The following is a 56,086-nucleotide window of genomic DNA, read 5'->3' on the forward strand; positions in this document are numbered from 1 at the left end:
CAGGATGCCGAGACCGGGGCCGGGGTTCGCCTCGAGGAGGAACAGGATCGACTTGCCGGTCTGCTGCGCCTGCTCGATGCCGAGCGGGGTGAGCACGCCGTGGTTGATCGCGTTGTTGAGGAACAGCACCTTGCCCGGCTCGATCAGGATGCTCGCGAGCGGCAGCAGGTGCAGGGACACCAGCCAGTTCACCGCACCGCCGAGCACGCTGCTCAGCCATTCGACGATCGGTGCGATGCCGAAGAACGCACCGATCGACAACAGCATGCCGACGATGCCGGCCGAGAAGTTGTTCACCAGCATCTCGAAGCCGGCCTTGATCTTGCCGTCCCAGATGCGGTCCACCTGCTTGATCACATATGCACCGAGCGGGCCCATGATCATCGCGCCGATGAACATCGGGATGTTGCTGCCGACGATCACACCCATCGTGGCGATGGAGCCGACCACGCCGCCACGCACGCCGTAGACCATGCGGCCACCGGTGTTCGCGATCAGCAGGGGCAGCAGGTAGGTGATCATCGGGCCGACGAGGCCCACGTACTGGTTGAAGGTGTGACCACTCGGGTCCTGCGCCAGCACGGTGGCGGCGCCTTCCCAGCCGATCTTCGCCTGGTCGCCGAAACCGCCGAGGATGCCGCTGATCGCCCAGTTGGTGCTCTGCAGCCAGCCGGTCGCGATGAAGAGTGCCGTGATGAACCCCCAGGCGATGAACGCAGGGATGTTCGGCATGACCATGTTCGAGAGGAAGGTTCCGAAGCGCTGCACGTGAACGCGCGCGCCGTTCGGCTTCCGTGTCGTCGTCTCTGACGCCGTGGACATTGTGGTGCCTCGTTTCTTGTCGGGGTTACTGTGGGGGGCGCCCGGAGATGGCGGCGCGAACCGCATCCCGGGCCTCTGCCGCGCCATCGGCGGCCAGTGCGATCCCGGCCAGGTTCTTCGCCTGGTCGAGGGTGAAGCGCTTGATGGACATGCGCACGTCGGCGATCGCCGCCGGCGACATCGAGAGGGTCGTCGCGCCGAGGCCGACGAGCACGACGGCGAGCAGCGGGTCGGCCGCGGCCTCTCCGCAGATGCCGACCGGCTTGCCGAGGTCGCTTCCCGCCTTGCCGACCTCGCCGATCAGGCGGAGGACGGCCGGGTGCCACGGGTCCTGGAACCCGGCGACGGAGCCGAGCAGGCGGTCGGCGGCGAGCGTGTACTGGGTGAGGTCGTTGGTGCCGATGGAGGCGAACGCCGCCTCGCGCAGGATGCGGTCCGCTGTCAGCGCTGCCGACGGGATCTCCACCATCACGCCGACGGTCTTCAGCCCGAACTCGGACGCCAGCTGCACGAAGTAGCGGGTCTCCTCGACCGTCGCGACCATCGGCGCCATCACCCAGAGGTCGGCGTCCGTCGCGGCGTCGGCTTCGGCGAGGGCCGTCAGCTGCTCGCGCAGCAGGTCCTCGTTGGCGTGGAGCGCGCGCAGGCCGCGCAGGCCGAGCGCCGGGTTGTCCTCGTGCGCGTCGTTCAGGAACTCGAGCGGCTTGTCCGCGCCCGCGTCCAGCACGCGCGCGACCACCTTCTGGCCGGGGAACGCCGACAGCAGCCGGATGTACTCCGCCCGCTGCTGCTCGACGGTCGGGGCCATGCGCTGGTCGAGGAAGAGGAACTCGGTGCGGAACAGGCCGACGCCCTCGGCACCCGCATCCACTGCCTTCTGTGCGCCGTCTGCCGAACCGAGGTTGGCGAGCAGCGGGATGGCGGTGCCGTCGGCGAGCGTGCCCGGTTCGGTTCCCCCGCTGAGGGCGGCCTCGCGGTCGGCGATGCGGCGCTCTGCATCGGCGCGGCGTTCGGCGTCCGGTGCGACCGTGACGGTTCCGGATGCGGCGTCCACCACGATCTCGGTGCCGTCGGCGATGGCGTCCGCCCCTGCCACGCCGACGATGGCGACGATGGCCTTCTCGCGCGCCAGGATCGCGGTGTGCGACGTCGGTCCGCCCTCGCGGGTGACCAGGCCGAGCACCTTGGTCAGGTCGAGCAGGGCGGTGTCGGCCGGCGCGAGGTCGTGCGCGACCAGGATGTACGGGGTGTCGGACTGCGGCACGCCGGGCGCCGGGCGGCCGGACAGTGCGGAGATCACGCGCTGGGCGACATCGTCCAGGTCGGTCGCGCGCTCTCCCATGTATCCGCCGAGGCCGATGAGCATGTCGCGGAAGACGGCGAAACCCTCGAACACGGCGCGTTCCGCGGTCTTGCCGGAATCGATGCGGTCGGAGACGTCGGAGGCGAGGGTGGAGTCCTCCGCCATCATCGACTGGGCTTCGAGCACGTCGGCCGCGGTGCCATCCACCTTCGCGGCGCGGGCGCGCAGGTCGTCTGCGACGGCGGCGACCGCGGACGCGAAGCGTGCGCGCTCCTCGTCCGGGGTGCTGGTGCTCGGGGTGTCAGCGGGCTCGGGAAGCGGGTCGGACATCCGGAGCACGGGGCCGATGGCGATGCCCTGGCCGATGCCTGCCCCGGTGAGGATGTCGGTTGCGGTGGTGTCGGACATGATCAGGCGTCGTGATCCGTCGCGAGGATCTCGGCGAGGTCGTCGAGCACGGCCTCACCGCCCGGCGCGTCCGTGGTGAGAACGATCTTGTCCCCGTGGTCGATGCCCAGGGAGATGACGCCCAGGATGCTTCCCGCGTCGACGGTCTTGCCGCCCTCCTTGGTCAGCTTCACCTGCGCGCCGGATTTGCCGACGGCCTCGACGAACAGCTTCGCCGGGCGCGCGTGCAGCCCGTGGGTCGATCCGACGGTGATGATCCGCTCAGCCATGATTCTGTGCTCCTTCGGTGTCGCTCGGGAACGTTTCCCGGCTTCCCATATTCATAGTCTCGCTGCTCACAGGGCCGCAGCCTGTGCGTCGAGAGCCAGGTCGAGGGCCGCGGACCCGTCGATCGCAGCGGGGGAGACGGCGGGCAGCACGGCGACGGCGGCGCCGGACGATGCCGCCAGTTCCTGCAGGGCGGGGAGCTGCGGCGAGAGGTGCGCACCGACGAGGACGACGTCGACGCCCGCGTACGACTCGAGCTGGCTGGCGCTCCCTGCGACGACGTTCGCGTCGACACCACGAGCGGCTGCTGCTGTGCGCAGCTTCAGGGCGACGAACGTGCTCGACGCGCCGGCGCCACAGACGACCAGGATCTTCATTGACCTGCCTTGCCTTTCGAGATGGTGCGGATGGAGCCTCTTCGATGCTTGTCCGCATCCACCGGTCGTGCCAGCAGCGTTTCTTCCTCCTGTGCGGAAAGATCGTCGGGGAGCGGCCACCGTGCGGTCAGGAGGTGGTTGACTCGGGGAGAAAGGTGGTCGCGGTGGCCCTCTCGGCGAAGCAGACGAGAATGCTGGACATTCTCGCGCGCCGTGCTGCCTGGGTGACGGCCGCCGACCTCGCGAGCGAACTCGGTGTGACCACCCGCAGCATCCGCAGCTACACCGCCGCGCTCAAGGAGTTGGTCGAGTCCGGCGCAAGCGGCTATCGGCTCGACCGGGAGGCATACGACGCCTTCCTCGCCGACGCGGCAGCGGGAGCGGGCAGCGGCGAGACCGCGGACTCGCCGCAGGAGCGGCTCGTCTTCCTCGTGCGCCGCCTGCTCGACGAGCCGGACGGCATCGACGTGTTCGAGACGGCGGAGAGCCTGTTCGTCAGCGACTCCACCATCGAGTCCGACCTGACCAGGATGCGCGGCCTCCTCGCGGACACCGAGCTCACGCTCACGCGCAGGGGCCCCGTCGTGCAACTGGCCGGCCCGGAGATCGCCCGGCGCAAGCTGTTGAGCCGCCTGTTCCGTGACGAGATGCGCCAGGGGGTGGTCGACATCGCGCGCATCCAGGAGGCGTTCGCGTCCGAGGGGCTGGCGAGCTTCAAGTCCGACCTGGTCGAGATGCTGGATGCCCGGGGCTTCTTCGTCAACGAGTACGGCATCAACGACGTGCTGCTGCACATGGCGGTCGCGCTCGACCGCGTCGCCAAGAACCGGGTGCTCCCCGCCGCAGCCGATCCGGAGGTGAGCGAGACCATCCGCACCCTCGCCGACGACCTCGGCACGCTCGTCACCACGCACTTCGACGTGGTGCTCGACCCCACGGAGCTGCGGTACCTGGCGATCCTGCTGCGCACCAGGGTGATCGCGCCAGGGGCGGGATCCGACACGGTCGCCGAGTTCGTGAGCGACGACGATCTGGAGGTGGTGCGCGGGATCGTGGCACGCGCATCCACCGAGTACCTGGTGGACCTGCGGGACGAGAACTTCATCGTGCGCCTCACGCTGCACGTGCAGAACCTGGTGGCGCGCGCCCACGAGAAGACGTACTCGCGCAACCCGCTGACCCGCTCGATCAAGAGCTCGTACCCGATGATCTACGAGCTGGCCGTCTACATCGCGAGCCGGTTGCAGGCCGCGGAGGACATCGTGGTCAACGACGACGAGATCGCGTACATCGCGATGCACGTCGGCGCATACCTGGAGCAGCAGTCACGCCGGAGGGATGCGGTCACCTGCGCGGTCATCTGCCCCAACTATTACGACATGCACATCCTGCTCAGGGAGCGGCTGGAGAGCGCGCTCGGCGACGAACTCGACGTGACGAGCGTGATCACCTCGACGGAGGCCGACTGGGATGCGATCGACGCCGACCTCGTGCTGAGCACGATCGAGCCGCGCGGCCGCAGAGAGAACACGGTGATCGTGCAGCCGTTCCTGACCGAGGCGGACATCGAGCACACACGCCAGGCCATCGCGCGCATCCGTCGTCAGCGTCGCCGGGCGCGGATCAAGAACGACCTGCTGGAGTACTTCGACGAGCGGCTCTTCCTACGGAACTTCTACGCCCGCGACCCTGACTCGATGATCAGGGCGCTCGGCGACAGGATGATCGCGGCCGGCGCGATCGACCAGGACTACGTCGACCAGACCATCGAGCGCGAGCACATGTCGTCGACGGCGTTCACCGACTCGCTGGCGGTGCCGCACGCGATGACGATGAGCGCCAAGCGCACGGCCATCGCCATCGTGGTCAACGACACCGCGATGGACTGGGGGGATGCGCGGGTCAACGTCATCGCATACATCGCGTTCGACGCGGGCGGCCGGGCATCCTTCCAGACGGTCTTCGACCAGTTCGTCGAGGTCTTCTCCGACCGCGAGACGGTGCTCTCCCTCATCCGCCGCACGGCCACGTTCCCCACCTTCATCGACGAGCTCGTCCGCATCATCGACTCGTGAGCGCCACCCCGCCGCGCCCCTTCTTGTGAGCGGCTAACGGGATTCGTCTGACCGCGACGTGACGGTTTCTGGAGCCTTCCGCGGCTGAGGGCGACCACTCACGAGGATGGCGAGTTGCCTCCGCCGCTGAGGAACGGCGAGTGCCCAGACGAGCGTGGAGACGCCGAGGGCCGCGACGGCCATGAGGCCGTAATTCACGGCGAGTACCAGCACGTCTATGCCGGTGGGAATGAGGGGGTTTCGCTCCATTGCACGCTCCTAACGTGCCACGAGTATTTCGCGCTCCACTCAAATCTGTCAAGCAAAATTCCACATTTGGACTGGCTTCACTCCTGCTCGTCCGAGAACTGGCAATCGCTGGCCGTAAACGGTTCTGGCAGGGTCACCTCCGGCCGGTGGGGTTGGTAGCCCGCCCCGCAAAAGAAACGAGTCCGGACCTGTTCACGCGACGCGCCGAGCGCGCCCGTGAACAAGTCCGGACTCGATGGTGTCGCTAGTTGGCGGTGACCGCGTAGGTCACCGAGACGCCGGGGGTGCCGACGGCGACGGTGTACTTGTCGTTGGTGAAGACGGCCTTCGAGTCGGTTGCGCCCGACTGGACGGTGTATCCGGCCTTCTCGAGGGCGGACTTCGCGTCGGCGAAGCCTGACGTGTTCTTCGGCTGGACGGTGACCGACCAGCCGTTGGCCTCGTCGCCGCGGGCGACGAGCAGGATCCCGTCGACGAGCGGGACGTCCTTCTTCGGGAAGCTCGCGGGGAGCGTGGCCGAAGCTGCGGCGGTCTCGGAAGCCGAGGGGCTGGATGACGTGTCGTTCCCGCTGCCGCTGGCGCAGCCTGCGAGGGAACCGATGGTGAGGGCCGCCGCGATGACGGCCGGAACGAGCATTTTCTTACGTGACTGCATGTTTGTTTCCTAGTGCTGTATGTGTGTCCGGAATTGCAAACATTCAGCTTACTCGCGAGGGCTGACAGCTGGTCTGCCCACAGCAGAAGGAAACGGGGATCAGCCGAGCAGCAGCGCGCTCAGCTGGTCGCTCGAGTGCACGACCGCGATGGCGCCGGCGGCCTCGGCGGGGGAGCCGTATCCCCACTCCACCAGGATGGTCGGCAGTCCGTTCTCGCCTGCGCCCTCCACGTCGAACGACCGGTCGCCCACCATCACGGTGTGCGCCAGGTCCACGCCCTGCGCGGTCAGGCGGCGCAGCGCCTCGGCGACGACGTCGGCCTTCGCGCTCAGCGTCTCGTCCTCCGATGCGCCGGTGATCACGTCGAAGTACTGTGCGAGGTCGAAGTGCTCCAGGATGCGCTTGGCCTGCAGTTCGGGCTTGCTCGTCGCAACGGCCAGCGGGATGCCCGCGGCCTGCAGCCGGGTGAGCAGCCCCCGGATGCCCGGGAAGACTGCAGAGTCGAACGCGCCGTTCTCGTGGTAGTCGGCACGGTAGACCGTGAGGGCGTCACGCGCCTCCTGCTCGGTCATCCCGGCGAACTCCTGCAGGGATTCGAGGAGGGGAGGGCCGACGTACTCGACGAGCTTGGCGGGGGATGGCACGGGCAGGCCGAGGGTCTCGAAGGTGGTGACGAGCGAGGAGGTGATGCCGGGTGCGGAGTCTGTGAGGGTGCCGTCGAGGTCGAACAGGACGCAGGTCCAGGTGCGCGTGACGGTGGTGGGGGTCGGGTTGGTCATAGCTGTCCTATGGTATGTGAGGTGTTTCAGAAACGTCTCAGTGCTCGCTGAGAGCTGACTCGATGTGGGAGCGGGCGACGACCATCGTCTGCTCGGTGCCCGGGTTGAACTGCACGGCCACGAACTCGGCCGACCGGATGAAGCCCAGCGCCTCGGTCGCCGGCACGATCACGGCCTGCACCTGCGTGCCCGCGCCCTCCTCCGTGGCGCCCACCGCATCCCGCAGAGCTTTCATCGACGTGAACAGCGGCAGCACGGGCTCGCCGTTCGTGGACGTGAGCGTGCGCAGGCGGGTGTCCTGCGGGGTGGAGCCGGTGACGTCGACGACCAGGCCGCCCTTCACCGCGGCGGCGAGCAGCGCATCCAGGTTCTCGAGGGTCGGCTCCGCTGCGATGGCGGCCAGCGCCGTACGGACGGCGACGTTCTCGTAGCTCTGCGGAAAGCGGGGCTGCTTCATCAGAACAGCCTGCTGTCGCTGTCGTCGAGGCCGCGCATGGCGTCGTAGTCGAGCACCAGGCACCGGATGCCGCGGTCCTCCGCGAGGGTGCGCGCCTGCGGTTTGATCTCCTGCGCGGCGAACACGCCCTGCACGGGGGCGAGGTGCGGATCGCGGTTCATCAGTTCCAGGTAGCGGGTGAGCTGCTCGACGCCGTCGATGTCTCCCCGGCGTTTCAGCTCGACGGCGACGGAGCCGCCCGCCGCATCCCTGGCCAGGATGTCGACGGGGCCGATCGCCGTCATGTACTCGCGGCGCACGAGGGTGTGCCCGTCGCCGAGGAGGTGGATCTGCTCGGCCAGCAGCTTCTGCAGGTGGGCTTCGACGCCGTCCTTCTGCAGGCCGGGGTCGACGCCGAGGTCGTGCGCGGAGTCGTGCAGCACCTCGTGGATGGAGACGACGAGCATGTCCGCCGTCTTCGCCTGGGTGACCTTCCAGACCTCGGTGACACCGGCATCCCGTTGCGCGTCGTCCGGCTCGATGACGCTGAGGGTGCAGGGCGGGCTCATCCAGTTGAGCGGCTTGTACGAGCCGCCGTCGGAGTGGACGAGGAGGCTGCCGTCGGATTTGAGCATGAGGAGCCGGTTCGCGAGCGGCAGGTGAGCGCTCAAGCGACCGGCGTAATCGACGGAGCAATGGGCAATGACGAGACGCACCGGATCATCCTACGGCGCTGGCAGGATGGGCACATGACCCGCCAACTCCTCATCGGCACGTATACCGAAATCCTCCCGCACGTCTCCGGGAGCGCCCGTGGCATCCTGCAGGCGGACTTCGACGGGACCACGGTGCGGGATGCGCGGCTCGTCGGCGAGTGCACGAACCCGTCCTGGGTCACGGCGTCCACCGACGGCACGCGCGTGTACGCGGTGCGGGAGACGGAGCCGGATGGCGCGGTCGAGGCCTTCGCGCGCGGAGCGGACGGCGCGCTGACGCTGCTCTCGTCCGCGTCGTCGGGAGGTGCGACGCCCGCCCACCTCGCGCTGCACCCGTCCGGCCGTTACCTGGTGGCCGGGACGTACGGCGGCGGGTCGGTGTCGGTGTTCGCGCTCGCCGCCGACGGGTCGCTCGGCGCCCGCACCGCCTTCGTGCAGCACGAGGGCAACGGACCGAACGCCTCCCGCCAGGAGGGCCCGCACATGCACCAGCTGAGCTTCGACCCGGTGACCGGCGATCTCGTGGTGGTCGACCTCGGGCTGGGCGACGTGCGCTGGTACGCGTTCGGCGACGACGGCACGCTGACCCTCCGCGCGGACGCGACGATCGTTCTCGGCTCGTCCGGGCCGCGGCACCTGGCGTTCGCACCGGATGCGCGGCACGCGTTCGTGGTGAACGAGCTCGACAGCACCGTCGCCGTGCTGCGTCGCGCTGGCGACCGGTTCGAGGTGGCCTCGAGCGCATCCACTCGGGCGGACGGCGCGTCCGGTGCCAACAGCCCGGCAGCCGTGCGCGTGGCGGAGGACGGCCGCACGGTGTTCGTCAGCAACCGCGGAGACGACACGATCGCCGTGCTGGCCTTCGACGAGCAGACGGCAACCCTCGCCCTCGTGGATGTGGTCTCCACCGCAGGCCGCGCCCCGCGCGACCTCGTGGTCGCCCCCGGCGGGTCGCGCATCCTGGTCGCCAACCAGGACAGCAGCGACGTCTCCGTCTTCGCCTACGACCCCGACTCCCGGGCCCTCACGCACCTCGCGACCACGCCCGTCCCCACCCCCGTCTCCCTCTACGTCCTCCCCGCATAGTCGAGCGGGGCGGCGGAGAGGGTCAGGCGGCGGGGTCTGCGGCGGCGGGCGCCGCGGTCGTGGAGGGGCGCACGGCGCCCGCGGCGACGAACGCCGCCACGAGCAGCACCAGCACCAGGTAGAGCGCGTTGAGCAGGCCGAACTCCTTGCCGAGGAAGCCGATCACCGGCGGCCCGACCAGGAACGCGCAGTAGCCGATGATCGCCACGGCGGAGACGCGGGCGGCCGGGTTGGCCGCGCCGTCCGCCGCGGCGGACATCCCGAGCGGGAAGCCGAGCGAGACGCCGAAGCCCCACAGCACCGTGCCGATCACGACCAGCCAGAGCGGCCCGCCGAGGATGAAGATGAGCAGCCCCGCCGCACCGAGGCCCGCGGTGATGCGGATGGCGAGGACGCGGCCGATGCGGTCGACGATCGGTCCGCCGAGCACGCGGCCGAGCGTCATGGCCGCCACGAAGAACCCGAAGACGAGGGCGCCGGTCGAGTTGCTCTGGTCGTGTCCGTCGACCACGGCGAGCGAGATCCAGTCGTTGGCCGATCCTTCGCCGAAGGCCATGCCGAGCATCACCACGCCGATCAGGATGAGCCTCCAGTCGGCCCACACGGCGAGCCCGTCGCGCATCCGCTGACGGAACGGCACGGCGGGCTTCTCCGCCACCTCGTCGCCGAGGTCGGCCTCGCGCGGCACGTAGCGCACGGCGATCACGATGGACACGGCGACCACCACGGCGATGACGGCGAGGTGCCAGGACACGTCGATGCCGAGCGCGGCGGCCGCGGCTCCCACCCCGGCGCCGATGACCGTGCCGAGGCTGAAGCAGGCGTGCATCAGCGGCATCAGCGTCTTGCCGATCTCGCGCTCGACGGCTGTGCCTTCGACGTTCATCATCACGTCGACCATCCCGTTGCCGAAGCCGAGCAGGATCAGCCCGATGGCCACAACGGGCACCGAGTGGGCGACGGAAGCGCCGACGCCGACGAGCACGAGTCCCACCGAGACGATGAACAGGCCGGCCACCATGCCCTTGTGTGGGCCGAAGCGGATCAGGATGGGCGACGACGCGGCGAGGCCGACGATCGCGCCGATGGACATCCCGAGGATGAGCAGCCCGACCGCCGAGGGGTCCTTGCCGAGTTCGAGGCCGTCGCGCACTCCCGGGATGCGGGCGACCCAGCTGGCCAGCGACAGGCCGCTGAGGATGAAGATCACGAACACCGCATTGCGCCAGGCGAGCAGTTCGCGCCGGCTTCTGGTGCTGGTCGGGGTCGTCTGCGACATCGGCTTATCCTGCGGGTGAGAGGGGCGAAATGGTACTCGAATCGTTTCGATCGAAACGATTCGACTAAGCTACCACACGTGAACGACACGAGCACGACCCCCGAAGCAGGAGCGGCCGGCAGCGTCCGTCCGACGCTCGCCGCCGTCGCCAGGCTGGCCGGCGTCTCCAACTCGACGGCCTCCCTCGCCTTCAGCGGCACCGGCCCGGTCTCCGACGCCACCAGAGAGCGCGTCCTCTCCGCCGCCAAAGAGCTCAACTACGCGGGCCCCGACCCGCGCGCCCGCTCCCTGCGGCGGGGCCGCTCCGGCATCGTCGGCGTGGTGATGGAGGAGCGTGTCGGCGACGCCTTCCGCGACCCGATCAAGATCGCGCTCCTCGACGGCATCTCCGACGAGATCGCCGCCATCGACGCCGGACTCCTCATCCTCACCGACGCCGGCGAGGCCGCCCAGCGCATCGAGGACGCCCCGATGGATGCGGTGGTGCTCATCGGCTGCAGCCCCCGGCTCGACGAGTCGGTCGCGATGCTCCGCCAGCGCGGCATCCCGCTGGTCGCGATCGAGGGCGACCCGGCCGACGACGTCCTCACCATCGCCCAGGACAACCGGGAGGCCACCCGCGTGGCCGCACAGCACCTCGCCGACCTCGGCCACACCGACGTCTCCGTCGTCACCCTCTCGCTCACCCGCGACCGCGCCCGCGGCCCGCTCACCGACGAGCGTCTCGCCGCCGGAAGCTCGAACACCACCCTGGAGCGCCTGTCCGGCGTCCGCGACGTGTTCCCGGATGCGGGCGGCTACGTCACCCGCGGCTCCTTCGTGGAGGAGGGCCGCATCGCCGGGCACGCACTGCTCGACGATCCGGACGACCGTCCGACCGCGATCATCGCCCAGAGCGACCTGCTCGCCGCCGGGGTGATCCGCGCGGCGGAGGAGGTCGGGCTGGCCGTGCCCGCCGACCTCAGCGTGGTCGGCTTCGACGGCGTCCGCGTCGACGGGCTCTGGCCGTACGACCTGACCACCCTCGTCCAGCCGGCCATCGACAAGGGCAGGGCGGCGGGGGCGGCGATCGTGGAGATGCTGGAGGGCGGCGTCGCCCACCCCGCCACGTTCACGAGCGTCTTCCACCTGGGCAACACCACGGCGGCTCCGCGCGCGCACTGATGGGCGCGCATCCCGAACCGGGCGCACCCATCGCGCGTCGAACCTCCTGCGCACCCGCCCTCCCCGCCTAGGCTGAGCCTCATGGATCTCGAAGCCCTGTACCGCGACCTGCACAGCCACCCTGAGCTCTCCTTCGCCGAGCACCGCACCGCCGGTGTCGTCGCCGACGCGCTCACCGACCTGGGGGTCGAGGTCGTCACCGGCATCGGCGTCACCGGCGTGGCCGGGGTGTTCCGCAACGGCGACGGCCCCACCGTGCTGCTGCGCGCCGACATGGATGCGCTGCCCGTGCTGGAGGACACCGGCCTCGAGTGGGCGTCCACCCAGACCGGCGTCGACCACACCGGCGCGACCGTCCCCGTCATGCACGCGTGCGGCCACGACATCCACATCACCTGCCTCCTCGGAGCCGTCGAGCGCCTGGTCGCCGACCGCGCGGACTGGTCGGGAACGCTCGTCGCCGTCTTCCAGCCGGCCGAGGAGCACGGCGGCGGCGCGCAGGTGATGGTCGAGGACGGCCTCTACGACAAGGTCCCGACGCCCGACATCGTGCTCGGTCAGCACGTCACCCCTCTTCCCGCCGGGATGCTCGGAGCCCACTCCGGCCCGGCGATGGCTGCGGTCGACACCATGCAGGTCGTCCTGCACGGCCGCGGCGGCCACGGCTCGCGCCCGGAGACCACCATCGACCCGGTCGTCATGGCCGCGGCGACCGTGATGCGTTTGCAGACGGTGGTGTCGCGCGAGGTCGCCGCCCAGGACACCTCGGTGGTCACGGTCGGCTCGCTGCACGCCGGCACGGCGAACAACATCATCGCCGCCGAGGCCGCCCTCGGCATCAGCATCCGCAGCTTCAGCGAGGAGGTGCGCGGCCGCGTGCTCTCGTCGGTGGAGCGCATCATCAGGGCGGAGGCCACCGCATCCGGTGCCGACGTGCCGCCTGACATCGAGTACGGGGAGCGCTACCCGGTCACCGTGAACGACCCGGAGGCGACCGCGCGCACCAACGGCGCGTTCGCGGCGGAGTTCGGCGAGGACCGCATCTTCGACCCCGGTGCGATCTCCGGCAGCGAGGACGTCGGCAACCTCGCGACCGCGGTCGGCGTCCCGCTGGTGTACTGGATGCTCGGCGGCGGCGACCCCCAGAAGGTCGCGGCGGCGATGGCGGCGGGCACGGCGGAGACGGACATCCCGTCCAACCACTCCCCGCACTTCGCGCCGCTCGCCCAGCCGACCATCGACACCGGCGTGCGCGCCCTGGTCGTGGCCGCGCGGGAGTGGTTGGCGTAGCAGCGGACGGAGCGGCCTCCGCTACACCACTGCTCCGGCGCGCATCCATCGGGTGGTGCGCGCCCTGAGTCCGAGCGTCACGGCGCGCGCGCCGATGTACCCGAACGCGAACGCCGCCGTGAGCCACGCCAGCCCGGCGGCGTCGTGGCTTCCCCAGACGACCACCGCCACCGCGAGCGGCACGAACACCGCCACGTTCGCCAGCCCGGTGAGCGCCAGGTAGCGCGCGTCGCCTGCGCCGATCAGCACGCCGTCGAGCACGAACACGTAGCCGCCGAGCGGTGCGCCGATGCCCACGATGGCGAGCGCCGGCGGCAGCAGCGCGGCGACCGTGGCGTCCCCGGTGAACAGTCCCGCTGCGACCGGGCTGGTGAGCAGCACCACGGCGCCGAGCACCACGCCTGCCCCGATTCCCCACTGGATGCACCGCCGCAGCACCGCACGCACCCCGTCGAGGTCACCGGCGCCGAGTCCTTTGCCGACCAGGGCCTGCGCGGCGATGGCGAGCGCATCCAGGGCGAACGCCAGGGTCGCGAACACGGTCATCGCCACCTGGAACGCCGCGAGCTCGTCCGGCCCGAGCCTGGTGGCCGCGAACACCGCGAGCAGCATCGCCGCGCGCAGGCTGGCCGTGCGCAGCAGCAGCCAGCTGCCGGAGCGGGCGGTGCTCGTGAGTCCGGTGTGATGGGGGAGCAGCGGCGCCCCGACCCTCCGGGCGTTGACGGCGACGATCACCAGGTACACGGCCGCCATCGCCCACTGCGCCGCGACCGTGCCCACCGCGGACCCCGCGATGCCGAGCCCGGCCACGTAGATGAAGAGGTAGTTGAGCACGATGTTCACCGCGAACCCGGCCACCGCGACCACGAGCGGGGTCTTCGTGTCCTGCAGCCCGCGCAGCAGACCGGTCGCCGCGAACACCAGCAGCATCGCCGGCAGCCCGAGCATCGAGATCTCCAGGTAGCGGGTGGCCGCCTCCGACACCGCAGTGGATGCGCCGAACAGGCCGACCAGCGCCGGTGACGCGAACCAGCCGCCCACCGCGAGCACGATGCCGAGCCCGAGCGCCAGCCAGCATCCGTCGACCCCGGATGCGACGGCCCCGCGCAGGTCACCGGCCCCGAGCCGCCGGGCGACGGCGGGGGTGGTGCTGTACGCGAGGAACACCATCAGCCCGACGATCGTCTGCAGGATCGCGCTCGCGATCCCGAGCCCGGCGAGCGGCGCCACCCCGAGGTGACCCACCATCGCGGAGTCGGCCAGCAGGAAGACGGGCTCGGCGACGAGCGCGCCGAGCGCGGGCACGGCGAGGCGGAGGATGTCCCGGTCGACCGGGCGGAGGGAGGATGACGTCACGACGCCCCAACGCTACCGAACCGCACCGGCTGCCACCCCGCCACCGTTCCGTCTCCCGCTCAGAACCGGGCGGAGAACCCGCCGTCAGTGTGCAGGAGCTGCCCGGAGACCCACCGTCCTTCGTCGGAGACGAGGAAGGACACGACGGCGGCGATGTCGGCCGGTGCGCCCAGGCGGCCGAGTGGATGCGCGGGGGCGAGGGCCGCCCGGACCTCGTCGTTCATCCACCCTGTGTCGATCGGCCCCGGGTTGACGGCGTTGGCGGAGATGCCGAGCGGGCCGAGCTCGCGCGCCGCCGAGATGACGATGCGGTCGAGCGCCCCTTTGGATGCGCCGTACGGCAGGTTGCCCGTGGTGTGGTCGCTGGTCAGCGCGACGATGGCGCCGCCGCCCGGGCCGACCTGGCGCGCGAACGCCGCGATCAGCAGGAGGCTCGCCCTGGTGTTGATCGCCACGTGCCTGTCGAAGCTCTCGGCCGTGGTGTCGAGGATGCCGGACTCGACGTCGTGGGCGTGGCTCAGGATGAGCGCCCCGATCGGACCGCGCTCCGCCGTGACGGCGGCGATCAGTTCCCCCGGTCCCGTGGCGGTCGACAGGTCGCACGGGTAGTCGACGTCGGCGAGATCGCTGGTGACGACCTCCCAGCCGTCGCTGCGCAGCCGCGGCACGATCCCGGCAGCGATGCTGTCGGCCCGCGCCGCTCCTGTGATGAGAGCGAGGGGCACGCACCGACCATATGGCACAGGCGCCTCCCCGTAAAGATTCCGTTAGGAATATTCAGAAATTACTGAAACAAGCGTAAAGTCATCGCTCATGGACACAGTCATTGAGGCCGTCGGCCTCGAAAAGCGGTTCGGTCGGGTGCGCGCACTCGACGGTCTCGACCTCTCCGTCTCCGCGGGCGAGGTGCATGGTTTCCTCGGGCCGAACGGCGCGGGGAAGTCCACCACGATCCGCATCCTGCTCGGTCTGGCCAAGGCCAGCGGCGGTCGCGCCACCCTGTTCGGCCGGGAGCCGTGGAAGGACGCCGTCGACCTGCACCGGCGCATCGCATACGTCCCTGGCGACGTGAGCCTCTGGCCCAACCTGTCCGGAGGAGAGTCCATCGACCTGCTCGCCCGGCTGCGCGGAGGCACCGCGGACAAGGCCGTGTACGCCGAGCGTAAGAAGCGCCTGATCGACGTCTTCCAGCTCGACCCCACCAAGAAGGGCCGCGCGTACTCCAAGGGCAACCGGCAGAAGGTCGCGCTCGTCGCGGCGTTCGCCACCCCGGCAGACCTCTACATCCTGGACGAGCCGACCAGTGGCCTCGACCCGCTGATGGAGGCCACCTTCAACAGCGAGATCGCGCGGGTGGCCGGCGACGGCGCCACGGTGCTGCTGTCGAGCCACATCCTCTCCGAGGTGGAGCAGCTCTGCGACAGGGTCAGCATCATCCGGGCGGGCAGGACCGTGGAGTCCGGCACGCTCTCCGAACTGCGGCACCTGACCCGCACCGAGGTCTCCTTCGTGGCGGACGGGATCACGGATGCGCAACTCGCGCGCATCCCGAACGCCCACGACCTGCACACCTCCGATGGGCGGGTGCGCTTCACCGCGGACTCCGACAAGCTCTCCGGCGTACTCTCCGCGCTCGCCGAGCTGGACACCCAGGGCCTCACCGTCGCCCCTCCGTCGCTGGAGGAGCTGTTCCTGCGCCACTACGGCGACGAGCTCGCGGGGGCGAACGAACGATGACCACCGCAACGCAGTCCACGAGTCGTCCAGCCGGGCCGGCGACGCACCGAGACTCGGCCGCCCGCCGCGACCAGAGCACGGGTCGCACGCTCGCCGTGCTGCTGCGGCAGCGCATCCGGCGCGACCGCTGGCAGCTGGTCATCTGGATTCTCGGCATCGCGCTCCTTGCGCTGTTCTCCGCCGCGAGCATCAGCAACACGTACGGGGATGCGAAAAGCCGCGCGGAGCTGATGCAGCTCGCCATCGCCAACCCGGCCGTCCTGATGCTGCGCGGGCTCCCGCAGGGCACGGGGCTCGCCGCCGTGACGTTCTTCGAGATCTTCACGTTCCTCGCGCTGCTGGCCGGCCTGATGTCGACCTTCCTCGCCGTGCGGCACTCGCGCGCGGAGGAGGAATCGGGCAGAGCGGAGCTGATCGCGTCGACTCCTGCTGCGCGCATCCTGCCGACGGTCGCCACGCTCATCCACGGCGTGCTCGCGAACGTGCTGCTCGCCGTCGCGACCGGTCTCGGATTCATCGCGGCCGGGCTGCCGGCCTCCGGGTCGTTCGCCGCCGGAGCAGCGGTCGGCGGCGCAGGGATCGCGTTCCTCGCGGTCGGCCTGCTGCTCGCGCAGCTGATGATGACCTCGCGCGGCGCCAACGGCTTCGCCTCCGCGGTGGTCGTGCTCGCGTACCTGCTGCGCGGCATCGGCGACGCCTCCGGCACGATCACCGGGGACGGCAGCCATCTGGTGAGCGCCTGGCCCACCTGGCTCAGCCCGATCGGCTGGGGGGAGCAGTTCGACCCGTACGGTGCGAACGACTGGCGTCCGCTGCTGCTGCAACTCGGTCTCGCGGTGGTGCTCATGGCGGTGGTGTTCGCGCTGCAGTCGGTGCGCGACAGCGGTGCCGGCCTCATCCCGGAGCGGGCGGGGCGACGGGATGCGCGGGCGACGCTCGCCGGACCGCTGGGCCTCGCCTGGCGCCTGCAGTGGCCGACCATCCTCGGCTGGACCGTCGGCGGTCTGTTCACCGGGCTGCTCGCCGGTGCGCTGGGCAGCGTGGTCAGCACGTCGATCGCCAACGACCCGAGCCTCGGCAACATCCGCAAGGCCGTCGGCCAGATCGGCGCGGGAGGCTCGGGGCCGATGACCCAGATCTTCATCTCGGCGATCTTCTCCATCGTCGGAGTGCTCGCAGCGGCCTGCGCCACCCAGGCGGTCATCCGGCTGCGGCAGGAGGAGGCGGGAGGAGCGGCGGAGGTGCTGATGTCGACGCCGCTGTCTCGGGTGCGCTGGCTCCTGCAGTTCCTGCTGGTGGGGGTGATCGCGATCGTGCTGGTGCTGCTCGCCGCGGCCATCGCATCCGGACTCGCTGCCGTCTCCGCGGGGGAGGATGCCTCGACCGTCAACAGCTCGTTCGCCGCAGCGGCCGCCCAGCTGCCGGTCGCGCTCGTCTACCTGGGTGTGCTCGCGCTGGTGTTCGTGGTGCTGCCCTCCTGGACCATCCCGCTCGGCTGGACGCTGCTCGGCCTCGGAGCGTTCATCGGCATCTTCGGCGGCCTGATCGGCCTGCCGACCTGGGTGCACGACCTGTCGCCGTTCGCCCACTCGCCCGTGGTGGTCGGCACCCCGGACTGGACGGGCGGCTACTGGATGCTCGGAATCGCGGTGGTCGCGACGGCCGGCGCCGCCGTGCTCATCCGTCGTCGGGATTTCGCGATCGGGTGATGCGGCGCGGGTGGTGCGGCGCACGGAAATGAAAGGATAGGCGGGTGGCGAGAGACGAGCGGGCCCTCAACGATGTGCTCGAGCACGCCGCCTCGGTGCTCACAGCCGCCGGATTCCCGAAGATGCCCGCGCGCGTCCTGATGGCTCTCACCGTCACCGAGCAGCAGGGGATGACCGCCTCCGAACTCGCCGAACGCCTGTCCGCGAGCCCGGCAGGCATCTCCGGGGCGGTCAGGTATCTGCAGACCATCGGCATCATCCGACGTGTCTCCCAGACCGGCAGCCGCCGCGACCGCTACGAGCTGCCGAGCGACTGGTACGCGTCGATGGTGCGGCAGTCGCCGGTCTATGCGGTGCTCGCCGGCCAGGCCGACGCCGGCATCGCCGCCGTCGACGATCCTGACTCCCTGGCCACCGAGCGCCTCCGCGACATGGCGGGCTTCTACCGCTTCCTGGAGGGCCGCCTGCCCGAGCTCATCGACGAGTGGGAACAGGTCCGCGCGTCCCGTTCCTGAGTGCCTCCCCGCACGGTTTCCCACCGGATCGGCTACACTGGATGCGGAACACACCGTTTCGGTCGGCTTGACGCTCCTCTCATCGTCGCCCCGAAGACGCGCCGTTCCCACCGCGGACCACCTGTCCGCCACCGCCCCATCGCGAGGCAGCTCATCCCGAGCGCCGGTCGCGGACGTCACGCGTCGACGCGTGACGGAGGCGGATCACCCACACGCTTTGAAAGAAGTACAGCTATGTCAACGACAACCACTCTCGGAATCCGTTTCGATTCCCACGACCCCATCGCCGAAGCCTGGACTCCGTCCGAGCTCGACTCCCTGCCCGCCGGCAGCCGCATCCTCGCCCCGTACCCGGAGCAGGACGGCCGCGGCGACATCCTCGTCCGCCACAACGACGGCCTCTGGCACCGCGACCTGTTCGCGCCCATCCCGTCCAGCGCGCTGACCGCCTTCCCCATCCGCGTCCTCGGCTGAGCCGCGCGCCGCGAGACGCCAATAGCTGCGCCGCCGCGCGGCGTGTCGGCAACAGATACTGGCATCTCGCCGGGGGCCACGCGCGTCGCGGGGCGGCGCGGCGTGGCCGGGTGGGATGCTGGCTGGACCATGCGTTTCACCACACCCGTGCAGAAGACCGTCGTCGTGGTCGTGTTGCTCGCGATCAACGCGGTGCTGGCGCTCGCCCTCAACGCGCTGCGCTGGGAGCCCGGCTCCATCGCCGTGTCGATCCTGCAGCTCATCGGGTGGTATCTCGTCAGCCGCGTCTTCCGCGGGCCGGGCGAGCCGGTGGCCGCCGCGCGCCCGTGGTGGCGCATGACGGCGCGCCCGCTGCTCAGCGGTGTGCTCGGCGCAGGCTACCTGCTGGTCGCCCTCGTGAACCTCGTGCTGTCGGTGGTCGGCTTCGGCAGCGCATCCGGCACCGTGTCCGTGCTGGTCGAGCTCGTGCTCGCCGCGCTGTTCCTCACCACGTTCGTCCGGCTCAGGGCTCTCGGCACCGCGCCGCGAACCCCGTAGGCTGGCGGAATGACCCTGACTTCCGGCATCGAAACCTCTGAACTCGATCCCGCCGTCCGGCCGCAGGACGACCTGTTCCGGCACGTGAACGGCAAATGGATCTCCCGCACCGAGATCCCAGCGGACAAGGCGCGCTGGGGCTCCTTCATGATCCTGGCGGAGGAGGCCGAATCGGCCGTCCGCGAGATCATCGAAGCGGCCCAGGATGCGCAGGAGGGCACGGAGGAGCGCAAATTCGGCGACCTCTTCGCCAGCTTCATGGACGAGGATCGCATCGAAGCCCTCGGCACGAAGCCGATCGAGAGCCAGCTGGCGCTCGCGAGCGACGTGGACAGCATCCCGAGCCTGCTGGAGACCATCGGCAAACTGGAGCGTCACGGCCTCGCCGGCTTCTACCAGCTGTTCGTCGACAACGATCCGGGCAACCCGGAGCGCTACCTCGTGTTCGTCGAGCAGTCCGGCATCTCGCTGCCGGACGAGTCGTACTTCCGTGAAGACACCTTCGCGCCGATCAGGGAGGCGTTCGTCTCTCACATCCAGCGCATGTTCGAGCTCGCCGGGTTCCAGGATGCGCCGGAGCGTGCGCAGCGCGTGTTCGACCTGGAGAAGGAGATCGCCGCGCAGCACTGGGACAACGTGAAGTCGCGCGACTCGGAGAAGACGTACAACCTGTACGACTGGGCGGACGCCGCCTCCCTCTTCGCCGGCGACGCCGCGGACGGCGCCGACCTCAGCATCTGGGAGAAGGCGCTGGGTGCACCGGAGGGCGCCCTCGCGGAGGTCGTGCTGCGGCAGCCGTCGTTCACCGCGGGCCTCGCCGGGCTCCTCACCGAGGAGCGCCTCGAGTCGTGGAAGGACTGGCTGGCCTGGCAGATCATCCACGGAGCCGCCCCGTACCTGTCCGGCGATTTCGTCGAGGCGAACTTCGACTTCTACGGCCGCACCCTCACCGGCACCCCGCAGATGCGTGCGCGCTGGAAGCGCGGCGTCTCGCTCGTCGAGGGCGCGATGGGGGAGGCCGTCGGCCGCATCTACGTCGACAAGCACTTCCCGCCCACCGCCAAGCAGGCGATGGATGCGCTGGTCGCCAACCTCATCGAGGCGTACCGCCAGAGCATCCGGACCCTCGAGTGGATGGGCGAGGAGACCCGCGACCGCGCGCTCGACAAGCTGGAGAAGTTCACGCCGAAGATCGGGTACCCGGTGAAGTGGCGCGACTACTCGGCGCTCACGGTCGACCCGACCGACCTGGTCGCCAACGTGCGCGCTGCGAGCCTGTTCGAGTTCAACCGCGAGCTGGGCAAGATCGGCAAGCCGCTGGACCGCGACGAGTGGTTCATGACGCCGCAGACCATCAACGCCTACTACAACCCCGGTTTCAACGAGATCGTGTTCCCGGCGGCCATCCTGCAGTTCCCGTTCTTCGACGAGACGCGGGATGCTGCGGCCAACTACGGCGCGATCGGCGCGGTCATCGGGCACGAGATCGGCCACGGCTTCGACGACCAGGGCTCCAAGTTCGACGGAGACGGCCGCCTGCAGGACTGGTGGACGGCGGCGGACCGCGCGGCCTTCGAGGAACGCACCAGCAGCCTGATCGAGCAGTACAACGCGCTCGCTCCCGCGCAGGTGCCGGACCACCACGTGAACGGCGCCCTCACCATCGGCGAGAACATCGGCGACCTGGGCGGTCTCGGCATCGCCTGGAAGGCCTACCTGCTGTCGCTGAACGGCGAGGAGCCTCCCGTGGTTGACGGCCTGACCGGCGCTGAGCGGTTCTTCCTCAGCTGGGCGCAGGCCTGGCAGCAGAAGGGCCGCGACGAGGAGGTCATCCGTCTGCTGGCGATCGACCCGCACTCGCCGAACGAGTTCCGCTGCAACCAGATCGTCCGCAACATCGACGACTTCTACGAGGCGTTCGGCGTGTCGGAGGGCGACGCCCTGTGGCTCGCGCCGGAGGAGCGCGTCACCATCTGGTAGCCCGTCTCGATACCCCGCGAAGAGGGTGAGCGCCGCCCCCTCTTCGCGGGGTAACATCGAGCGTGTTGTGCCGGGGGAACCCGCCCGGGCGCACGTACGCGGATCCGGGGGGACCGCACCCGAAAGACCAGACTCGGACGAAGGACCACCCATCCCCGTGACGATCCAGACCCAGGATTCCGAACGCCGCAGCAGGCATGCATCGCCTCGGCGCGGCCGGCATCGGGGGGCGGTGGCGCCGGAGGATTTCAGCCGAGGATTCTCGTCCCTGGGTCAGCTGGCGCTCAGCGGCGTGCAGGTGTCCGCGCGCGCGACCGACCTGACCACCGGCGCTGTGCTGTTCTCCGTCGACGACCACGTCGTCATGCCGACCGCGAGCATCGGCAAGGTGCTGCTGCTGGTCGAGGTGGCGGCCCGCCTGCAGTCCGGCGAGCTGAGCCCGCTCGCCCTGCTCGACCGTTCCCCGCAGGATGCTGTGGGCAACTCGGGCATCTGGCAGCACCTCGCGGCGCCCGCGCTTCCGGTGGCCGACCTGGCCGCGCTCGTCGGCGCCACCAGCGACAACCTGGCCACGAACGTCCTGCTGCGCCGTGTCGGCCTGGAGGCCGTGAGCGCCCGCACCGAGGCGCTTGGCCTCACCCGCACGGCCTTGCTCGACCTGGTCCGCGACCACCGGGGCCCGGACGACGCTCCTCAGCTCTCCGTCGGCAGCGCGAACGAGCTCACCTGGCTGTTCTCCTCCCTCGCCCGCGGCGAGATCGTCGACGCCCCCACCAGCCAGCGCGTCATCTCCTGGCTGTCGCTGAACAGCGACTTCTCGCTGGTGTCGAGCGCGTTCGGCCTCGACCCGCACGCCCACCGCACCTCCGAGCACGGCATCCTGCTCGTCAACAAGACCGGAGTGGACCACGGCGTCCGCAGCGAGGTCGGCGTGCTCCGCGGGCCCCGCGCCGGCGTCACGTACGCGGTGTCGATGTACTTCGACGACGCGAGCCTCGCCTCCCGCCTCTCGGTCATCGACGGGATGCGCACCGTCGGCGCCGACCTGCTGGAGTACGTCTTCTAGCGTCCGCCGAGGAACGCATCCTCCGCCGCGTAGTCGAACCACCCGTCGGCCGCTGCCCGGTCCGCGAGCGCGGGGAACACCGCCTCCCAGCTCTCGTCGCGGCGCTCCGCGGCGTGGGCCTCGCGCACGGCCCAGTCGATCGCCGCGCGCACCGACTCCGCATAGGTCACCGGAGCGCGGTAGCCCAGCTCGACCGTCGCCAGTGCCATGCTCAGGACCAGTGGATGCGCGACCGTCCACGGCGTCGAGCCCAGCCCGTCCACCGGCGGTCCGGGGAAGGTGACGATCTCGACCTCCCTGTCGAGAGCGGCGAACACGGTCTGCGCGATCTCCGCGACGCTCAGGTTGTCGTCGTCGACCGCGTTCAGGATGCGGTGACCCGGCTGCTCGGCGCACAGCGCGACGAGCTCGGCGATGTTCACGGTCGACGACGTGCTGAACCGGTTGGCCCCGTCGTCGGACAGCACCACGCGAGTGCGGCGGTCGAGCGCGCGCTTGATGAAGAACCACTCGCGCAGCGCCGGGCTGAACGGGCCGTGGATGGCTCCCGGCCGTAGGATGCTCACCGGCAGGTCGTCCGCGGCGAGCAGCCGCCGCTCCATCGCCGCCTTGAGCGGCGAGTACGTGCGCTTCCGGTTGTCGACGGTCGCGTCGTCCTCGCGTAGCGGGATCGGGTAGTCGGGGAAATCCTCCGGCCCCGTGACGATGTCCAGGTAGCCGCCGTTCCTGCCGGTGTACACCGAACCGGTCGAGATGACGACGAGCGAGCCGATGTCGCCGGCCAGCCGCACGAGCTGGTCGGCGTGCCGCGGTTCGTACGCCACCGTGTCGAGCACCAGGTCGTGGCCGCGCGCCTTGGCGAGCAGCGCATCCGTGTCGTCGCGGTCGAGGCGGATGGTGGTGACGTCGAGGTCGGCGAGGGCTGCGTCGCCCGGATGGCTGCCGCGATGGGCGACGAGGACGGACCAGCCGTCGGCGGCGAGACGCCGGGCGGCGGCAGCGCCGATCTGCCCTGTGCCTCCGATGATCATGGCGGTGCGGGTGGTGTCGGCCTGCATGGCACCAACCTACGTCACTTCATCAGCGTCCTGGCGAGCGCCAGGTATTCGCGGGCGTGCGCATCCGGGAGGTACGCCTTGCCGATCGCGCTCCCGATCGCCGGCAGAGCCACCGGGTCCGGATACGCCATGTAGATCGTCTCGTAGGTCGGGTTGAACTTGCTCTTGAACTTGAACAGCGACGCGAACCCGTATGCCGGTTCGAGTGTGCGGCCGAGGAAGCCGAGCAGCCGGTCCATCGTGGTCGGGTCCGCCGGAGCCTCTCCGTCGACGACGGGCTTGGTCGCGAGGGGAGCACCGGACAGGCTCAGCACCTCGATGCCCTCTCCCTGCATCCTGAGCGCCGCCGACGCGATGATGAACTCCATGATGCCCGGGATGGATGCGTCCCCGCGCCGCATGAAGTCGATCGTGTACCCGACCACCCGGCCGTCCCGGTAGCTGGGCAGCCAGCTGGTGATGGCCTGCAGCCCGCCGTCCGGATCGAGCGCGAGGTAGAGCGCGACGTCCGGGTCTTTCAGCTCCTCGAGCGCTCCGAGGGTGAAGCCCATCTCCGGGAGTTCCTTCTCGGAGACCCACTGCTCGCTCATCGCAGTGATCTGGGTGGCGAGGATGGGCGGAAGCTCATCCCACGTGGTCCACAGGGTGGTGATGTTCTCTTTGATACCGCGGTTGTGCGCCTGCCGCACCTTCTGCCACGGCTTGCCGGCCATATCGAAGGTCTGCGGGTGCATCAGCGTCTCCTCGCCGACCGACATGTACTGCCAGCCCAGCGCGTCGAACACCGGCAGGTACTCGCCGTGCACGCTGTAGAACACCGGCACCCAGCTGTTGGCGTCGCAGAACGAGACGAACTCGGCGATGGTGCGCTCTGCGCGCTCCGGGGCGCAGACGGGGTCGGAGAGGGTGATCGCGATACCGTTGATGACCCGGTACGCGACGGCCGCCTCCCTGTCCTCGCTGAACCAGTAGACGTTGCCCGGCCAGGTGCCCATGAAGCCGAGCGTTCCTCCGCCTCCGCGCTTGAGCAGCTCGCGGAAGCGCACCTCGTCTCCGACCGTGCGCCCGGTCGCCGTCGCCCGGTACAGCTGCAGCGTCGCGAGCACGAACACCGCCCAGAACACCGGCCCCACCCACTGGTACAGGATGCTGACGAACGCCGAGGTCGGAACGATCACGGTGCCGGTGATCGACTCGAACCCGGCGGGGACGAACCGGCGCAGCGCCGACGCGAACACTTCCCCGATGGTCGCGTCCGGAACGAACTCGGTGAGCGACGCCAGGCCGGCGATCAGGTACGAGATCGCGAGGATCACGAACGCGCTGACGATGATGATCGCGAACCGCACGATGGCGGCTCGCGGCGCCCGGATCTGGAACTGTCGGCGGGTGACGATCAGCAGGATGATCGACGCGACAGGCACGATGAAGGCCGCGGCCACCCAGAACAGCAGCTCGATGGCCGGTGCGAGATCTTCGATGTCGTTGGCGTCGATGCTGAGGTTTCCGGCGGGCAGGGCGGTGAACGGCAGAACGATCATGGCCGCGTTGACCACGAAGCCGAGGATCAGCGCGAACCGCCGTCCGCGCCGCAGCCCGATGGCGGTGACGATCAGCAGCACCAGGGGCAGCAGGCTGAGCAGGAGAGGGCCGATCCCGTCGACCGAGACGAGCGCGAGGTCGAGGCGGCAGTTGGCCGTGAAATCCTTGTCGCACTGGGCGAGGACGGTCTGCGCATCCACCTGCTTGTGCTCGAACAGGGCGCTCACGAACGAGAGCGGCCCGAACCCGCCGGGCGGCAGCAGCGCCACCAGAGGGCCGATGGCGGTGATCGCGACGAGGGCGGCGATCAGGTTGCGCGTCTCAGCGTGGGAGCTGCGCCGGATGCGCTTGACCGTGCCCGGCCGCAGCAGCGTTCCGAGGCCCAGGCCGAGCAGGGCAGCGATCAGGCGGAAGACGTTGTTCTGGTCGCCGTTGTAGAGCACGAACATCAGCACGACCGCGAACGTCAGCAACCGGATGCGTCTCCGCCACAGTGCCGAGGCGAACGCGCTCGCCGTGATGAGCGCACCGATGATGCCGACGGTCGGGTCGAGCGTGAAGTCGAACTCGGTGGTCGTCGCCCAGATCTCGCCGAACGAGGCGGCCGACCACTGCAGCAGCACGCCGAGTGTGATCCCGACCACGCCGGTGGCGAGGAAGGCGATGCTCGCCCTCAGCGTCCCGATGAGTCGCTCGGCCGTCGCCAGGAGGGTGAGCGCGAGCACGACGACGATCACCAGCTGCGCCGGATCCTCCGGCACGAACAGCGCCGTCAGCGGCGTCCACCAGTATCCGGAGTCGATGGTCGGGCCGACGCCTGCCGCCCACAGCATCGTCTGGTCTCCGCCGGTGGCCGGACTCCACATCGTGCCGGTGACGATCGAGGTGACGATGACGATCAGGGTGAGCGCGATGCTCGCCGGGGCCACCCCGGCGTAGCGGATGACCGCCTGCCAGAACGGCGCGGGCGGTCTGCGGCCCTTCCTGCTGCGCGCATCCGGCGCATCCGGGGCTGCCGTGGTCTGTGTGTCGGTGGTGCTCATGGTCTCCTCCGTCACGATCTCACTGTCGGCTCAATCCGAGAAGCGGGTAGAGGATCTCGAAGTCCTTGGTCAGGCCGCCGTCGAGCGCGTCGACCACGTGGCCGGCGGCCGGGACGACGTAGTAGGTCGTGCGCATCCCGGCGGCCTCGGCGGCCTGCGCGTTCCGTTCCACGCCGGGGATGAAGGTCGGGTCGTTGCCGCCGACCGTGAACACCGCCGTCAGGTTCGCGTATCGTCCGGGGTTCGCCGCGAGGATCGAGGTCGGCTTGGCCGCGTCGAACGCCGCGGTGCTCCCGCCGAACACCTGGTCGATGGTCTGCCGCTGGATCTCGACGCCGGGGTACTCGTCGCCCGAGACCACCAGCAGGTTGCCGTACTGGTCCGGATGCTCGGCCGCGTACTTAAACGCGCACGCCCCTCCGTTGGAGTACCCGCCGATGGTCCACGCCGCCGGCGAGTGGAGCACGTTGAGATGCGTCCGGATCCAGGCCGGGACGTCCTTCGTGATGTACGTCTCCGCCGCGCCGAACGTGTTCGAGTCCTCGCACGCCGGGTCGCCCTTCGTGCCGATCTGGTCGGCGACGACCGCGATCGGAGCGAGCCCCTGGTGCTCGGCGGCGTACGTGTCGAGCACGCCGCCGATGTACTCCGGGTCCGGGTTGCCCGGGTAGCCCATCATGAAGATCACCACGGGTAGCCGTGGCGGGTTCTTCACCAGGGCGGCGGGCGGCAGGTAGATGCCAGCCGGCCTGGCGTCGAAGCCGCTGGACGGGATCACCTGACTGCCCTGCTGACCGGTCTTGGGCATGTCCGCCGGCGGCTTCCACGTCTCGTACAGCGGCTGCGTGGGGTCGGGCGCCGACGTGTTCACCGGCTGGTCGATGTCGATCTTCCCGGCCGTGCTGATCCCGAACAGCGAGCCGAGCGTCGGGTCGAGGCCGTAGTACGCGTTCACGCCGAGGGTTCCGGTGATGGCGAAGATCACGATCCCGATCAGCGCGAGCACCTTGCGCCACCAGTGCGACGCCCACAGGTTCACCAGCGCCAGCCCGAGAGCGGCGAAGGTGCCCATCAGCCAGAAGGCCACCTGCCGGGGCAGCGGGGTCCCGAACACGTCGAGCGCGTTGACGAGGAAGAACAGGGCGACCGCGACCACCGCGCCCCCGAGCATCCCGAGCAGTGCGGTGACGATCCAGCGCGGCGTCGGCCTCCGGATGAGGAGGTACAGCACGAAGGCGGCGCTCGCCACCAGAAAGGTCGCGTAGACCGGTCCGTCGATGATGCGGATGCCCCAGAGGACGTCCATCGCCCCTCTCCCGATCTCCTCGCGGTTCGTGGCACCACCCTAGTGGTGCCACGAACGGCTCGGCTATCGGTGGGCGCCGGGCGTGGCGCGCCTAGATCTCTTTGAGGCGCTTCGCCAGGTATTCGTCGAGCTGGTCGATCGGGATGCGCTCCTGCTGCATCGTGTCGCGGTCGCGGACCGTGACGGCGTTGTCTTCGAGCGAGTCGAAGTCGACCGTGACGCAGAGCGGCGTGCCGATCTCGTCCTGGCGACGGTAGCGGCGGCCGATCGCCCCGGAGTCGTCGAAGTCGACGTTGCGGCGCTTGCGCAGGTGGTCGGCGAGCGACCGGGCCAGCGGTGAGAGCGCCTCGTTGCGGGAGAGCGGGAGCACGGCGACCTTCACCGGCGCGAGGCGCGGGTCGAGGTGCAGGACCGTGCGCTTGTCGGTCTTGCCCTTGGCGTTCGGCACCTCCTCCTCGTCGTACGCGTCGACCAGGAACGCCATCAGCGCGCGGGTGAGACCGAACGACGGCTCGATCACATACGGGACGTAGCGCTCGTTCTTGTTCTGGTCGAAGTAGCTCAGGTCTTTGCCCGAGTTCTCGATGTGCGTCTTGAGGTCGTAGTCGGTGCGGTTGGCGACACCCATCAGCTCGCCCCACTCGTTGCCGGTGAAGTTGAACTTGTACTCGATGTCGACGGTGCGCTTCGAGTAGTGCGCCAGCTTGTCTTTGGGGTGCTCGAACCAGCGGATGTTCTCCGGGGTCATGCCGAGCTCGATGAACCAGTTCCAGCTCAGGTCCATCCAGGTCTGCTGCCACTCCTCGTCCGTGCCGGGCTCGACGAAGAACTCGATCTCCATCTGTTCGAACTCGCGGGTGCGGAAGATGAAGTTCCCCGGCGTGATCTCGTTGCGGAACGCCTTGCCGATCTGGCCGATGCCGAACGGGGGCTTCTTGCGCGCCGTCTGCAGCACGGCGGCGAAGTCGGTGAAGATGCCCTGCGCCGTCTCCGGGCGGAGGTAGTGCACGCCGGACTCGTCGTCGACGACGCCGAGGTAGGTCTTCATCAGACCGGAGAACTGGCGGATCTCCGTCCACTGGCCCACCTTGTCCGGGTGGTCGGGGTCCGGGATGTCTGCGAGGCCGTTCTCCGGCGGGTGGCCGTGCTTCGCCTCGTACGCCTCGAACAGGTGGTCCGCGCGGTAGCGCTTGTGGGTGATGAGCGACTCGGTGAGGGGGTCGCTGAACACCTTGACGTGTCCGGACGCCTCCCACACGGCGGTCGGCAGGATGATCGCGGAGTCGAGGCCGACCATGTCGCCGCGGCCGCGCACGAACGCGTTCCACCACTCGCGCTTGATGTTCTCTTTGAGCTCGACGCCGAGGGGGCCGTAGTCCCAGGCGGAGCGCGTTCCGCCGTAGATGTCGCCGGAGGGGAACACGAAGCCGCGGTGCTGCGCCAGCGTGATTACCGAATCGAGTCGTGACTGTTCAGCCAATGGTGCTCCCTGTGTCCTGCGAGTTGTGGGGTGTTCCGGGACGCGGCCCGCCCGACAATCCTATCGACCATGCCCGGGATGCACGGGGCGCGGTGGTCAGCGGGCGCGGTACTCCGAGTCCAGCAGCCCGTAGATCGCGGTGTCTCCCCACTCGCCCTTGAAGATCTCGTTCTGGCGCAGGAGTGCCTCCTGGCGCATCCCGAGCCGTTCGCAGAGCCGCGCGGACGCCTCGTTGCGGGGGTCGAGCTGGGCGAAGACGCGGTGGGCGCCGAGCGTGCCGAAGCAGATGTCGAGCACGCGCTCCGCCGCCTCCGTCGCGTAGCCGCGGCCGTGCACGGCCGGATGGAACACCCAGCCGATCTCGACCTGCCCGTGCTCCTTGCTCTTGAGGAAGATGCTCATGTCGCCGACCACCCGGCCGTGCCCGCCCTCCGGGTCGGGGAGCTCGACGGCGTAGACCAGGCCGTCGCCGTCTTCCGAGAGCTGGTTCATCGCGAGCCGCTTCTTCAGGTGCTTGGCCGACTCCTCGTGGTCGTGCACCTCCCAGTAGAGGTAGCGGACGACGTCTTTGCGTTTCTGGTACTCGTGCACGTCGTCGAGGTCGCCGGTGTTGAGCGGGCGCAGCAGCAGCCGTTCGGTGCGCAGCTCCTCCGCGGAGTACGGCAGCCCTGTCGCGCCGTGGGGGTCGTCAGCCGCTTCGCTCACGGTTCCTCCTCGTGGTTGTGGTCAGGATGCGGCGCTCTCGTCGCCGACCGCGCGCAGGCGGCGCTCGGCGACATCGCCGATGTCGAGTCCGTAGAGCGCGTTCGCGGCGTCGACGAACGACTGCGCCTGGCCGTCGCGGGCCAGTTCGCGGGCGCGGACGGACGGGGTGTGCAGGAGGACACCGGCCAGGTGCCGCAGTGCGGCCTCGGTCTGCTCGCTGGAGCCCCCTCGTCCGCGGGCCCGCTCGATCTCCGCATCCAGGATGTCGAAGATGTGGCCGCGCAGGGCGACGAGGGCGGGGGTGACGGCCTGCTCGGCGGACTGGGCGGCGAACTCGGCGGCGGCAGCGCCGACGATGCTGCGCGCATCCTCCGCGGCGTTCAGCTCTTCGAGCGGTGCGTGCCTGCTGATGGTCTCCAGGTCGAGCAGTTCGGCGCCGTGCAGCTCCGCGACGGCGGCGTCGACGTTGCGGGGGAGACCGAGGTCGATGATGAGGCGGCGCTCGACGGCCTCCGGGCGCAGCAGCGCCTGGGCGAGCTGCGGCTTGGTGAGGATGGGGTCCGTCGCGATGCTGCAGGTGACGACGAGGTCGCTGGTGGCGAGCGCATCCAACAGGTAGCCGGGCTCCACGGGCTCGATGGCGTGCGACACGGCGAACTTGGCCGCGCGACCGGACGGCGAGAACACGCGCACGTCCGTCACGCCGCGGTCGCGCAGGGCGGCGAGGCTCGCTCCCGCGTACGCGCCGGTGCCGACCAGCAGCACGCGGGACGCCGACCAGTCGGTCACGCGGCTCTCCGCGAGGTCGAGGGCCAGGCGCACCATCGAACGGCCTGCGGTGGTGATCCCGGTGCGGTTCTTCACGCCCCTGGAGGTGCGGGATGCGCCCTGGAACAGTCGTTCGAGCTCGCTGGTGACCGTGCCGGATGCGCGTGCGGCCTCGAGCGAGCGCCTCACCTGCCCGGCGATCTCGCCCTCGCCGACCACGACGGATTCGAGCCCGGAGGAGACGGCGAACAGGTGCTCGGCGACGCCGTGGTCGCAGATCACGGTGCTCGACGCGCGCAGTTCGTCCGCGTCGATCCCGGATGCGGCGCTCACGGCCTCGATGACCGTCTCCGCGGACACGGCGCGGGCGGCGGGCAGCGGCTCGTCGATGTCGAGGTACGCCTCGAAGCGGTTGCAGGTGGCTAGGACGACCGACCCGCTGATGACCTCGCTGTGCTCCGCGAGTGCGGCGGTCACGGCCGGAGCGTTTCGCTCGAGCCGTTCCAGGAGGTCGAAGTTCGCAGTGCGATGACTCGACGAGAAGCACAGAAGCACGCCAGAGAGCCTACGCTCGCCCGGGCAGAACCTCGAATCGGAAGCCGCTCATGCCGCGCGCTCAGGTTCGATTCCCTGCACTTTGGCAGAATCAGGGGGTGAACACCCTCGACCCGACCCATCCACTCGCCGCCGGACGCACCGCATCCAGTCGCCTCGTCCGCGCATACCAAGGGGAACGGCAGGCGGTGACACCCGTCTGGTTCATGCGCCAGGCAGGTCGATCGCTCCCCGAGTACCGCGAGCTGCGGGTCGGCACCCGGATGCTCGACGCCTGCCTCGACCCTGCGCTCGCCAGCGAGATCACGCTGCAGCCCGTGCGCCGTCACGGCGTCGACGCCGGCATCTTCTTCAGCGACATCGTCATCCCGCTGCGCCTCGCCGGCGTGGATGTGGACATCGTTCCGGGCAAGGGGCCCGTGCTCGGCAGCCCGGTCCGCACCGCGGAGGACGTGGACAGGCTCACCGCCGTCGACCCCGCCTCCCTCGACGCCGAGGTGTTCGCCCCGATCGCCGAGGCCGTGCGCATCACCATCGCCGAGCTGGGGGACACCCCGCTGATCGGCTTCGCGGGGGCCCCGTTCACGCTCGCCGCGTACCTGGTCGAGGGCGGCCCGTCGAAGGACCACATCCGGGCACGCACGCTGATGCATGCCGATCCGGCAGCGTGGGCGAAGCTCATGGCCTGGACGGCGGACATCACCGGCGCCTTCCTCCGCGCGCAGGTGCTGGCCGGCGCGAGCGCCGCGCAGCTGTTCGACTCGTGGGCAGGCTCGCTGTCGCTGCAGGACTACACGGAGCACGTCGCCCCCGCATCCACCAGGGCGCTGTCGCACGTGCGCGACCTGACGTACGACGTGCCTGCGGCCGACGGGGCGGAGGGCGCGCAGACCCGCAACGTCCCGATCGTCCACTTCGGTGTCGGCACGGGCGAGCTGCTGAAGGCGATGCACGAGGTCGGGGCGGACGTGGTCGGCGTCGATTACCGCATCCCGCTGGACGAGGCGAGCCGTCGTCTGGGCCACGTCGTCCCCATCCAGGGCAACATCGATCCCGCCGTGCTCGACGCACCGTGGGAGGTGCTCGAAGCCCACGTCGTGGACGTGCTGGAGCGGGGAGTGGATGCGCCGTCGCACGTCCTCAACCTCGGCCACGGCGTGCCGCCGGAGACCGATCCCGCCGTGCTCACCCGCCTGGTCGAGTTCGTCCACAGCCGATGAACGCCGCGCAGGGCGACGACCTCCGCGACGACCTCCGCAGCGTCGTCGAGGCTCCACCGACCCGCATCGTGGTGATCGGCGGCGGCATGGCCGGCCTGGTCGCTGCGCGGGACTGCGCGCGGCCGGGCTTCTCCGTCACCCTGCTGGAGGCATCTGACGCGTGCGGCGGCTCCGTCGCCGCTCTCGACGTCGGCGGCATCACGGTCGACGCGGGCGCGGAGAGCTTCGCCACCCGCGGAGGACACGTCGCCGCGCTGATCGAGGAGCTCGGCCTGTCCGGCGACGTCGTCCAGCCCAACCCGGCCGGCGCGTGGGTGCGCTACGGGTCGCGCACCGTGCCGCTGCCCAAGGCCGGGCTGCTCGGCATCCCCAGTTCCCCTCTCGCCAGCGACGTGGTCGCCGCGATCGGCTGGGGCGGCGCGCTCCGCGCATACCTCGACCGGCTGATGCCGGTGCTCACCATCGGCAAGGAGAAACGCCTCGGCACACTCGTGCGCAAGCGCATGGGCGCGAAGGTGCTCGACCGCCTCGTCGCCCCGGTGGCGACCGGCGTGTACTCGGCCCAGCCGGACGACCTCGACGTGGATGTGGTCGCTCCCGGACTCAACAACGCCCTCACCCGGCTCGGCTCGCTCTCCGGAGCGGTCGGCGAGCTGCGCGCGAACGCGAAGGCGGGCAGCGCCGTCGGCGGCATCGACGGCGGGATGTGGCGCCTCCCCGCCGCGCTGGCCTCCGCCATCGCGGAGCACGGCGGCGTGCTGCGGACAGGAGCGCAGGTGGTCTCCGTCGAGCCGTGGGTCGCCCCGGACCCGGAGTCCGCGGAGACGGACGAGTCGACACCGCGGGGCGCAGACCCGGCCCAGGCCGCCGCCGAAGCCGCCGAAGCAGCCGACGCCCTCCCCGCTCGCTGGACCGTCCGCCTCGCCGACGGCGAGGAACTCCCGGCCGACGCAGTGATCCTCGCGACCCCGGCGCCCGCGGCCCTCGCCCTGCTGGCGACGGCGTCGCCGGAGCTCGCGCGGCTCTCCGAGCTCGACTGGCCGCCCGCATCCAGTGTCGAACTGGTGACGCTCGTCCTCACCGACCAACGCCTCTCCTCCGCCCCGCGCGGCACGGGAGTCCTCGTCTCCGACGCCGAGCGCTCCGACGTGTCCGCGAAGGCCATGACGCATTCGACGGCGAAGTGGGCCTGGCTCGCCGAAGCGGTCGGCACAGGCAGGCACGTCGTGCGCCTCTCCTACGGGCGGGCGGGTAAGTCGTCGGAGACCGCCGGACTCGACGACGTGGCGCTGCGTGCGCTCGCCGTGTCCGACGCATCCACTCTGCTGGACATTCCGCTCACGGAATCCGAGGTCGCCGCTTTCGCCCGCACCCGCTGGACGAACGCGCTCCCGTACGCCGCCCTCGGCGAGGGTGCGCGCATCGCAGCGGTCCGCGAGGCCGCGGACGCGGTCGAGGGGCTGGAGGTCACCGGCTCGTGGCTGACCGGCACCGGGCTCGCCTCCGTGGTCCCGGATGCGCGCCATTCGGCCGAGCGCGCCAGGGGGCTACGCTGGAAGGCACTGACCGAGAACCTTTGACGAACGGGGTGCGCAATGCGCGGAAAGCTTCTCTTCATCGCGGGCGCTGGCGTGGGCTACGTCCTCGGCACGCGTGCCGGACGTAACCGCTACGAGCAGATCAAGGCGGCCGCCGCCAAGGTCTGGGAGTCCGACGGCATCCAGAAGCAGGTGCACGCAGTCGAGGATTTCGTGGCCGCGAAGGCCGGTGAGGTTCCCGGCGCGGTGATCGACAGCGCGAAGAAGCTCATCGTGCAGGCCAACCAGCGCCGCCAGGAGTCGAAAGCGCCCGTTCCCGCGCCGGCCGCGGAGGCCGCGCTGAAGGCGGCGGACGGCTCAGCACCGGATGCCGATCGGGTTTGAGCGAAGCAGGAGTACGGTGACCGATATGACTGACGACGAACGCGCACGCTCGCGATCGCTGTTCGCGCTGATCGCCGACCTCCCGCGGCTGCTCATCGAGCTGCTGAAGGCCGAACTCGCCCACCTGAAGGCGGAGTTCGCCGAGAAGGCGAAATATGCCGGTGTCGGCATAGGCCTGATGGTCGTGGCCGCCGGATTCGGCTTCTTCGCACTCGGCACCCTCGTGGCCGCCGCCGTCCTGGGCCTGGCCGTCGTGCTGCCCGGCTGGCTGGCCGCGCTGATCGTGTTCGTGGCACTGCTGCTGCTGGCGGGCATCCTGGTGCTGATCGGGGTGCAGTCGTTCAAGAAGATGAACGGTGTCGCTCCGAGCCAGACGATCGACAGCATCAAGGAGGACACCGAGGCGTTCAAGGGGATGGGCAAGTATGACAACTGACACCAGCGACGTGCAGCGGGCCCGCAACGAACTCGCGGCCACCCTCGACGCGATCGAATACAAGCTCAACGTCCCCAAGCGCACGGCAGAGCGCATCGAGCGGCTGCGCACGGACAACCCCCTCGCGCTGGTCGGCATCGCCGTGGCCGCCGCAGCGGCGGTCGCAGGGGTGGTCTGGCTGATCGTCCGCTCCGTCACCAAGTGACGCGACGGGACGCATCCGGCTCTCACAGGGCTGTTTTGGCTCTCACAGGTTTGGGAGGGAGACTGTGAGGTATGACTAACCCGGCTGCCGCACCGGCAGATTCGAGCACCCCCAACGAAACACCGGCAACACACGAAGACGCTGACGCCGTCACCCCCAGCGGCTACACGCTCTGGGCCGTCCTGCGTCGCGACCCGTCCCGCCCGGACGACCTCGACGGCACAGACGTGCCCCGGGCGGTCCGGGAGCTCGAGGGCGTGATCGCCGACCTCGAACTGCAGAACGTGACCACCCGCGGTCTCTACGACGTCTCCGGCCTCCGCGCCGACGCCGACGTCATGATCTGGATCCACGGCCCGGAGGCGCACACCCTGCAGTGGGCGCTCCGCCAGCTGCGCCGCACGCAGCTCCTCAAGGCCCTCCTCCCCACCTGGAACGCCATGGGCGTGCACCGGGATGCGGAGTTCAACAAGTCGCACGTCCCCGGCTTCCTCCGCGGCAAGGAGCCGAAGGAGTGGCTGACGGTCTACCCGTTCGTGCGCAGCTACGAGTGGTACCTGCTGCCCGACGAGGAGCGCGGCCGGATGCTCTCCGAGCACGGACGCAAGGGTGCGGCGTTCCGCTCCGTCCTCGCAAACACGGTGGCGTCGTTCGCCCTCGGAGACTACGAGTGGATCCTGCCGCTCGAGTCCGACGAGCTGACCGACCTCGTCGACCTCATGCGCGACCTGCGCCAGACGGATGCGCGCCTGCACGTCCGCGAAGAGGTCCCGTTCTTCACCGGCCGCCGCGTGCAGCCCGCCGAGCTCGTGGAGGTGCTCCAGTGACCGACGTCGACACCACCGCCCGCGTCCTCGGCGCGACGCCGGCGGCGGCCTCCGGCCCCGAGCACGTGACCGAGCCCGTCGCCTACGACGCGATCCTGCTCGCCGGCTTCGGCGGTCCGGAGGGACAGGACGACGTCATCCCGTTCCTCCGCAACGTCACGCGTGGCCGCGGCATCCCGGAGGAGCGCCTCGAAGAGGTCGCCCACCACTACCGCCACTTCGGCGGCGTGAGCCCGATCAACGACCAGAACCGCGAACTCAAGGCGGCGCTGGAAGCCGAGCTGGCATCCCGAGGCATCGACCTGCCCGTGCTGTGGGGCAACCGCAACTGGGACCCGTACCTCAAGGACGCCCTCACCGAGGCGAACGAGCGCGGGCTGACGAAGATCATCGCCATCGCCACCAGCGCGTACTCGTCGTATTCGAGCTGCCGCCAGTATCGCGAGGACTTCGCGATGGCTCTCGAGGAGACCGGCCTCGAAGGCGTCATCGAGATCGACAAGGTGCGCCAGTTCTTCGACCACCCCGGTTTCGTCGAGCCGTTCATCGAGGGCGTGCGCAACGGCCTGGCCGAGATCGAGCAGAAGGTGCCGGGAATCGACCCGGCCACCGAGGTGGAGATCCTGTTCTCGACCCACTCCATCCCCTCGGTGGATGCGGCCAAGTCCGGCCCTGCCTCCCGCGGGTTCGGCGAGGGCGGCGCGTACGCGGCGCAGCACCTGGCTGTGGCGGAGGTCGTCGCCCAGGCGGCGACCGACGGCGTGGTGAAGTGGCAGCTGGTCTACCAGTCGCGCTCGGGCCCTCCGTCGATGCCGTGGCTGGAGCCGGACATCAACGACGCCATCGCCGAACTCCCGGCCAAGGGCATCCGTGCGGTCATCATCGTGCCCCTCGGGTTCGTCAGCGACCACATGGAGGTCCTCTGGGACCTCGACAACGAGGCGATGGAGTCCAGCGAGGAGAACGGCCTCGTCGCGGTCCGCGTCCCGACCCCCGGCACCCACCACAAGTACGTCTCCGGTCTCGTCGACCTGGTACTCGAACGCCGGGACGGCGTGCCCGTCGACCAGCGTCCGGCCATGACCTCGATCGGTCCCTGGTACGACGTCTGCCGTCCAGGGTGCTGCGAGAACGCCAGGCTCGGCTTCAAGCCGGCCGCCGCGGGGCTCGCGCCGTGACCGGCACGGTGAGCCGCGCATCCGGAGCTGTCGAGCGGCGTGACGGCGTGCTCCGCGTCGGCACCCGCGGCAGCGCTCTCGCCGTGGCGCAGACCACGGTCGTCGCGAATGCTATCGCCAAGGCGACCGGCCGCGACGTGGAGCTGATCACCGTGACCACCCACGGCGACACCTCCAGGGACTCGCTCTCGGAGCTGGGCGGCACCGGCGTGTTCGCCAGTGCACTCCGGGATGCGCTGCTCGCCGACGAGTGCGACCTCATCGTCCACTCGCTCAAAGACCTCCCGACCTCGCCCGTCGCCGGCCTCGTCATCGGCGCTGTGCCCAAGCGGGCAGACGCGCGCGACACCCTGTGCGCCCGCGACGGCCTCACGCTCGAGACGCTTCCCGACGGCGCCCGTGTCGGCACGGGTTCGCCGCGCCGCGTCGCCCAGTTGAAGGCCAGGCGCCCGGACCTCGACGTCGTGGACATCCGCGGCAACGTCGACACCCGGCTGGGCCGCGTCGCCGACGGCGACCTCGACGCCGTCGTGCTCGCCGCCGCCGGTCTCGCCCGGCTCGGCCGCTCAGACGCCGTCACGGACTTCTTCGCACTGTCGACCGTTCCGACGGCGCCCGGACAGGGCGCTCTCGCCATCGAGGTCCGCGCGGGAGACGAGAGGGCCCAGGGCCCGATCGCCAAGGCACTCTCGGCCGTCGACCACGTCACGACGCGCGCCTGCGTGACCGCGGAGCGACACGTCCTCGCCGGACTCGAGGCAGGATGCGCCGCACCGATCGGCGCGACCGCTATCGTGGACGACGGATTGCTCTTCCTCACCGCCACGGTCTACCGGCCGGACGGCTCGGAGCAGCTGACCGCATCCCATGCCGCCACCCCGGAATCGATGAGCGCACGCCACCTCGACGAGGCGGCACGCGACGTCGGCCAACGGGTGGTGGACGAACTGCTCGGCGCGGGGGCCGCCGACCTTGCACCGCTCGGGAGCACGCGATGACCACCCCTTCCGCTTCACCCAAACCGCTCGCCGGCTGGCGCGTCCTCGTGCCGCGCGGCGGGCCGTGGGGTGACTCGGTGGCCGCTGATCTGCGGTCCAAGGGTGCGTCCCCGATCGTCGCGGCCATGATCAACTTCGCGCCGACCGCCGATGCGCCCGCGCTCGAAGCGGCGCTCGCCCGGCTGGCGGCGGGCGAGTTCGACTGGATGACGGTCACCAGCGCCACGACGGTGGATGTGCTCAGCGCGCAGCGCGCCGCCGTCCCGCCGTCGACCAGGGTCGCCGCCGTCGGAGAGACCACGGCGGCCGCTCTCGCCGCCGCCGGCTACAAGGTCGACCTCGTCCCCTCCGAGGACAACTCGGCCCGCGGTCTGCTCGAGGAGTGGGAGGCCGCCACCGCCGGCATCGTTCCGCTCCGCGTGCTGACGCTGCGCTCTGAGATCGCGAAGCCGCTCCTCACCGAGGGCCTGAAGCGCATCGGCCACGACGTCGAATCCGTGGTCGCCTACCGAACCATCGGCGTCCCGGTGCCGGAGAACGTGGTGCGGGATGTGGCCGACGGGCTCGTGCAGGCCATCCTCGTCACCTCCGGATCGGTCGCCGAGCAGGTGCAGCAGCAGCTCGGCCCCATCCCCGAATCGACCCTGGTGGCCGCGATCGGCCCGCAGACCGCCCGCGACGCCCGCGCCTTCGGCCTCCGCGTCGACGTGATCGCCGCCGAACGCACCGCCACCTCCCTCATCGAGTCCCTCGTCGACGCCGCCCACGCCTCCGAATAACTTCTGCGCCCTGGGGCGCCCTCCGAAAGCTGGGAGGGGGCTCAGACGCGGGCGCGTAGGCTTGTGACGTGAGTGACGTGACGCATCCTGTTGTCCGACCACGACGCCTCCGGCAGTCTCCTGCCCTGCGCCGTCTGACCTCCGAGACCCGGCTCCATCCCGGCGAACTCATTCTTCCGATGTTCGTGCGCGAGGGGATCGGCGAGGCTCTGCCCATCCAGTCGATGCCCGGCGTCGTGCAGCACAGCATCGACTCCCTCAAGCGTGCAGCCACCGAGGCGGCCGAGGCAGGCGTCGGCGGCGTGATGCTGTTCGGCGTGCCGGAGACCCGGGATGCGACCGGCTCGGCCGCGACCGACCCGAACGGCATCCTCAACGTCGCCACCACCGCGCTGGCCGCCGAGGTGGGCGACGCGCTGGTCGTGCAGACCGACCTCTGCCTCGACGAGTTCACCGACCACGGCCACTGCGGCGTCCTGGATGCACAGGGCCACGTCGACAACGACGCCACCCTCCTCCGCTACCGCGACATGGCCGTCGCGCAGGCCGACGCCGGCTCGCAGCTGCTCGGCCTCAGCGGCATGATGGACGGCCAGGTCGCCGCCGTGCGCGACGCGCTCGACGGGGCAGGGCACACCGACACCGTCATCCTCGCCTACGCGGCCAAATACGCCTCCGCCTTCTACGGCCCGTTCCGCGAGGCCGTCGACTCCCAGCTGTCCGGCGACCGCCGCGCATACCAGCAGGACCCGGCCAACCGCCGCGAGGGCCTGCGCGAGGCGCGCCTCGACCTGGAGGAGGGCGCGGACATCCTCATGGTCAAGCCGGCTCTCAGCTACCTCGACGTCCTGAGCGACGTCGCCGCGATCAGCGACGTCCCCGTGTGGGCGTACCAGGTGTCCGGCGAGTACGCGATGGTCGAGGCCGCCGCAGCGAGCGGCTGGGTCGACCGCCGCCGCATCGTCGAGGAGACGCTGATCGGCGCCCGCCGGGCCGGAGCAGATGCCGTCATGACCTACTGGGCCACCGAGGTCGCGAGGTGGCTGCGATGAGCGACCTGGATGCTCTGGCGGACGGCGCAGCCATCGGCGACGTGAACCTGGCGCAGTTCGAGCGCGCCCAGCGGGTGATCCCCGGCGGCGTGAACTCGCCGGTGCGTGCCTTCCGCTCTGTCGGCGGCACCCCGCGGTTCATGGTGTCGGCGAGCGGTCCGTACATCACGGATGCGGAGGGCCGCGAGTACGTGGACCTCGTCGCGTCGTGGGGTCCCGCGATCCTGGGGCACGCGCATCCCGAGGTGGTCGCGGCTGTGCAGGCCGCCGCTGCGCGTGGGCTGTCGTTCGGCGCATCCACTCCGGCGGAGACCGAGCTGGCGGAAGCGGTGCTCGCCCGCGTGCCGTTCGTGGAGAAGCTGCGGCTCGTCTCGACCGGCACGGAAGCGACCATGACCGCCATCCGGCTCGCCCGCGGCTTCACCGGCCGCCCGCTGCTGATCAAGTTCGCCGGGCACTACCACGGCCACTCGGACAGCCTGCTCGCCGAGGCCGGCTCCGGCCTGGCGACGCTGGCGCTGCCCGGCTCGGCCGGGGTCACCGAGGCGACGGCCGCGCAGACGCTCGTGCTGCCGTACAACGACCTGGATGCGGTCCGCGCCGTCTTCGAGACGCACGGCCCGGACATCGCGGCCGTCATCACGGAGGCCGCCGCAGCGAACATGGGTGTCGTCCCACCGGACGCGGGCTTCAACGCAGCACTCGCCGACATCGCCCACGAGTTCGGCGCGCTGCTGATCCTGGATGAGGTGCTCACCGGCTTCCGCGTGAGTGACGCCGGATTCTGGGGACTGGACCGCGGGTACACGCCCGATCTGGTCACGTTCGGCAAGGTCATCGGCGGAGGGATGCCGCTGGCTGCTCTCGGCGGTCGCGCCGAGCTGATGGACTTCCTCGCGCCGACCGGCCCGGTCTATCAGGCGGGAACGCTGTCGGGGAACCCGGTCGCGGTCGCCGCCGGGCTCACCACGCTGGCGCTCGCCGACGAGGCGGTCTACGACCGGCTCGACCGCGTGGCGGACACGGTGTCGTCCGCGGTGTCCGACGCGCTGAGCACGGCGGGCGTCGCCCACCGGGTGCAGCGGGCGGGCAACCTGTTCAGCTTCGTGTTCGGCGACTTCGCCGAGGCGCCGCGGACCTACGCCGAGGTGCAGCGCCAGGAGGCGTACCGCTACCGCGACTTCTTCCACGCGATGCTCGACGCCGGCGTCTCCTTGCCGCCGAGCGTCTTCGAGGCCTGGTTCGTCACGGCCGCGCACGACGACGCGGCCGTCGACCGCATCCTCGCCGCGCTCCCGCGCGCCGCGGCTGCCGCCGCCTCCGCCCGCCCCGCCTGACCCCCGCCCGACCTGGCGAGATGCCAGTAACTGTCGCGAAACGCCCGGGATGCGCGACAGTTACTGGAGTCTCGTCGCCAGGAACCGGCGCACCGGAGGCGCGACGGCATCCGGGGCGAAGCTGTGGGTCTGGTCTTCGACCACCTCGAAGGCCGCGCCGGGGATCGCCGCGGCGAGTTCGCGCGCGCCGTACTGCAGGAACGCCGGGCTCGCCCCGCCCGCCAGCGTCAGCACCGGGATGCGCACCCGCTGCACGACATCGTCGGGCACCGCACTGTCTCCCATCGCCGCGTCGTCGTACGCCAGCGTGGGGGCGATGGCCTCCATGCCCGGCCACGCGGGGGAGTGGCGCATCCCGTCGATGGCCTGTTCCGGCATCCCGACCCTGGCGAGGAACAGCGCGACGGCGTCGCCGCGGCGACCGTCCGCCAGCGTCTCGGCGAGGTCGGCGGTGTACTGCCTGGCGGCGTCGAGAGCGGCATCCGGCATCAGCGGAGGCTCGTAGAGGACGACGGCCGAGATCCGCTCCGGACCGAGTGCGGCAGCCGCCCGCAGCAACAGCATCGCGCCGGACGACATCCCGAACGCGACAGCGGGGGCTCCCACGGCCTCGATCAGCGCGTCGATGTCCTCGATCTCCCTGTCCACCGAGAACGGCAGCGTGTCCGTGCTCCCGCCGCGCCCGCGCCTGTCGTACGCGACGGTCGTGAACGCGTCGGAGAGCTCGGGGGCGAGTTGGCTCGCCGAGCCTCCCCTGGATGACATCGCGCCCTCGACCAGGATCAGTGTCGGCCCGCTGCCGACCGCTTCGTAGCCGATGGTGGTGCCATCGGCAGAACTCGCAGTGCTCATGTGCCTTCCCTCCGCATCGCTTCCTCGCAACCGGCCATCACACGTCCGCGTCGGCCGCCGCCCTCTGCACAGACTCCACGAAGGAGTATGTCGCCTCGTTCGGCCAGCCGTCCGCATCCACCAGGGCGAACACGTCGAATGTCAGCTGGCCGCCGCCGCCCGCCGGTCGCCGCAGCGTGCGCGGCGGGGCGTCGGAGGCCGCGCGGACCGTGACGGTCTGCGGGGGAGCATCCCGTCGCAGCAGCCGGGCGCGGAAGGTGGTCGTGCGGGTCACACGACCACCATCTCACATGCCTCGCCGCCGCGCGCGGCCGGAGTTACGCCTGCCCGTGCGACGCGCGGGAGCGGCGGGACAGCGAGTCGATGATGACCGCGAGCAGCAGCACGGCGCCGGTGATCATGAAGCGGATCGACGAGTCGAGGTTGAGCAGCGTCAGGCCGCTGGAGATCGACTGGATGACCAGGATGCCCAGCAGGGCCGACCAGGCGCTTCCGCGTCCGCCGAAGAGGCTCGTTCCACCGATGACGGCAGCGGCGATCGCGTTCAGGTTGGTGTCCGTCCCGCCGCTGGCCGCGCTCACCGATGCGAGCCTGGCCGCAGCGAGCAGGCCGCCGACCGCCGCGAACGTCGAACACAGGATGAACACCGAGATGTAGACCCGGTTGACCTTGATACCGGCGCGACGCGCGGCCTCGACGGAGCCGCCGACGGCGAACACCGACCGGCCCCAGCGGGTGCGGGTGAGGAAGAAGTTCATCACGACGACCAGGATCACGAACAGCAGGAACATCGCGCCCGTGCCGCGGTCGGTCGAGAGGTACCAGACGCTCACTCCGAGGGCCAGCAGCAGGAGCACCGACTTCACCAGCATCACCGTCATCGACCCCTGCGAGAGGCCGGCCTTGCGGCGGCGCTCCGACCGGCGCCAATCGGAGAGGAACATCGCGACCGCGGCGATCACGGCCAGCGCATACGCGGCCCACGGCGGGAGGAAGGTCTGCTGCGCGAACTGCACGATCCACGAGTCGAACGGGATGTTGATCGAGCTGTTCGGGCCGAGCACCCACAGCTGCAGCCCGAGGAAGCCGAGCAGGCCGGCGAGGGTGATGACGAACGACGGCACCCCGAACCGGGTGAACAGCAACCCGTACAGGTAGCCGACGGCGACACCGGCGATGATCGCGGCGATCACCGCGACGATGAGCGGCCAGTGCAGCTGCGTGAGGCCGACGCCCATGATCGCGGCGGCCAGACCGCTGACCGACCCGACCGACAGGTCGATCTGGCCGAGCAGCAGCACGAGCACGATGCCGATCGAGATCGTGCCGACCGCGGCGCACTGCAGCGTGAGGTTGACGAGGTTGTTCGCCGACAGGAAGTTCGGGTTGAGGATCTGGAACACGGCCCAGATCACCACGAGGCCGACCACCACGGGCAGCGAGCCCAGGTCGCCACCGCGCACGCGCATCCCGAACGACTTGACGGCGCCGCTGAGTCCTTCGGAGCGAATCAGGCGTTCGTCCTGGAGGTCGGCGGCGACCTCCGCGGGCGTCTCGGTCTTGGTCATGCGTCCGCACTCCGTTCGGTGAGCTGCTCTACTTCTTCGCTGAGGCGCTCGGCCCTGCGCGTGACGACGTTGTCGGTCGCGCCGGTGATGGCCGAGATGATCTCCTCGTAGCTGACGTCCGGCACGCGGAACGTGCCGTTGTTGCGGCCGAGGCGCAGCACGGCGACCCGGTCGGCGACGGCCTGCACGTCGGCCATGTTGTGGCTGATGAGCACCACGCCGAGGCCGCGCTCGCGCAGGCGCTCGATCAGGTTGAGCACCTCGGCGGTCTGCGCGACGCCGAGGGCGGCGGTCGGCTCGTCGAGGATGACGACGCGCGGCTCGCCGATCAGCGAGCGGGCGATGGCCACGGTCTGGCGCTGGCCTCCGGAGAGCGACGCCACGGCGATCCGCACCGACGGGATGCGCGCGGAGAGCTGACGGAGCAGGCTCCACGACCGCTTCTCCATCTCCTCCTCGTCGAGCGTGCCCCTGGCGATCTCGCGTCCGAGGAAGAGGTTGGAGACCACGTCCAGGTTGTCGCAGAGCGCGAGGTCCTGGAACACGGTCGCGATGCCGAGCTCGCGGGACGCGGACGGCGACGGGATGCTCACCCTGTCGCCGTCGAACGTCACCGTTCCCGCATCCTGCGGGTGGACGCCCGCCAGGATCTTGACGAGGGTCGACTTGCCTGCGCCGTTGTCGCCGACGATGGCGACCACCTCTCCCGGGTAGACATCGAGGTCGATGTCGGTGAGGGCCTGGACGGCGCCGAAACCCTTCGAGATCCCTCGGAGGGAGAGGACGGGCTGGCGCGTCGACCGTTCGGGTTCTGCGACGGCGGATTCCATCGTCACGGTGTTCTCCTTTGGACTGAAAGGGCGGAGCGGGTGGTGCTCGGTGCTGGCAATGCGGGTATTGCGCGGTTCCAGGGTAGGCCGGAATCGGCCCGGCCGGGGGTGCGCTTCCGCATCCCCGGCCGGGTCTTCGATGGGCTACTTGATGCCGTACTTGTCGCAGTCGGCCTTGTAGTCTGCGGTGCAGATCTTGGCGGCGGAGTCGGAACCGTAGAACTCGTCCTTGACGACCGTGCTCTCGATGTTGTCCGTCGTCACGGCGACCGGGGTCAGCAGGAACGACTGGATGGCAGCGCCACCCGCCGTGTTGACCGTCGTGTCACCCTTCGGCTTCTTGCCGTTGGCCAGGTCGACGGCCAGCTCTGCCGCCTTCTCCGCCTCGGGCTTGAGCGCCTTGTAGACCGTCATGTACTGGTCGCCGGCAAGGATGCGCTGGATGCCCGCGAGCTCGGCGTCCTGTCCGGTGACCGGCGGGATCGGGCTGACGTTGGCGGCCTTCAGCGAGGCGATCGCGCCGCCGCCGGTTCCGTCGTTCGCCGCGTAGATGCCCTTGATCTGGCTACCGAACTGCGTGATCTGGCCTGCCACCCAGTCCTGGGCCTTCGCGGGGTCCCATCCTGGTGTGTCGAACTCGGCGAGCACCTTGTATCCGCTCGAGTCGATCACGCTGTGCGCGCCCTTCTTGAACAGGGTCGCGTTGTTGTCCGTCGGCGAGCCGTTGACCATCAGGATGCCGGCGCCGGAGGCGACGTTGTCCTTCTTGAGCTTGTCGACGAGCGCCGTGGCCTGCAGCTGCCCGACCTTCTCGTTGTCGAACGAGATGTAGTAGTTGCTGTCCGGGCTGTTGATCAGGCGGTCGTAGGAGATGACCGGGACGTTCTTGGCTTTGGCCTCTCCGACGATGGATGCGGCGGCCTCGCCGTCGAACGGGTCGAGGACGAGGACCTTGACGCCCTGGGTCAGCATCGACTCCGCCTGCTGCTGCTGCTTGCTGGCGTCGCCGTCTGCGTTGGAGTAGAGGACCTTGCAGTCGGGGCAGAGGTCTTTGATCTTGGCTTCGAAGAACGGCTTGTCTGCCGATTCGTACCTGGCGGTGACGGAGTCGGGGAGGAGGAGGCCGATCTGGGCGCTGCTGGCACCGGCGGTGGAGCTGGATCCGCTTCCCGACCCGTTGGAACAGGCTGTGAGTGTTGCGGCTGTGAGCAGGATCGCGGCCGACGCGATGACCGCTCTCGTGGTGGCGATCTTCATTGAAAAACCTCCGATTCGAGACCGCCATCGTTGGCGGCTGGGTTGAGTGTTGCAGGTGGTGAGGTTGTCGTCAAGAGTTGAAGCCAACGGATTCGATAACGAATAGACACGCATTCAGGGGGTGTGGCACCGCAGGTGTTGCGCGCCGGGTCAGGCGGGCGAGTCGATCGGCGTGATGTTCACGCAGTCCACGGCATATGCGACCGCGCCGAGCGTCGCCGCACGCGTCCCGAGCTGCCCCTGGACGATGTCGGGCATGAGGTCTTCGTTGACGATGATCGACCGCTCGACGGCGTGCCGCATCGGCCCGAGCAGCAGCTCGCCCGCCCTGGCCAGCTCGCCGCCGACGACCACCCGCTCCGGGTCGATCAGGTTGCACAGGTTCGCCGTCGCGATACCGATGTGCTTGCCCGCGTCGGCGATGGCCCTGATGCACCGTGCATCCCCGGCCATCGCCTGGATGACAACATCGCCCAGTTTCAGACTGCCCAGGTGGTCGCGCAGCTCGTCGAGGATCGCCGGACCGCCCGCGATGGCTTCGAGGCAGCCGCGGTTGCCGCACCGGCAGAGCGGGCCGTTCTCCCGGATGGTGGTGTGCCCGAACTCGCCGGCCACGCCGTGGAACCCGCGGTAGACCTGCCCGTTGAGGATGAGCCCTGCGCCGATCCCGTCCCCGAGTTCGAGCGTGATCGTGTTGCGCTTTCCGCGCCCTGCGCCGAGCCTGGACTCCGCCAGGGCGGTCAGATTCGCGGCGTTGTCGATGAACACCGGGCGCTTCAACCTGCGCTCCATCACCTCGGCGACGTCCACGCCGTCCCAGCCGCGCATGATGCCGCTGCGGGCGATGGTGCCGCTCGCCCTGTCCAGCGGGGCGGGGAGCGCGATGCCGACGGCGAGCACCTCGTCGCGGCCCGCATCCACGGATTCGAGCATGTCGGTGAGCAGCAGCGAGACCTTGTCGAGCTCGTTGTCCGCCCTGTGGTCTTTGGCGAGCGGCATGTGGTTCTCGGCGACCACCGTGTGCGCGACGTCCGCGAGCGCGATCCGCATGTGCCTGGTGGAGAAGTGCACGCCGACCACGAGCCCGAGTGCGTGCGCCAGCGTGACGTGCTGGGCGCGCCTGCCGCTCCGGATGCTCTGAGCGGTATGCAGGACGCCGGAGGTCGACAGCTCCTTCACGATGTTGGACACCGTGGCGGGGGAGAGGCCGGTGGCGCCGGCGAGCTCGACCTGCGTCAGGCCGCCGTGCTTCTTGATGGCGTCGACAATCCGCGCCCGGTTGGCTTCACGAAGTGAAGTCTGCGAACCCGGGGTTCGCCGCTGCGTTGCCACGATCAGCAGGATACATGCCCCGCGGTCGAGGGGGTGGGGAGTGTGGGAAACCGTCGGCCGAACGGTTATCTCTTTGTGAGGAACGGACCCGCACGACGCCGCCCTCGCTGGCAGGATAGAAGCATGGCCGACATGCACGTTCACCCGGACCGACTTGAGATCCACCTCACGCCGGCGGAGAAGGTGCTCGCTCTGAAGCGCGACGACCTCATCGTGCCGAGAGAGAGCATCCGGTCCGTGGCGATCACCGAGGACCCGTGGATCTGGATCCGCGGCATCCGCGCGCCGGGAGCCGCCGTGCCGTTGACGCTCTCCGTCGGAACCTGGAAGTTCCACGGCGGCAAGGACTTCCTGCTCATCAAGGGCAAGCAGCGCGCGGCCGTGGTGATCGACCTGGAGGGCGAGGAGTACTCGCGCATCATCGTCTCGACGCCGCACGCGACCAAGCTCATCGAGGCGCTCCGGGTGGATGCGGCCGGCACCCCGGCGCAGGGCGAGACCTCGCTGTAGCGGCTGCGCCACCCAGCCGCCGCCCGCGCGTCAGCCGAGGACCAGCAGCACCAGTCCCACCAGCGGCAGCGCGCCCTGCAGCAGCGCGGCGCGCAGGAACGCCCGCCCGGTCGTGATCAGCACCACCGCCGCGAGCACCATGCATACGGCGGAGAAGAACACGATCCCGAACCCCACATCCCGGAGCGTCGTCCAGTAGAGCACCAGCCCGACCGCCGCGCCCCCGGCGAGGAACAGGTTGTAGAACCCCTGGTTGTACGCCATCGCCCTGATCGTGTCCGCGTCGCGCTGGCTGGCCACCCCGAACCTGCGCCATACGCCGGGTGACGACCAGAACACGCTCTCCATCGCGAAGAACGCCAGGTGCACGACGGCGGCCGCGGCGATCAGGATGGAACCGATGATGGCCATGCGTGTGAGCATACGCTGGGGACTATGCACACTGTGGAGACTTCGTGCGTGATCGCAGGCGGCGGTCCCGCCGGCATGATGCTCGGCCTGATCCTGGCCAGGTCGGGGCTGGATGTGGTGGTGCTGGAGAAGCACGCCGACTTCTTCCGCGACTTCCGCGGCGACACCATCCACCCGTCGACCATCACCGTGCTCGGCGAGCTCGGGCTGCGCGACCGCTTCCTCGGGATGCCGCACACGAGCATCCGGACACTGGATGCGGTGGTCAACGGCACCAGGCTGCACCCGATCGACTTCGGGATGCTCCCACCGCCCGACGATTTCCTGGTCATGGCGCCGCAGTGGGATTTCCTCTCCTTCCTCGCGCAGGAGGCGGCGGCGTTCCCCGGCTTCCACCTGCTGATGCAGACCGACGCCGTCGGGCTCATCCAGGAGGGCGGTGCGGTGCGCGGCGTGACGGCGCACGGGCCGGACGGAGAGCTGGAGGTGCGCGCATCCCTGACGGTCGCCGCTGACGGCCGCGATTCGACGCTCCGGGATGCTGCCGGCCTGCGCCCTCGCCGGTTCGGCGTCCCGATCGACGTGCTCTGGTTCCGCGTTCCCAAGCCCGACCGCGTGCCGCCGAGCACGCTCGCGTACGTCGACCAGCACTCGATGGTGATCACGATCGACCGCGGTGACTACTTCCAGACCGGCGTGATCATCGAGAAGGGCGGCTTCGACACCCTGCGGGCGGCCGGGCTGCCGCACTTCCACCGGATGCTCGGCGAGGTCGCACCCGTGCTGGCGCCGGTGGTGGACGCGATCGCCTCGTGGGACGACGTCAAGCTCCTCTCGGTCCAGATCAACCGTCTCGACCGCTGGTTCCGCTCCGGTTTCCTCGCGATCGGCGACGCCGCCCACGCGATGTCGCCCGCGTTCGGCGTCGGCGTCAACTACGCGGTGCAGGATGCGGTTGCGACGGCCAACGCGGTCGCCGCGCCGCTGCGGTCCGGCCCGGTCGACCTGCGGGTGCTGGAGGCGGTGCAGCACCGCCGCCTGCCTCCCGTCGCCAGGATGCAGGGTCTCCAGCTCGCCGCGCACGAGTTCATCGCGCGCCCGGGAGGCGCTGCCCGCCTGCCCAACCCGCTGCCCGCTCCGCTCCGGGCGCTCCTCACCGCTGCGATGCCGGTGGCGCGCCGTGCGTCAGCGCGGATCGTCGGCCGCGGCTTCCTCCCGGAGCACATCGCGCCCGAGCTGCGCTGACGGCTGCTGACGGCTGCTGCTTGGCCCTGCCGTCAGGACAGCAGCATGAGGATGAATCCGATCAACGGAAGGATCCCCTGGATGAGCGCCGGACGGACGTACCCGCGCCCGGTGGTGATGAGCACGACGGACGCGGCGAACATGCTCGCGGTGCTGAACAGGATCAGCGCGAGCCCGGCATCGTGCATCCCGACCCCGAGCAGGATGAGCCCGACGATCGCCCCGATGGCGAGGAACAGGTTGTAGAACCCCTGGTTGTACGCCATCGGCCGCGTGGTGTCCGCGGCCTCCTGCGACGCCACCCCGAACCGCTTCCACACCGCCGGCCGCGTCCAGCCGACGCTCTCCATGACGAAGATGGCGATGTGCAGGGCTGCGGCAAGGGTGACGACCACGGTCGCGAGGACGATCATGCGGTCAGCATACGGCGACACCCCGCCCGCGGGCGGCAGGCGCGCACGGTCAGGCGCGCACCTCCACCACCGTCCGCCCGCGCAGCTTCCCGGCCAGCAGTTCCTCCGCAGCCGCGATCGTCTCGGCCAGCGGGATGAACGCCGTCATCGCCGCAAGCGATTCAGTGTCCAGGTCGACCGCCAGCCGACGCCACGCCGTCTCGCGCAGCGCGATGGGTGCCTCGACCGAGTTGATCCCGGCCAGGGTGACCCCGCGCAGGATGAACGGCATCACCGTCGCGGGCAGATCCGGACCTTGCGCCAGCCCGCACGCCGCCACCGTCCCGCCGTACGTCGTCTGCGCGAGCGCGTTCGCGAGCGTGTGGCTGCCGACGGCGTCCACCACCCCCGCCCAACGCTGACGCTGCAACGGCTTGCCCGGATCGCTGAGTTCCGCCCGGTCGATGATCGCCGTCGCGCCGAGGTCGGTCAGGTAGTCCGCCTGCTCCTCCGGCCGGCCCGTGGATGCGGTAACCGGGTAACCCAGTTTCGCCAACACCGCCACGGCCACCGACCCGACACCCCCGGCCGCTCCTGTCACCAGCACGCTCGACCCGGCATCCGCGACCGCCTGTGGATCCAGCCCGTTCCGTTCCAGCGCGAGCACCGACAGCATCGCGGTGAATCCAGCGGTCCCAACTGCCGCCGCCTGTGCGCCGCTCAGCACCTCCGGCACCCGCACCAGCGCATCCCCGCGCACGCGGGCCCGTTCCGCCAGCCCGCCGTGATGCGACTCGCCGATCCCGTCGCCGTTCAGCACCACCCGGTCCCCGGGAACCCACCGCTCATCTGCGGACTCCTCCACCACGCCCACCAGGTCGATCCCCGGAATCAGCGGCGACGTCCGAGCCACCCCCGGCCGCCCGGCGATGGCGAGCGCATCCTTGAAGTTGAGGTCGGAGTACTCGACGGCAATGGTCACATCCCCCGGCATCAGGAACGCATCTGTCACCCGCCGCACCTCGGCGGTATGCGCCACGATCCGCCCCGCCTCAGCCTCCTGCTCGATCACGATGGCCCGAAAGTCAGTCATGGCTTTCACCATACGCCGACCAGTGGATGCGCCACCCGGCCCGGCGCCGCCTGGACCGCCGCGCCTCGCCAGCTCACCACCGCGCCCGCCACGCGCCACACCACCCCTAGTTCAACACCCGCACCCCACCCGGCAGCGCCCCGCCCGCGTACAGCGCGCTCGCCGCATCCTGCAGCGCGGTCAACGCCAGCCGCTGCGTCCACGGACCGTACGACACCCGCGCCACGCCGAGCTCCTCCAGCCGCGCCGGCGCCACAGATCCCGGCACTCCGATCACGCTGAGCTTCCGCACCCCGAGCCCTCCCACGAGCAGTTCGATCACCGTCTCGTCGAGCAGCCCGGGCACGAACACGCAGGTCGCCCCTTCGTCGAGGAACGCGCGCCCGCGCTCGATCGCTTCGCGCGCCTTCTCCTCGGTGGGCCGCTGGTCGTCATGCAGGAACACGTCGGTGCGCGCGTTGAGCGCGAACGGCACTCCTTCCGCCTCCGCCCCGGCGATGGCCGCCCGCACGGCGGCGACCGCCTCCTCGAACGAGCGCGTCCCGTCTTCGAGGTTCGCTCCGACCGCCCCGACGCCGATCGCGCGCCGGATCGTCTCGCCCGGGTCGCCGTATCCCGCTTCGAGGTCGGCGCTGACCGGCAGATCGGTCGCATCCACTATCCGCCCGATGGCCGCGAGCATCAGGTCGAGCGGGATGCGCTCGCCGTCCTCGTAGCCGTGGGATGCGGCGATCGAGTGGCTCGCTGTCGCGATGGCGCGGGTGTCGGGGAGTGTGGCGATCGCGCGCGTGCTGATCGCATCCCACACGTTCACCACCTGAAGCAGCTCGGGGGCGTCGTGCAGGCGGCGCAGCTCGGCGCCGAGTTCGTTGTTCGCGTTCACGAAGTCACCATACGACCCCGCGCCCGGCGGCTCTAGGATGAGCGCATGGCCGAGACGGCGGTGACCAAGACCCGGTCGGCGACGGGCCGGCGCCGGTCGACCAACGTCGTCGTCGACAACCTCTTCTTCGTCTTCGGCGGCGCCGCCGTGGTCTGGCTGGCCTGGATCGTCCTCACCGAGAGTTTTTCGTGGGGCTGGTTCCTCGTCGCGTTCTTTGTGCTGTTCTGGGTGGTGGTCGCCTATCTGGTCTTGCCGCGCCTGCACCGCATCCTGACCTCGATCTACGTCCCGGACTACTTCATCGGCAGAGCGCGCACCAGTGACGGCCTGCTCGGCGACCCGATAAACCTGGCCGTCCTCGGCACCGAGGCCCAGCTGGACAAGGCGATGACGGAGGCCGGCTGGACCAGGGCGGACGACGTGACGTTGCGCACCAGCTGGCGGATCGTCGCATCCACTCTGTTGCGCCGCAGCTACGACGAGGCTCCCGTGAGCCCGCTGTTCTTGTTCGGCCATCAGCAGGATGTCGCCTACCAGCAGGAGGTCCGCGGCAACCCGTCGAAGCGCCACCATGTGCGCTTCTGGCGGTGCCCGGAGGGCTGGCTCCTCCCCGGCGGTCACAACGCGGACTGGCTGGCGGCCGGCACGTTCGACCGTTCCGTCGGCTTCTCGCTGTTCACGTTGCAGATCACCCACAAGATCGACGCGAACACCGACGTCGAGCGCGACCACATCGTCTCCACCCTGATGGATGCGCGGATCGGCGTCGACGTCGAGGTCATCGAGGACTTCTCCACCGGCTACCACTCCCGCAACGGCGGCGGCGACAGCATCGAGACCGACGGCAACCTCCCGGTGATCGACGTGCGTGCGGTCCCGGTGGATGCGGCTGCGATCGCGGTCGCGGACCAGGCGGATGCGAGACGCGCGGCGAGGGCGGAGGACCGGCCGATCCCCACGTCACTCGGCTTCCTGTTGATGCTGCTGCGAACGGTCGCGGGTGCGGTGTTCGTCGCGCTGACCGTGATCGACTGGCGCCAGTTCGTCCAGGCCCAGATGGACGACCCGGCGGCGGCGCTCACCGCCGACGAGAAGCCGATCGTGCAGCTCGTCCTCGTGGTGGTGATGGCCCTGTTCACAGTCGGCCTGCTCTTCTACCTGCTGTTGGCGATCCTGGTCTTCCGCGGCAGCAACTGGGCACGCATCGCCTCGATGTCCTACAGTTCGCTGCTGATCGTCATCTCCGCCATCGACTTCTTCAACGGCGGCCCCCAGGTCACCCTCCACAACAACGTCCTCGGCCTCCCGCTCGACATCCTGGTCGTCCTGGCCCTCTCCTCCCAGCGCTCCCGCCTCTGGGCCCGCCGCCCGCGTCCGCGCGGGTCGCGCGCATCGCGCACCGCCCGAGCCTCCAGCGCCCACCCCGCGACATAATCCCCCTTACATAAGCCCCTTCCGCGGCCCCGACGACTTCAACGCGGACTCCTCCGCATCCAGGAACGCCAGCACCGACCGCACCGCCAGCTCCTGATACCGCCCCTCGGCCCGCGCATCCAGCACCGCCTTCCGCTCGGCCTTGATCATCGACCGCCGCAGCTTCTGGTATTCCACCGGCACGTTCTCGTCTTCGTTCGGGGAGGGGTTCTCGAGCGCGTCGGAGAGGAAGACCGCATTGATCCGCAGCCGCTCCAGCACGCGTTCGTCTTCGTCGCCCGTCACCTGGGAGTCGAGGTGTTCCAGCCCGGCTGTCTGGGCCTCGGCGAGCAGCCGCTGCATCTCGCTCGCCTCCTGGGCGAAGTCGGGCGGCGGGAGCTTCAGCCGGCGGATGACCCAGGGGAGCGCGAGCCCTTCGAGCAGGGTTCCGACGACCACCACGAACGCGAGGAACTGCAGGAACTCCTTGTGCGGTGTCGCGTCCGGCAGCAGGAACACGGCGGCGAGCGTCACCACCCCGCGGATGCCGGCGAACGACACCGCGATCCCCGTCGGCCAGTTCCAGCCGCGCTCGCGCAGCCGTTTCGGGCCGTGGCGGTAGAGCGTCGTGGTCAGCACCATCCAGACGAACCGCGCCGCCGAGATCGCGAGCAGCACCACGATGCTGATCACCACCGTCTGGCCGACCGTGATCCCCGACCGGAATGCGCCGCTCAGGATGCTGGACAGTTCCAGCCCGATGAACAGGAACACCGCGTTCTCGAGCAGGAACTGGATCGTGCGCCAGTTGATCGACTCCGCGATGCGCGCCTCCGCCGTCTGGATGGTCGGCGACCGGTAGCCGAGGTACAGCCCAGACACGACCACCGCCAGGATGCCGGACCCGTGCAGGAACTGCGCCGGGATGAACGCCAGGTACGGAGTGATCAACCCCAGCGAGGTGTCCAGCACCGGAGCCCGCAGCTGCTTCCGGATGATCGCGAGCACCCAGCCGACCCCGAGCCCGACCGCCACCCCGACCACCACCGCAAGCGCGAAGTCTCCCGCGATCGCCCACGGGTTCACCACGCTCACGATCGCGGCGATGGTCGCGTTCAGCGCCACCAGGGCTGTCGCGTCGTTGAGCAGGCTCTCGCCTTCGAGCACGGTCACGAGTCGGCGGGGGAGGTGCAATCGCCCGGCGATCGCCGTCACCGCCACCGTGTCCGTCGGCGCCACCACCGCCCCGAACGCGAACGCGGCCGCCAGCGTGAGCGACGGCACCACCCACCAGGTGGCGAACCCCACCACGATCACCGTGAACACCACCAGCCCCACCGAGAGCAGCAGGATGCCGTCTCGCCTGGCCCGCACATCCACGAAGGACGTCTGGATGGACGCGGCGAACAGCAGCGGCGGAAGCAGCCCGAACAGCACGAGCTCCGGCTCGAGCTCGATATGCGGGACCCCGGGGATGAACGACACCACCGCCCCCACGACCACCAGCACCACCGGCGCCGACCACCCGACACGGCGCGACAAACCCGTGACGGTGACCGTGACGAGAACGAACGACACGATCCAGACAATGGTTGCGACCGGATCCATGCTGTTCATGATGGCCGCAACGCGCGCAGGGTGCCAATGGTTCCCGGGAGGCTGTGGAGAACTCGTCCGCTAGGAGCGAAGTGCAGGGATCGGGCCTCCGTGGGCCGCGCAGAACACCGCGTCCTCCGCCTCGCACACGACCAGCTGCTCGCGGCACGACGCGTCCGCGCAGTTCCGCATCCGCTCGGTCTCGGCGTCGCACACGACGCAGCGCCCGATCACGGCCGTGTGATCGCTGAACCGGACGGACTGCCGCTTGTCGAACACGTACAGCGAGCCCTCCCACAGCCCGTCGTCGCCGAACGTCTCGCCGTAGCGCACGACACCGCCGTCGAGCTGGTACACCTCGCCGAAGCCGCGCGACCGCATCAGTCCGGACAGCACCTCGCAGCGCACCCCGCCGGTGCAGTAGGTCACGACCGGCTTGCCCTTGAGGTGGTCGTACTTCCCGCTGTCCAGCTCGGCGACGAACTCCCGCGTCGTGGACACATCCGGCACCACGGCGTCCTTGAAGCGCCCGATCTCGGCCTCGAAGCGGTTGCGGCCGTCGAAGAACACCACGTCGTCCCGTGCCTCCACCAGCGCGTGCAGCCCGGCGGGGTCGAGCCGCTCGCCTCCGCCGACGACGCCGGATCCGTCCACCACCAGCTCGGCAGGCGCCCCGAAACTCACGATCTCGTCGCGCACCTTCACCGACAGCCGCGGGAAGTCGAGGCTCATCCCGTCGTCGTCGAACCCGGTCCCTTCGCTCCACTTCACGTCGAGGTCCTTGAACGCCGGGTAGTCCTTCGTCTTGCGCAGGTACTTCTTCAATGCGCCGAGCTCACCGCCGAGCGTCCCGTTCATCCCGTCGCCCGAGAGCAGGATGCGTCCGCGCAGGCCGAGCGATTCGCAGAGGTCGCGCTGCCACAACCGCACGGCGTCCGGGTCGGCGAGCGGCGTGAAGACGTAGTAGAGGAGGACTTTCGGCACGGGCACCGCACCATGCTAGGCCGCCCCGGCTGTGCGCTCTCTCAGCGACCCCGGCGCCGTTACCCAGGCGCTCGGTTTCCTTTCATTCACCAACATCGGCGATGCTTGTGGGGTGAGCACCCTGGTCATCATCCCGACCTACGACGAGCGGGAGAATGTCGAATCGATCGTCGGACGCGTCCGCGCGGCCACCCCCGACGTGGATGTGCTCGTGGTCGACGACAACTCCCCAGACGGAACGGGGGCGCTCGCCGACGCGCTCGCCGCGGCCGACCAGCGCATCCACGTGATGCACCGCGCCGGAAAAGAGGGCCTCGGCGCCGCATATCGCGACGGGATGCGCTGGGCTCTGGATGCGGGATACGACCGCATCGTCGAGATGGATGCGGACGGCTCGCACCGCCCGGAGGAACTGCACCGCCTGCTGGCCGCGATCCGCGAGCCGGGCACGAGGGAGATTGGCGCACCCGCAGCCGCGTCCGGCGCATCCACCAACGCACCCACCCCCACCCCCGGCGCCGACGTCGTCCTCGGCTCCCGCTGGGTCCCCGGCGGTGGCGTCGTCAACTGGCCGGCCCGCCGCCGCCTGCTCTCCCGCGGCGGCAGCACGTACTCGCGCATCGCCCTCGGCATCCCGGCCAAAGACGTCACGGGCGGCTACCGCGCCTTCACCGCCGAGGCGCTCCGCAGCATCCACTTCGCCGATGTGGAGAGCCAGGGGTACTGCTTCCAGATCGACATGCTCCGCCGCGCATACCGCGCCGGCCTCTCGGTCGCCGAGGTGCCGATCACGTTCGTGGAGCGTGAGCACGGCGCGTCCAAGATGAGCGGCGGCATCGTCCGCGAGGCCATGTGGCGCGTGACCGTCTGGGGTGTCTCCGGCCTCCCGCAGCGGTTCCGCCGCACCCGGGTTCCTGTTCCGGTCAAGACGCACGTCGGCTGACGGGTCTACCGTTTACTTCATGACCGTCAAAGATCCTCTGGAGCGTTTCGGCGCCGTCCCTCAGTTCACCGTCACCAGCGACGAC

Annotated in this window: 56 protein-coding genes (2 of these 56 cut by a window edge); 27 read left to right on the top strand and 29 right to left on the bottom strand. The window is 70.0% G+C overall.

Features of this window, described 5'->3' with window-relative positions; all coding sequences use genetic code 11:
* From AC1ROC_RS17505 to AC1ROC_RS17520, 4 genes are all read right to left on the bottom strand, one after another.
* Window positions 1–822, bottom strand: the 5' portion of a protein-coding gene (locus AC1ROC_RS17505; protein ID WP_434950826.1) for a PTS mannitol transporter subunit IIBC. It extends 792 nt beyond the left edge of the window; 822 of the gene's 1,614 nt are visible here — the first part of the coding sequence; the start codon lies at window positions 820–822; its stop codon lies beyond the left edge, outside the window.
* 25 nt (window positions 823–847) lie between these two features.
* On the bottom strand, window positions 848–2,533 hold the full coding sequence (ptsP, locus tag AC1ROC_RS17510) for a phosphoenolpyruvate--protein phosphotransferase (protein WP_493001724.1): 1,686 nt from the start codon (window positions 2,531–2,533) through the stop codon (window positions 848–850).
* Between the two features lie 2 nt (window positions 2,534–2,535).
* Window positions 2,536–2,802, bottom strand: a complete 267-nt coding sequence (locus tag AC1ROC_RS17515; protein WP_085367583.1) for an HPr family phosphocarrier protein — start codon at window positions 2,800–2,802, stop codon at window positions 2,536–2,538.
* 66 nt (window positions 2,803–2,868) lie between these two features.
* Window positions 2,869–3,177, bottom strand: coding sequence for a PTS sugar transporter subunit IIB (locus AC1ROC_RS17520; RefSeq protein WP_085367584.1), 309 nt, complete (start codon window positions 3,175–3,177; stop codon window positions 2,869–2,871).
* 164 nt (window positions 3,178–3,341) lie between these two features.
* Between AC1ROC_RS17520 and AC1ROC_RS17525 the strand changes: the two genes are divergently transcribed.
* Window positions 3,342–5,252 carry a BglG family transcription antiterminator gene (locus AC1ROC_RS17525; RefSeq protein WP_085367670.1) on the top strand — a complete coding sequence of 637 codons (1,911 nt, stop codon included), beginning with the start codon at window positions 3,342–3,344 and terminating at the stop codon, window positions 5,250–5,252.
* 493 nt (window positions 5,253–5,745) lie between these two features.
* On the opposite strand, the gene AC1ROC_RS17530 is transcribed toward AC1ROC_RS17525, so the two are convergent.
* The 4 genes from AC1ROC_RS17530 to nucS all read right to left on the bottom strand — a co-directional run bounded on the left by AC1ROC_RS17530 (window position 5,746) and on the right by nucS (window position 8,088).
* Complete coding sequence (locus AC1ROC_RS17530) at window positions 5,746–6,156, bottom strand: hypothetical protein (protein WP_493001725.1); 411 nt, start codon at window positions 6,154–6,156, stop codon at window positions 5,746–5,748.
* A gap of 99 nt (window positions 6,157–6,255) precedes the next feature.
* Window positions 6,256–6,936 carry an HAD hydrolase-like protein gene (locus AC1ROC_RS17535; RefSeq protein WP_085367586.1) on the bottom strand — a complete coding sequence of 227 codons (681 nt, stop codon included), beginning with the start codon at window positions 6,934–6,936 and terminating at the stop codon, window positions 6,256–6,258.
* 37 nt (window positions 6,937–6,973) lie between these two features.
* Entirely contained in the window at window positions 6,974–7,393 is a 420-nt protein-coding gene (locus tag AC1ROC_RS17540; RefSeq protein ID WP_085367587.1) for an SseB family protein, read from the bottom strand.
* A complete protein-coding gene (gene nucS, locus AC1ROC_RS17545; RefSeq protein ID WP_168688336.1) occupies window positions 7,393–8,088 on the bottom strand; it encodes an endonuclease NucS in 696 nt (231 codons plus the stop codon). The genes AC1ROC_RS17540 and nucS overlap by 1 nt, the downstream gene beginning before the upstream one ends.
* Before the next feature lie 33 nt (window positions 8,089–8,121).
* On the opposite strand from nucS, the gene AC1ROC_RS17550 reads away from it, so the two are divergent.
* On the top strand, window positions 8,122–9,174 hold the full coding sequence (locus tag AC1ROC_RS17550) for a lactonase family protein (RefSeq protein WP_493001726.1): 1,053 nt from the start codon (window positions 8,122–8,124) through the stop codon (window positions 9,172–9,174).
* A gap of 22 nt (window positions 9,175–9,196) precedes the next feature.
* Here the strand turns inward: AC1ROC_RS17550 and AC1ROC_RS17555 are convergent, their stop codons facing one another.
* A complete protein-coding gene (locus tag AC1ROC_RS17555) occupies window positions 9,197–10,453 on the bottom strand; it encodes an MFS transporter (RefSeq protein ID WP_085367590.1) in 1,257 nt (418 codons plus the stop codon).
* Between the two features lie 78 nt (window positions 10,454–10,531).
* Here AC1ROC_RS17555 and AC1ROC_RS17560 point away from each other — a divergent pair, with 78 nt between their 5' ends.
* Together AC1ROC_RS17560 and AC1ROC_RS17565 are read left to right on the top strand one after the other, a co-directional pair.
* On the top strand, window positions 10,532–11,617 hold the full coding sequence (locus AC1ROC_RS17560) for a LacI family DNA-binding transcriptional regulator (RefSeq protein ID WP_493001727.1): 1,086 nt from the start codon (window positions 10,532–10,534) through the stop codon (window positions 11,615–11,617).
* A gap of 81 nt (window positions 11,618–11,698) precedes the next feature.
* On the top strand, window positions 11,699–12,907 hold the full coding sequence (locus tag AC1ROC_RS17565) for an amidohydrolase (RefSeq protein WP_493001728.1): 1,209 nt from the start codon (window positions 11,699–11,701) through the stop codon (window positions 12,905–12,907).
* 21 nt (window positions 12,908–12,928) lie between these two features.
* Here the strand turns inward: AC1ROC_RS17565 and AC1ROC_RS17570 are convergent, their stop codons facing one another.
* Window positions 12,929–14,263: an MATE family efflux transporter gene (locus AC1ROC_RS17570; RefSeq protein WP_493001729.1), complete on the bottom strand. Its 1,335-nt coding sequence runs from the start codon at window positions 14,261–14,263 to the stop codon at window positions 12,929–12,931.
* A 59-nt stretch (window positions 14,264–14,322) separates the two neighbouring features.
* Window positions 14,323–14,988 (bottom strand): SDR family oxidoreductase, encoded by a 666-nt coding sequence (locus AC1ROC_RS17575; protein WP_493001730.1) that lies wholly within the window; start codon window positions 14,986–14,988, stop codon window positions 14,323–14,325.
* Window positions 14,989–15,076: 88 nt separating this feature from the next.
* Between AC1ROC_RS17575 and AC1ROC_RS17580 the strand changes: the two genes are divergently transcribed.
* The 7 genes from AC1ROC_RS17580 to AC1ROC_RS17610 all read left to right on the top strand — a co-directional run bounded on the left by AC1ROC_RS17580 (window position 15,077) and on the right by AC1ROC_RS17610 (window position 22,281).
* Window positions 15,077–16,000: an ABC transporter ATP-binding protein gene (locus AC1ROC_RS17580; RefSeq protein WP_085367594.1), complete on the top strand. Its 924-nt coding sequence runs from the start codon at window positions 15,077–15,079 to the stop codon at window positions 15,998–16,000.
* Complete coding sequence (locus AC1ROC_RS17585; protein ID WP_247597238.1) at window positions 15,997–17,709, top strand: ABC transporter permease; 1,713 nt, start codon at window positions 15,997–15,999, stop codon at window positions 17,707–17,709. Before AC1ROC_RS17580 ends, AC1ROC_RS17585 begins: the two co-directional genes overlap by 4 nt.
* Window positions 17,710–17,753: 44 nt before the next feature.
* Complete coding sequence (locus AC1ROC_RS17590) at window positions 17,754–18,224, top strand: GbsR/MarR family transcriptional regulator (protein WP_168688342.1); 471 nt, start codon at window positions 17,754–17,756, stop codon at window positions 18,222–18,224.
* Window positions 18,225–18,458: 234 nt separating this feature from the next.
* Window positions 18,459–18,698 carry a hypothetical protein gene (locus AC1ROC_RS17595; protein ID WP_085367597.1) on the top strand — a complete coding sequence of 80 codons (240 nt, stop codon included), beginning with the start codon at window positions 18,459–18,461 and terminating at the stop codon, window positions 18,696–18,698.
* Between the two features lie 129 nt (window positions 18,699–18,827).
* Window positions 18,828–19,235: a hypothetical protein gene (locus AC1ROC_RS17600; RefSeq protein ID WP_085367598.1), complete on the top strand. Its 408-nt coding sequence runs from the start codon at window positions 18,828–18,830 to the stop codon at window positions 19,233–19,235.
* A gap of 9 nt (window positions 19,236–19,244) precedes the next feature.
* Window positions 19,245–21,215, top strand: a complete 1,971-nt coding sequence (locus AC1ROC_RS17605; protein WP_085367599.1) for a M13 family metallopeptidase — start codon at window positions 19,245–19,247, stop codon at window positions 21,213–21,215.
* Between the two features lie 157 nt (window positions 21,216–21,372).
* Complete coding sequence (locus AC1ROC_RS17610; protein ID WP_434950859.1) at window positions 21,373–22,281, top strand: serine hydrolase; 909 nt, start codon at window positions 21,373–21,375, stop codon at window positions 22,279–22,281.
* Here the strand turns inward: AC1ROC_RS17610 and AC1ROC_RS17615 are convergent.
* The 6 genes from AC1ROC_RS17615 to AC1ROC_RS17640 form a co-directional block, all read right to left on the bottom strand.
* Entirely contained in the window at window positions 22,278–23,339 is a 1,062-nt protein-coding gene (locus tag AC1ROC_RS17615; RefSeq protein WP_085367601.1) for an NAD-dependent epimerase/dehydratase family protein, read from the bottom strand. The two genes, AC1ROC_RS17610 and AC1ROC_RS17615, sit on opposite strands and share 4 nt — an antisense overlap.
* 14 nt (window positions 23,340–23,353) lie before the next feature.
* A complete protein-coding gene (locus tag AC1ROC_RS17620; protein ID WP_085367602.1) occupies window positions 23,354–25,924 on the bottom strand; it encodes a bifunctional lysylphosphatidylglycerol flippase/synthetase MprF in 2,571 nt (856 codons plus the stop codon).
* 19 nt (window positions 25,925–25,943) lie between these two features.
* Window positions 25,944–27,230, bottom strand: a complete 1,287-nt coding sequence (locus AC1ROC_RS17625; protein WP_085367603.1) for an alpha/beta hydrolase — start codon at window positions 27,228–27,230, stop codon at window positions 25,944–25,946.
* Between the two features lie 91 nt (window positions 27,231–27,321).
* On the bottom strand, window positions 27,322–28,710 hold the full coding sequence (locus AC1ROC_RS17630) for a glycine--tRNA ligase (protein ID WP_493001731.1): 1,389 nt from the start codon (window positions 28,708–28,710) through the stop codon (window positions 27,322–27,324).
* Between the two features lie 96 nt (window positions 28,711–28,806).
* Window positions 28,807–29,415, bottom strand: coding sequence for a GNAT family N-acetyltransferase (locus AC1ROC_RS17635; RefSeq protein WP_247597239.1), 609 nt, complete (start codon window positions 29,413–29,415; stop codon window positions 28,807–28,809).
* Window positions 29,416–29,436: 21 nt separating this feature from the next.
* Complete coding sequence (locus tag AC1ROC_RS17640) at window positions 29,437–30,738, bottom strand: glutamyl-tRNA reductase (protein WP_493001732.1); 1,302 nt, start codon at window positions 30,736–30,738, stop codon at window positions 29,437–29,439.
* Between the two features lie 50 nt (window positions 30,739–30,788).
* Here AC1ROC_RS17640 and hemE point away from each other — a divergent pair, with 50 nt between their 5' ends.
* The 11 genes from hemE to hemL all read left to right on the top strand — a co-directional run bounded on the left by hemE (window position 30,789) and on the right by hemL (window position 40,692).
* Complete coding sequence (hemE, locus tag AC1ROC_RS17645) at window positions 30,789–31,958, top strand: uroporphyrinogen decarboxylase (protein ID WP_493001733.1); 1,170 nt, start codon at window positions 30,789–30,791, stop codon at window positions 31,956–31,958.
* On the top strand, window positions 31,955–33,538 hold the full coding sequence (locus tag AC1ROC_RS17650) for a protoporphyrinogen/coproporphyrinogen oxidase (protein WP_493001734.1): 1,584 nt from the start codon (window positions 31,955–31,957) through the stop codon (window positions 33,536–33,538). Before hemE ends, AC1ROC_RS17650 begins: the two co-directional genes overlap by 4 nt.
* Window positions 33,539–33,553: 15 nt before the next feature.
* Window positions 33,554–33,880 (top strand): hypothetical protein, encoded by a 327-nt coding sequence (locus AC1ROC_RS17655; RefSeq protein ID WP_493001735.1) that lies wholly within the window; start codon window positions 33,554–33,556, stop codon window positions 33,878–33,880.
* A gap of 25 nt (window positions 33,881–33,905) precedes the next feature.
* The gene (locus AC1ROC_RS17660) at window positions 33,906–34,316 is read left to right on the top strand and encodes a phage holin family protein (RefSeq protein WP_168688349.1); all 411 of its coding nucleotides are present in this window, start codon (window positions 33,906–33,908) and stop codon (window positions 34,314–34,316) included.
* Window positions 34,306–34,521, top strand: a complete 216-nt coding sequence (locus AC1ROC_RS17665; RefSeq protein WP_085367610.1) for a DUF3618 domain-containing protein — start codon at window positions 34,306–34,308, stop codon at window positions 34,519–34,521. Before AC1ROC_RS17660 ends, AC1ROC_RS17665 begins: the two co-directional genes overlap by 11 nt.
* 71 nt (window positions 34,522–34,592) lie before the next feature.
* On the top strand, window positions 34,593–35,348 hold the full coding sequence (hemQ, locus tag AC1ROC_RS17670) for a hydrogen peroxide-dependent heme synthase (protein ID WP_085367611.1): 756 nt from the start codon (window positions 34,593–34,595) through the stop codon (window positions 35,346–35,348).
* Window positions 35,345–36,526: a ferrochelatase gene (locus tag AC1ROC_RS17675; RefSeq protein ID WP_168688350.1), complete on the top strand. Its 1,182-nt coding sequence runs from the start codon at window positions 35,345–35,347 to the stop codon at window positions 36,524–36,526. The genes hemQ and AC1ROC_RS17675 overlap by 4 nt, the downstream gene beginning before the upstream one ends.
* On the top strand, window positions 36,523–37,524 hold the full coding sequence (gene hemC, locus AC1ROC_RS17680) for a hydroxymethylbilane synthase (protein WP_493001736.1): 1,002 nt from the start codon (window positions 36,523–36,525) through the stop codon (window positions 37,522–37,524). The genes AC1ROC_RS17675 and hemC overlap by 4 nt, the downstream gene beginning before the upstream one ends.
* Complete coding sequence (locus AC1ROC_RS17685) at window positions 37,521–38,303, top strand: uroporphyrinogen-III synthase (protein ID WP_493001737.1); 783 nt, start codon at window positions 37,521–37,523, stop codon at window positions 38,301–38,303. The genes hemC and AC1ROC_RS17685 overlap by 4 nt, the downstream gene beginning before the upstream one ends.
* Window positions 38,304–38,380: 77 nt before the next feature.
* Window positions 38,381–39,355, top strand: coding sequence for a porphobilinogen synthase (hemB, locus tag AC1ROC_RS17690; RefSeq protein ID WP_493001754.1), 975 nt, complete (start codon window positions 38,381–38,383; stop codon window positions 39,353–39,355).
* Window positions 39,352–40,692, top strand: coding sequence for a glutamate-1-semialdehyde 2,1-aminomutase (gene hemL, locus AC1ROC_RS17695; protein WP_085367674.1), 1,341 nt, complete (start codon window positions 39,352–39,354; stop codon window positions 40,690–40,692). The genes hemB and hemL overlap by 4 nt, the downstream gene beginning before the upstream one ends.
* 60 nt (window positions 40,693–40,752) lie before the next feature.
* Here hemL and AC1ROC_RS17700 read toward each other — a convergent pair whose 3' ends face one another.
* The 6 genes from AC1ROC_RS17700 to AC1ROC_RS17725 form a co-directional block, all read right to left on the bottom strand.
* Window positions 40,753–41,544 carry an alpha/beta fold hydrolase gene (locus tag AC1ROC_RS17700; protein ID WP_493001738.1) on the bottom strand — a complete coding sequence of 264 codons (792 nt, stop codon included), beginning with the start codon at window positions 41,542–41,544 and terminating at the stop codon, window positions 40,753–40,755.
* 37 nt (window positions 41,545–41,581) lie between these two features.
* Entirely contained in the window at window positions 41,582–41,818 is a 237-nt protein-coding gene (locus tag AC1ROC_RS17705; protein WP_085367616.1) for a hypothetical protein, read from the bottom strand.
* Window positions 41,819–41,861: 43 nt separating this feature from the next.
* Window positions 41,862–43,112 (bottom strand): sugar ABC transporter permease, encoded by a 1,251-nt coding sequence (locus AC1ROC_RS17710; protein WP_085367617.1) that lies wholly within the window; start codon window positions 43,110–43,112, stop codon window positions 41,862–41,864.
* Complete coding sequence (locus tag AC1ROC_RS17715; RefSeq protein ID WP_085367618.1) at window positions 43,109–43,942, bottom strand: ATP-binding cassette domain-containing protein; 834 nt, start codon at window positions 43,940–43,942, stop codon at window positions 43,109–43,111. Before AC1ROC_RS17715 ends, AC1ROC_RS17710 begins: the two co-directional genes overlap by 4 nt.
* Before the next feature lie 144 nt (window positions 43,943–44,086).
* The gene (locus AC1ROC_RS17720; protein ID WP_493001739.1) at window positions 44,087–45,199 is read right to left on the bottom strand and encodes an ABC transporter substrate-binding protein; all 1,113 of its coding nucleotides are present in this window, start codon (window positions 45,197–45,199) and stop codon (window positions 44,087–44,089) included.
* 150 nt (window positions 45,200–45,349) lie between these two features.
* A complete protein-coding gene (locus AC1ROC_RS17725) occupies window positions 45,350–46,531 on the bottom strand; it encodes an ROK family transcriptional regulator (RefSeq protein ID WP_085367620.1) in 1,182 nt (393 codons plus the stop codon).
* A 123-nt stretch (window positions 46,532–46,654) separates the two neighbouring features.
* Here AC1ROC_RS17725 and AC1ROC_RS17730 point away from each other — a divergent pair, with 123 nt between their 5' ends.
* The gene (locus tag AC1ROC_RS17730; RefSeq protein ID WP_085367621.1) at window positions 46,655–47,041 is read left to right on the top strand and encodes a hypothetical protein; all 387 of its coding nucleotides are present in this window, start codon (window positions 46,655–46,657) and stop codon (window positions 47,039–47,041) included.
* Between the two features lie 30 nt (window positions 47,042–47,071).
* On the opposite strand, the gene AC1ROC_RS17735 is transcribed toward AC1ROC_RS17730, so the two are convergent.
* Window positions 47,072–47,452, bottom strand: a complete 381-nt coding sequence (locus AC1ROC_RS17735; RefSeq protein ID WP_085367675.1) for a DUF1304 domain-containing protein — start codon at window positions 47,450–47,452, stop codon at window positions 47,072–47,074.
* A 24-nt stretch (window positions 47,453–47,476) separates the two neighbouring features.
* Between AC1ROC_RS17735 and AC1ROC_RS17740 the strand changes: the two genes are divergently transcribed.
* Complete coding sequence (locus AC1ROC_RS17740) at window positions 47,477–48,697, top strand: FAD-dependent oxidoreductase (RefSeq protein ID WP_493001740.1); 1,221 nt, start codon at window positions 47,477–47,479, stop codon at window positions 48,695–48,697.
* Window positions 48,698–48,729: 32 nt separating this feature from the next.
* Here AC1ROC_RS17740 and AC1ROC_RS17745 read toward each other — a convergent pair whose 3' ends face one another.
* From AC1ROC_RS17745 to AC1ROC_RS17755, 3 genes are all read right to left on the bottom strand, one after another.
* Entirely contained in the window at window positions 48,730–49,110 is a 381-nt protein-coding gene (locus tag AC1ROC_RS17745) for a DUF1304 domain-containing protein (protein WP_493001741.1), read from the bottom strand.
* A gap of 49 nt (window positions 49,111–49,159) precedes the next feature.
* A complete protein-coding gene (gene acuI, locus AC1ROC_RS17750) occupies window positions 49,160–50,182 on the bottom strand; it encodes an acrylyl-CoA reductase (NADPH) (protein WP_493001742.1) in 1,023 nt (340 codons plus the stop codon).
* A gap of 106 nt (window positions 50,183–50,288) precedes the next feature.
* The gene (locus AC1ROC_RS17755; protein ID WP_493001743.1) at window positions 50,289–51,065 is read right to left on the bottom strand and encodes an isocitrate lyase/PEP mutase family protein; all 777 of its coding nucleotides are present in this window, start codon (window positions 51,063–51,065) and stop codon (window positions 50,289–50,291) included.
* A 45-nt stretch (window positions 51,066–51,110) separates the two neighbouring features.
* Between AC1ROC_RS17755 and AC1ROC_RS17760 the strand changes: the two genes are divergently transcribed.
* Window positions 51,111–52,499 (top strand): LssY C-terminal domain-containing protein, encoded by a 1,389-nt coding sequence (locus AC1ROC_RS17760; RefSeq protein WP_493001744.1) that lies wholly within the window; start codon window positions 51,111–51,113, stop codon window positions 52,497–52,499.
* A 6-nt stretch (window positions 52,500–52,505) separates the two neighbouring features.
* Here the strand turns inward: AC1ROC_RS17760 and AC1ROC_RS17765 are convergent, their stop codons facing one another.
* On the bottom strand, window positions 52,506–54,086 hold the full coding sequence (locus AC1ROC_RS17765) for a Na+/H+ antiporter (RefSeq protein ID WP_247597241.1): 1,581 nt from the start codon (window positions 54,084–54,086) through the stop codon (window positions 52,506–52,508).
* Between the two features lie 69 nt (window positions 54,087–54,155).
* Window positions 54,156–55,064 (bottom strand): oxygen-dependent tRNA uridine(34) hydroxylase TrhO, encoded by a 909-nt coding sequence (gene trhO, locus AC1ROC_RS17770; RefSeq protein WP_493001745.1) that lies wholly within the window; start codon window positions 55,062–55,064, stop codon window positions 54,156–54,158.
* Between the two features lie 106 nt (window positions 55,065–55,170).
* Between trhO and AC1ROC_RS17775 the strand changes: the two genes are divergently transcribed.
* Window positions 55,171–56,001: a polyprenol monophosphomannose synthase gene (locus AC1ROC_RS17775; RefSeq protein WP_493001746.1), complete on the top strand. Its 831-nt coding sequence runs from the start codon at window positions 55,171–55,173 to the stop codon at window positions 55,999–56,001.
* A 19-nt stretch (window positions 56,002–56,020) separates the two neighbouring features.
* Window positions 56,021–56,086, top strand: partial view of a YbhB/YbcL family Raf kinase inhibitor-like protein gene (locus tag AC1ROC_RS17780; RefSeq protein ID WP_085367630.1) — the 5' portion only. Its footprint extends 468 nt past the window's final position; the window shows 66 of its 534 coding nt (coding positions 1–66); the start codon lies at window positions 56,021–56,023; its stop codon lies off the right edge, out of view.

Source organism: Leifsonia sp. GW821-FHT13C05 (assembly GCF_058806515.1).

Excerpts from the sequence above, each read along its gene's own strand:
- ptsP (WP_493001724.1), bottom strand. The coding sequence starts at position 2,533 with ATGTCCGACACCACCGCAACCGACATCCTCACCGGGGCAGGCATCGGC.
- AC1ROC_RS17515 (WP_085367583.1), bottom strand. The coding sequence starts at position 2,802 with ATGGCTGAGCGGATCATCACCGTCGGATCGACCCACGGGCTGCACGCG.
- AC1ROC_RS17520 (WP_085367584.1), bottom strand. The coding sequence starts at position 3,177 with ATGAAGATCCTGGTCGTCTGTGGCGCCGGCGCGTCGAGCACGTTCGTC.
- AC1ROC_RS17530 (WP_493001725.1), bottom strand. The coding sequence starts at position 6,156 with ATGCAGTCACGTAAGAAAATGCTCGTTCCGGCCGTCATCGCGGCGGCC.
- AC1ROC_RS17535 (WP_085367586.1), bottom strand. The coding sequence starts at position 6,936 with ATGACCAACCCGACCCCCACCACCGTCACGCGCACCTGGACCTGCGTC.
- AC1ROC_RS17540 (WP_085367587.1), bottom strand. The coding sequence starts at position 7,393 with ATGAAGCAGCCCCGCTTTCCGCAGAGCTACGAGAACGTCGCCGTCCGT.
- AC1ROC_RS17550 (WP_493001726.1), top strand. The coding sequence starts at position 8,122 with ATGACCCGCCAACTCCTCATCGGCACGTATACCGAAATCCTCCCGCAC.
- AC1ROC_RS17555 (WP_085367590.1), bottom strand. The coding sequence starts at position 10,453 with ATGTCGCAGACGACCCCGACCAGCACCAGAAGCCGGCGCGAACTGCTC.
- AC1ROC_RS17565 (WP_493001728.1), top strand. The coding sequence starts at position 11,699 with ATGGATCTCGAAGCCCTGTACCGCGACCTGCACAGCCACCCTGAGCTC.
- AC1ROC_RS17580 (WP_085367594.1), top strand. The coding sequence starts at position 15,077 with ATGGACACAGTCATTGAGGCCGTCGGCCTCGAAAAGCGGTTCGGTCGG.
- AC1ROC_RS17585 (WP_247597238.1), top strand. The coding sequence starts at position 15,997 with ATGACCACCGCAACGCAGTCCACGAGTCGTCCAGCCGGGCCGGCGACG.
- AC1ROC_RS17595 (WP_085367597.1), top strand. The coding sequence starts at position 18,459 with ATGTCAACGACAACCACTCTCGGAATCCGTTTCGATTCCCACGACCCC.
- AC1ROC_RS17600 (WP_085367598.1), top strand. The coding sequence starts at position 18,828 with ATGCGTTTCACCACACCCGTGCAGAAGACCGTCGTCGTGGTCGTGTTG.
- AC1ROC_RS17605 (WP_085367599.1), top strand. The coding sequence starts at position 19,245 with ATGACCCTGACTTCCGGCATCGAAACCTCTGAACTCGATCCCGCCGTC.
- AC1ROC_RS17615 (WP_085367601.1), bottom strand. The coding sequence starts at position 23,339 with ATGCAGGCCGACACCACCCGCACCGCCATGATCATCGGAGGCACAGGG.
- AC1ROC_RS17620 (WP_085367602.1), bottom strand. The coding sequence starts at position 25,924 with ATGAGCACCACCGACACACAGACCACGGCAGCCCCGGATGCGCCGGAT.
- AC1ROC_RS17625 (WP_085367603.1), bottom strand. The coding sequence starts at position 27,230 with ATGGACGTCCTCTGGGGCATCCGCATCATCGACGGACCGGTCTACGCG.
- hemE (WP_493001733.1), top strand. The coding sequence starts at position 30,789 with ATGCCGCGCGCTCAGGTTCGATTCCCTGCACTTTGGCAGAATCAGGGG.
- AC1ROC_RS17650 (WP_493001734.1), top strand. The coding sequence starts at position 31,955 with ATGAACGCCGCGCAGGGCGACGACCTCCGCGACGACCTCCGCAGCGTC.
- AC1ROC_RS17655 (WP_493001735.1), top strand. The coding sequence starts at position 33,554 with ATGCGCGGAAAGCTTCTCTTCATCGCGGGCGCTGGCGTGGGCTACGTC.
- AC1ROC_RS17660 (WP_168688349.1), top strand. The coding sequence starts at position 33,906 with ATGACTGACGACGAACGCGCACGCTCGCGATCGCTGTTCGCGCTGATC.
- AC1ROC_RS17665 (WP_085367610.1), top strand. The coding sequence starts at position 34,306 with ATGACAACTGACACCAGCGACGTGCAGCGGGCCCGCAACGAACTCGCG.
- hemQ (WP_085367611.1), top strand. The coding sequence starts at position 34,593 with ATGACTAACCCGGCTGCCGCACCGGCAGATTCGAGCACCCCCAACGAA.
- AC1ROC_RS17685 (WP_493001737.1), top strand. The coding sequence starts at position 37,521 with ATGACCACCCCTTCCGCTTCACCCAAACCGCTCGCCGGCTGGCGCGTC.
- hemL (WP_085367674.1), top strand. The coding sequence starts at position 39,352 with ATGAGCGACCTGGATGCTCTGGCGGACGGCGCAGCCATCGGCGACGTG.
- AC1ROC_RS17700 (WP_493001738.1), bottom strand. The coding sequence starts at position 41,544 with ATGAGCACTGCGAGTTCTGCCGATGGCACCACCATCGGCTACGAAGCG.
- AC1ROC_RS17710 (WP_085367617.1), bottom strand. The coding sequence starts at position 43,112 with ATGACCAAGACCGAGACGCCCGCGGAGGTCGCCGCCGACCTCCAGGAC.
- AC1ROC_RS17715 (WP_085367618.1), bottom strand. The coding sequence starts at position 43,942 with ATGGAATCCGCCGTCGCAGAACCCGAACGGTCGACGCGCCAGCCCGTC.
- AC1ROC_RS17720 (WP_493001739.1), bottom strand. The coding sequence starts at position 45,199 with ATGAAGATCGCCACCACGAGAGCGGTCATCGCGTCGGCCGCGATCCTG.
- AC1ROC_RS17730 (WP_085367621.1), top strand. The coding sequence starts at position 46,655 with ATGGCCGACATGCACGTTCACCCGGACCGACTTGAGATCCACCTCACG.
- AC1ROC_RS17735 (WP_085367675.1), bottom strand. The coding sequence starts at position 47,452 with ATGGCCATCATCGGTTCCATCCTGATCGCCGCGGCCGCCGTCGTGCAC.
- AC1ROC_RS17740 (WP_493001740.1), top strand. The coding sequence starts at position 47,477 with ATGCACACTGTGGAGACTTCGTGCGTGATCGCAGGCGGCGGTCCCGCC.
- AC1ROC_RS17745 (WP_493001741.1), bottom strand. The coding sequence starts at position 49,110 with ATGATCGTCCTCGCGACCGTGGTCGTCACCCTTGCCGCAGCCCTGCAC.
- acuI (WP_493001742.1), bottom strand. The coding sequence starts at position 50,182 with ATGACTGACTTTCGGGCCATCGTGATCGAGCAGGAGGCTGAGGCGGGG.
- AC1ROC_RS17760 (WP_493001744.1), top strand. The coding sequence starts at position 51,111 with ATGGCCGAGACGGCGGTGACCAAGACCCGGTCGGCGACGGGCCGGCGC.
- AC1ROC_RS17765 (WP_247597241.1), bottom strand. The coding sequence starts at position 54,086 with ATGGATCCGGTCGCAACCATTGTCTGGATCGTGTCGTTCGTTCTCGTC.